52 protein-coding genes and 2 tRNA genes (2 of these 54 only partly in view) are annotated in these 56595 nt (G+C 72.8%); 23 read left to right on the top strand and 31 right to left on the bottom strand.

The window, feature by feature from the left end:
• The 6 genes from OG455_RS26040 to OG455_RS26015 form a co-directional block, all read left to right on the top strand.
• A protein-coding gene (locus OG455_RS26040; RefSeq protein WP_266297659.1) for a hypothetical protein crosses the window boundary here: on the top strand, window positions 1-433 show its 3' portion. 1166 nt of this gene lie to the left of the window's left edge; 433 of the gene's 1599 nt are visible here — the last part of the coding sequence; its start codon lies off the left edge, out of view; it ends in the stop codon at window positions 431-433.
• The gene (locus OG455_RS26035) at window positions 430-1884 is read left to right on the top strand and encodes an AAA family ATPase (protein ID WP_266297657.1); all 1455 of its coding nucleotides are present in this window, start codon (window positions 430-432) and stop codon (window positions 1882-1884) included. Before OG455_RS26040 ends, OG455_RS26035 begins: the two co-directional genes overlap by 4 nt.
• 162 nt (window positions 1885-2046) lie before the next feature.
• The gene (locus tag OG455_RS26030) at window positions 2047-2391 is read left to right on the top strand and encodes a hypothetical protein (protein ID WP_266297655.1); all 345 of its coding nucleotides are present in this window, start codon (window positions 2047-2049) and stop codon (window positions 2389-2391) included.
• A 202-nt stretch (window positions 2392-2593) separates the two neighbouring features.
• Window positions 2594-3199, top strand: coding sequence for a bifunctional DNA primase/polymerase (locus OG455_RS26025; RefSeq protein WP_323185577.1), 606 nt, complete (start codon window positions 2594-2596; stop codon window positions 3197-3199).
• 30 nt (window positions 3200-3229) lie between these two features.
• Window positions 3230-3303 (top strand) — tRNA-Lys (locus OG455_RS26020).
• Between the two features lie 150 nt (window positions 3304-3453).
• On the top strand, window positions 3454-6324 hold the full coding sequence (locus OG455_RS26015) for a hypothetical protein (protein WP_266297651.1): 2871 nt from the start codon (window positions 3454-3456) through the stop codon (window positions 6322-6324).
• An 84-nt stretch (window positions 6325-6408) separates the two neighbouring features.
• On the opposite strand, the gene pgi is transcribed toward OG455_RS26015, so the two are convergent.
• Window positions 6409-8064, bottom strand: coding sequence for a glucose-6-phosphate isomerase (pgi, locus tag OG455_RS26010; RefSeq protein ID WP_266297650.1), 1656 nt, complete (start codon window positions 8062-8064; stop codon window positions 6409-6411).
• A gap of 90 nt (window positions 8065-8154) precedes the next feature.
• A complete protein-coding gene (locus OG455_RS26005; RefSeq protein WP_266297648.1) occupies window positions 8155-9735 on the bottom strand; it encodes a Na+/H+ antiporter in 1581 nt (526 codons plus the stop codon).
• Window positions 9736-10015: 280 nt separating this feature from the next.
• Between OG455_RS26005 and OG455_RS26000 the strand changes: the two genes are divergently transcribed.
• The 3 genes from OG455_RS26000 to OG455_RS25990 all read left to right on the top strand — a co-directional run bounded on the left by OG455_RS26000 (window position 10016) and on the right by OG455_RS25990 (window position 12362).
• Window positions 10016-10089: transfer RNA gene (locus OG455_RS26000), tRNA-Lys, on the top strand.
• 251 nt (window positions 10090-10340) lie between these two features.
• Window positions 10341-11837, top strand: a complete 1497-nt coding sequence (locus OG455_RS25995) for a DHA2 family efflux MFS transporter permease subunit (protein ID WP_266297646.1) — start codon at window positions 10341-10343, stop codon at window positions 11835-11837.
• A gap of 159 nt (window positions 11838-11996) precedes the next feature.
• The gene (locus OG455_RS25990) at window positions 11997-12362 is read left to right on the top strand and encodes a DoxX family protein (RefSeq protein WP_266297645.1); all 366 of its coding nucleotides are present in this window, start codon (window positions 11997-11999) and stop codon (window positions 12360-12362) included.
• A gap of 145 nt (window positions 12363-12507) precedes the next feature.
• On the opposite strand, the gene OG455_RS25985 is transcribed toward OG455_RS25990, so the two are convergent.
• Window positions 12508-13251, bottom strand: a complete 744-nt coding sequence (locus tag OG455_RS25985) for a hypothetical protein (protein WP_266297643.1) — start codon at window positions 13249-13251, stop codon at window positions 12508-12510.
• A gap of 291 nt (window positions 13252-13542) precedes the next feature.
• On the opposite strand from OG455_RS25985, the gene OG455_RS25980 reads away from it, so the two are divergent.
• From OG455_RS25980 to OG455_RS25965, 4 genes are all read left to right on the top strand, one after another.
• Window positions 13543-14088, top strand: coding sequence for a hypothetical protein (locus OG455_RS25980; RefSeq protein WP_266297641.1), 546 nt, complete (start codon window positions 13543-13545; stop codon window positions 14086-14088).
• Window positions 14089-14254: 166 nt separating this feature from the next.
• Window positions 14255-15091: a DUF4097 family beta strand repeat-containing protein gene (locus tag OG455_RS25975; protein ID WP_266297639.1), complete on the top strand. Its 837-nt coding sequence runs from the start codon at window positions 14255-14257 to the stop codon at window positions 15089-15091.
• 60 nt (window positions 15092-15151) lie between these two features.
• Window positions 15152-16144, top strand: coding sequence for an ATP-binding cassette domain-containing protein (locus OG455_RS25970; RefSeq protein WP_266297637.1), 993 nt, complete (start codon window positions 15152-15154; stop codon window positions 16142-16144).
• Window positions 16141-16941 carry an ABC transporter permease gene (locus OG455_RS25965; RefSeq protein ID WP_266297635.1) on the top strand — a complete coding sequence of 267 codons (801 nt, stop codon included), beginning with the start codon at window positions 16141-16143 and terminating at the stop codon, window positions 16939-16941. The genes OG455_RS25970 and OG455_RS25965 overlap by 4 nt, the downstream gene beginning before the upstream one ends.
• On the opposite strand, the gene OG455_RS25960 is transcribed toward OG455_RS25965, so the two are convergent.
• From OG455_RS25960 to OG455_RS25950, 3 genes are all read right to left on the bottom strand, one after another.
• Entirely contained in the window at window positions 16919-17392 is a 474-nt protein-coding gene (locus tag OG455_RS25960) for a hypothetical protein (RefSeq protein WP_266297634.1), read from the bottom strand. The genes OG455_RS25965 and OG455_RS25960 overlap by 23 nt on opposite strands.
• 245 nt (window positions 17393-17637) lie before the next feature.
• Window positions 17638-17865 carry an acyl carrier protein gene (locus tag OG455_RS25955; protein ID WP_266297633.1) on the bottom strand — a complete coding sequence of 76 codons (228 nt, stop codon included), beginning with the start codon at window positions 17863-17865 and terminating at the stop codon, window positions 17638-17640.
• Window positions 17862-19964, bottom strand: a complete 2103-nt coding sequence (locus tag OG455_RS25950; RefSeq protein ID WP_266297631.1) for an HAD family hydrolase — start codon at window positions 19962-19964, stop codon at window positions 17862-17864. Before OG455_RS25950 ends, OG455_RS25955 begins: the two co-directional genes overlap by 4 nt.
• A 241-nt stretch (window positions 19965-20205) precedes the next feature.
• On the opposite strand from OG455_RS25950, the gene OG455_RS25945 reads away from it, so the two are divergent.
• Window positions 20206-22506 (top strand): MMPL family transporter, encoded by a 2301-nt coding sequence (locus tag OG455_RS25945; protein ID WP_266297629.1) that lies wholly within the window; start codon window positions 20206-20208, stop codon window positions 22504-22506.
• Window positions 22507-22800: 294 nt separating this feature from the next.
• Window positions 22801-23835 (top strand): ketoacyl-ACP synthase III family protein, encoded by a 1035-nt coding sequence (locus tag OG455_RS25940; protein WP_266297627.1) that lies wholly within the window; start codon window positions 22801-22803, stop codon window positions 23833-23835.
• A 206-nt stretch (window positions 23836-24041) separates the two neighbouring features.
• Here the strand turns inward: OG455_RS25940 and OG455_RS25935 are convergent, their stop codons facing one another.
• Both OG455_RS25935 and OG455_RS25930 read right to left on the bottom strand, forming a co-directional pair.
• Window positions 24042-25829: a serine/threonine-protein kinase gene (locus OG455_RS25935; protein WP_266297625.1), complete on the bottom strand. Its 1788-nt coding sequence runs from the start codon at window positions 25827-25829 to the stop codon at window positions 24042-24044.
• A gap of 232 nt (window positions 25830-26061) precedes the next feature.
• Window positions 26062-26712: a TetR/AcrR family transcriptional regulator gene (locus tag OG455_RS25930; RefSeq protein ID WP_266297623.1), complete on the bottom strand. Its 651-nt coding sequence runs from the start codon at window positions 26710-26712 to the stop codon at window positions 26062-26064.
• A gap of 147 nt (window positions 26713-26859) precedes the next feature.
• On the opposite strand from OG455_RS25930, the gene OG455_RS25925 reads away from it, so the two are divergent.
• Together OG455_RS25925 and OG455_RS25920 are read left to right on the top strand one after the other, a co-directional pair.
• On the top strand, window positions 26860-28011 hold the full coding sequence (locus tag OG455_RS25925; protein WP_266297621.1) for an FAD-dependent monooxygenase: 1152 nt from the start codon (window positions 26860-26862) through the stop codon (window positions 28009-28011).
• 119 nt (window positions 28012-28130) lie between these two features.
• Window positions 28131-28709: a GNAT family N-acetyltransferase gene (locus OG455_RS25920; RefSeq protein ID WP_266297619.1), complete on the top strand. Its 579-nt coding sequence runs from the start codon at window positions 28131-28133 to the stop codon at window positions 28707-28709.
• Between the two features lie 88 nt (window positions 28710-28797).
• Here the strand turns inward: OG455_RS25920 and OG455_RS25915 are convergent, their stop codons facing one another.
• The gene (locus OG455_RS25915) at window positions 28798-29253 is read right to left on the bottom strand and encodes a hypothetical protein (protein ID WP_266297617.1); all 456 of its coding nucleotides are present in this window, start codon (window positions 29251-29253) and stop codon (window positions 28798-28800) included.
• A gap of 138 nt (window positions 29254-29391) precedes the next feature.
• Here OG455_RS25915 and OG455_RS25910 point away from each other — a divergent pair, with 138 nt between their 5' ends.
• Window positions 29392-29733, top strand: coding sequence for a 3-oxoacyl-[acyl-carrier-protein] synthase III C-terminal domain-containing protein (locus OG455_RS25910; RefSeq protein ID WP_266297615.1), 342 nt, complete (start codon window positions 29392-29394; stop codon window positions 29731-29733).
• 214 nt (window positions 29734-29947) lie between these two features.
• On the opposite strand, the gene OG455_RS25905 is transcribed toward OG455_RS25910, so the two are convergent.
• The 3 genes from OG455_RS25905 to OG455_RS25895 form a co-directional block, all read right to left on the bottom strand.
• Window positions 29948-30412 carry a hypothetical protein gene (locus OG455_RS25905; protein WP_266297613.1) on the bottom strand — a complete coding sequence of 155 codons (465 nt, stop codon included), beginning with the start codon at window positions 30410-30412 and terminating at the stop codon, window positions 29948-29950.
• Window positions 30413-30966: 554 nt separating this feature from the next.
• Window positions 30967-31413: a hypothetical protein gene (locus OG455_RS25900; protein ID WP_266297611.1), complete on the bottom strand. Its 447-nt coding sequence runs from the start codon at window positions 31411-31413 to the stop codon at window positions 30967-30969.
• Between the two features lie 71 nt (window positions 31414-31484).
• Window positions 31485-32747 carry a hypothetical protein gene (locus OG455_RS25895; protein ID WP_266297609.1) on the bottom strand — a complete coding sequence of 421 codons (1263 nt, stop codon included), beginning with the start codon at window positions 32745-32747 and terminating at the stop codon, window positions 31485-31487.
• Window positions 32748-32851: 104 nt separating this feature from the next.
• Between OG455_RS25895 and OG455_RS25890 the strand changes: the two genes are divergently transcribed.
• Window positions 32852-34138 (top strand): ABC transporter permease, encoded by a 1287-nt coding sequence (locus OG455_RS25890; RefSeq protein ID WP_266297607.1) that lies wholly within the window; start codon window positions 32852-32854, stop codon window positions 34136-34138.
• Between the two features lie 29 nt (window positions 34139-34167).
• On the opposite strand, the gene OG455_RS25885 is transcribed toward OG455_RS25890, so the two are convergent.
• From OG455_RS25885 to OG455_RS25870, 4 genes are all read right to left on the bottom strand, one after another.
• On the bottom strand, window positions 34168-34605 hold the full coding sequence (locus OG455_RS25885) for a hypothetical protein (RefSeq protein ID WP_266297605.1): 438 nt from the start codon (window positions 34603-34605) through the stop codon (window positions 34168-34170).
• 178 nt (window positions 34606-34783) lie between these two features.
• Window positions 34784-34981 (bottom strand): acyl-CoA carboxylase epsilon subunit, encoded by a 198-nt coding sequence (locus OG455_RS25880; protein WP_266297603.1) that lies wholly within the window; start codon window positions 34979-34981, stop codon window positions 34784-34786.
• An 8-nt stretch (window positions 34982-34989) separates the two neighbouring features.
• A complete protein-coding gene (locus OG455_RS25875; RefSeq protein WP_266300954.1) occupies window positions 34990-36558 on the bottom strand; it encodes an acyl-CoA carboxylase subunit beta in 1569 nt (522 codons plus the stop codon).
• A 125-nt stretch (window positions 36559-36683) separates the two neighbouring features.
• Window positions 36684-37142, bottom strand: a complete 459-nt coding sequence (locus OG455_RS25870) for a nuclear transport factor 2 family protein (RefSeq protein WP_266297601.1) — start codon at window positions 37140-37142, stop codon at window positions 36684-36686.
• Window positions 37143-37257: 115 nt separating this feature from the next.
• On the opposite strand from OG455_RS25870, the gene OG455_RS25865 reads away from it, so the two are divergent.
• Complete coding sequence (locus tag OG455_RS25865; RefSeq protein WP_266297599.1) at window positions 37258-38049, top strand: cyclase family protein; 792 nt, start codon at window positions 37258-37260, stop codon at window positions 38047-38049.
• 49 nt (window positions 38050-38098) lie between these two features.
• Here OG455_RS25865 and OG455_RS25860 read toward each other — a convergent pair whose 3' ends face one another.
• The 9 genes from OG455_RS25860 to OG455_RS25820 all read right to left on the bottom strand — a co-directional run bounded on the left by OG455_RS25860 (window position 38099) and on the right by OG455_RS25820 (window position 48795).
• On the bottom strand, window positions 38099-40117 hold the full coding sequence (locus OG455_RS25860; protein ID WP_266297597.1) for an AMP-binding protein: 2019 nt from the start codon (window positions 40115-40117) through the stop codon (window positions 38099-38101).
• Window positions 40118-40151: 34 nt separating this feature from the next.
• Complete coding sequence (locus tag OG455_RS25855) at window positions 40152-41162, bottom strand: aromatase/cyclase (protein WP_266297595.1); 1011 nt, start codon at window positions 41160-41162, stop codon at window positions 40152-40154.
• A 126-nt stretch (window positions 41163-41288) separates the two neighbouring features.
• Window positions 41289-42119: an SDR family NAD(P)-dependent oxidoreductase gene (locus OG455_RS25850; protein WP_266297593.1), complete on the bottom strand. Its 831-nt coding sequence runs from the start codon at window positions 42117-42119 to the stop codon at window positions 41289-41291.
• 77 nt (window positions 42120-42196) lie between these two features.
• Entirely contained in the window at window positions 42197-43510 is a 1314-nt protein-coding gene (locus OG455_RS25845) for an MFS transporter (RefSeq protein WP_266297591.1), read from the bottom strand.
• 318 nt (window positions 43511-43828) lie between these two features.
• Window positions 43829-44113, bottom strand: a complete 285-nt coding sequence (locus OG455_RS25840; RefSeq protein ID WP_266297589.1) for an acyl carrier protein — start codon at window positions 44111-44113, stop codon at window positions 43829-43831.
• A gap of 47 nt (window positions 44114-44160) precedes the next feature.
• On the bottom strand, window positions 44161-45360 hold the full coding sequence (locus OG455_RS25835) for a ketosynthase chain-length factor (protein WP_266297587.1): 1200 nt from the start codon (window positions 45358-45360) through the stop codon (window positions 44161-44163).
• Window positions 45357-46622, bottom strand: coding sequence for a beta-ketoacyl synthase (locus OG455_RS25830; RefSeq protein WP_266297585.1), 1266 nt, complete (start codon window positions 46620-46622; stop codon window positions 45357-45359). The genes OG455_RS25835 and OG455_RS25830 overlap by 4 nt, the downstream gene beginning before the upstream one ends.
• 163 nt (window positions 46623-46785) lie before the next feature.
• Window positions 46786-47820, bottom strand: a complete 1035-nt coding sequence (locus tag OG455_RS25825; RefSeq protein ID WP_266297583.1) for a ketoacyl-ACP synthase III family protein — start codon at window positions 47818-47820, stop codon at window positions 46786-46788.
• 60 nt (window positions 47821-47880) lie between these two features.
• The gene (locus OG455_RS25820) at window positions 47881-48795 is read right to left on the bottom strand and encodes a 4'-phosphopantetheinyl transferase superfamily protein (protein ID WP_266297581.1); all 915 of its coding nucleotides are present in this window, start codon (window positions 48793-48795) and stop codon (window positions 47881-47883) included.
• Between the two features lie 235 nt (window positions 48796-49030).
• Here OG455_RS25820 and OG455_RS25815 point away from each other — a divergent pair, with 235 nt between their 5' ends.
• On the top strand, window positions 49031-49489 hold the full coding sequence (locus tag OG455_RS25815; RefSeq protein WP_266297579.1) for a hypothetical protein: 459 nt from the start codon (window positions 49031-49033) through the stop codon (window positions 49487-49489).
• A gap of 90 nt (window positions 49490-49579) precedes the next feature.
• On the opposite strand, the gene OG455_RS25810 is transcribed toward OG455_RS25815, so the two are convergent.
• On the bottom strand, window positions 49580-50320 hold the full coding sequence (locus tag OG455_RS25810; RefSeq protein WP_266297577.1) for a MerR family transcriptional regulator: 741 nt from the start codon (window positions 50318-50320) through the stop codon (window positions 49580-49582).
• 75 nt (window positions 50321-50395) lie between these two features.
• On the opposite strand from OG455_RS25810, the gene OG455_RS25805 reads away from it, so the two are divergent.
• Both OG455_RS25805 and OG455_RS25800 read left to right on the top strand, forming a co-directional pair.
• Window positions 50396-51397, top strand: coding sequence for an ATP-binding cassette domain-containing protein (locus tag OG455_RS25805; RefSeq protein ID WP_266297575.1), 1002 nt, complete (start codon window positions 50396-50398; stop codon window positions 51395-51397).
• Window positions 51394-52188: an ABC transporter permease gene (locus OG455_RS25800; protein ID WP_266297573.1), complete on the top strand. Its 795-nt coding sequence runs from the start codon at window positions 51394-51396 to the stop codon at window positions 52186-52188. Before OG455_RS25805 ends, OG455_RS25800 begins: the two co-directional genes overlap by 4 nt.
• A 25-nt stretch (window positions 52189-52213) precedes the next feature.
• Here OG455_RS25800 and OG455_RS25795 read toward each other — a convergent pair whose 3' ends face one another.
• From OG455_RS25795 to OG455_RS25775, 5 genes are all read right to left on the bottom strand, one after another.
• Window positions 52214-53029 (bottom strand): AfsR/SARP family transcriptional regulator, encoded by an 816-nt coding sequence (locus OG455_RS25795; RefSeq protein ID WP_266297571.1) that lies wholly within the window; start codon window positions 53027-53029, stop codon window positions 52214-52216.
• 63 nt (window positions 53030-53092) lie between these two features.
• Window positions 53093-53950: a 4'-phosphopantetheinyl transferase superfamily protein gene (locus tag OG455_RS25790; RefSeq protein ID WP_266297569.1), complete on the bottom strand. Its 858-nt coding sequence runs from the start codon at window positions 53948-53950 to the stop codon at window positions 53093-53095.
• Window positions 53947-55863 (bottom strand): acyl-CoA dehydrogenase family protein, encoded by a 1917-nt coding sequence (locus OG455_RS25785; protein ID WP_266297567.1) that lies wholly within the window; start codon window positions 55861-55863, stop codon window positions 53947-53949. Before OG455_RS25785 ends, OG455_RS25790 begins: the two co-directional genes overlap by 4 nt.
• A gap of 267 nt (window positions 55864-56130) precedes the next feature.
• Complete coding sequence (locus tag OG455_RS25780; protein WP_266297565.1) at window positions 56131-56403, bottom strand: acyl carrier protein; 273 nt, start codon at window positions 56401-56403, stop codon at window positions 56131-56133.
• A gap of 59 nt (window positions 56404-56462) precedes the next feature.
• Window positions 56463-56595, bottom strand: the end of a protein-coding gene (locus tag OG455_RS25775) for an acyltransferase domain-containing protein (RefSeq protein ID WP_266297563.1). Its footprint extends 1145 nt past the window's final position; only the last 133 of its 1278 coding nucleotides appear in the window; its start codon lies beyond the right edge, outside the window; its stop codon occupies window positions 56463-56465.

Genomic DNA, 56595 nt, shown 5'->3' with positions numbered 1-56595 from the left:
GGCGTTCAGCGGTGTGGTGACAGAGCTGGTCCTGGAGTACGACACCAGCGGCCGGTCGCCGAAGCCGCGCCCGCTGCTGACGGTGCGCACCACCGACCGCCCGCACGCCGACCCCGGCCGCGAGGTGCACCGGGCCGGCGGTTCGCCGCGTGCGGAGGCCGGAGCGGGGCCCGCCGCGCAGAAGGCCGAGGTGGTCGCCTTCGACGCGGCCACCGGGCTGCTCACCGTGCGGGTGCTGAACGGGATGGGCCGCCGCAAGGAGCCCGAGCCCGGGAGCCTGCCGGAGCCGGGCGAGCCGGTCACCTTCACCCTGTTCGAGCTGGCACCGCGTCAGTCCGCGCCGCTGCCGGAGCCGGACGACACCCCGTGGACGCACGGCGGCCCCCCGTCGGTCGCCCAGAGTTCGACTCCCGTCGTCGAAGAGTGGGCATGAGCAGCACTGTGAGCCTCCTGACCCCGCAGCCCCCCACCCCGCCGTCCGCCGCGGCCGCCGCCGACGCGGCGGTGTCCGCGATCCTGGACGCCACCGTCCGCCCCGCCCCCGGCGCGCCGCGCGGGGTGGTGGTCGACTCACCGCCCGGCGCGGGCAAGTCGACGCTGGTGGTGAGGGCCGCCAAGGAGCTGGTCGGGGCGGGCGAGCGGCTGATGATCGTGGCCCAGACGAACAGTCAGGTGGACGACCTGGTCGACCGGCTGGCCGCGAAGGGGCCGGAGCTCACCATCGGCCGGCTGCACAGCGGCGAGGCCCGACCGGCCGCCGAGGCCCTGCGGCACGCCAACGTGACGGCGAGCAGCAAGCCGGCCGACCTGCTGGAGCTGGACGTGGTGGTCTCCACCGCGGCCAAGTGGCAGTGGGTCAAGGACGTCGAGCCGTGGCGGCACGCGATCGTCGACGAGGCCTACCAGATGCGCTCGGACGCGCTGCTGGCGGTGGCCAGGCTCTTCGAGCGGGCGCTCTTCGTCGGTGACCCGGGCCAGCTGGACCCGTTCACCGTGGTCGGTACCGACCAGTGGACCGGGCTCTCCTACGATCCGTCGAGCAGCGCGGTGGTCACCCTGCTGGCGCACAATCCGGCGATCGAGCCGCACCGGCTGCCGGTCTCCTGGCGGCTGCCGGCCTCGGCGGCCCCGCTGATCTCCGAGGCGTTCTACCCGTACACCCCGTTCCGCTCCGGGACGGGCCGGGGCGACCGGCTGCTGCGGCCGGGCGGGCGGGCCGACGGCAGCGCGGTGGACGCGGCGATCGACGAGGCGGCCGAGCACGGCTGGGCGCTGCTCGAACTGCCGGCCCGGCACACCGTGCGGACCGATCCGCAGGCGGTGGCGGCGGTGGCGGCGCTGGTACGCCGGCTGCTGGATCGAAACCTGGTGGCCGACTCCGAGCAGGGCCGGGTGCCGCTGACCGCGGGGCGGATCGCGGTCGGCACCGCGCACCGCGACCAGGCGGCGGCGGTGCGGGCCGCGCTCGGCGCGCTCGGCGTGCCGGTCGACCCGGCGGCCGGCCCCGCGGTCAGTGTGGACACCGCGAACCGGCTGCAGGGGCGCGAGTACGACGTGACGGTGGTGCTGCACCCGCTCTCGGGGCGGCCGGATGCCACCGCGTTCCATCTGGAGACCGGGCGGCTGTGCGTACTGGCGTCCCGGCACCGGCACGCCTGCATCGTGGTGGCCAGGGCCGGCATCCCCGAGCTGCTGGACGAGCACCCGGCCACCGACCCGGTGCAGCTGGGCAGCGCGATGCGGATCCCGGCCGGCTGGGCGGAGAAGATCGGCAACGAGGTGATTCCACTGCTGGAGCGGGTCGGGGCGCAGTTCCCGGACGGCTGGGAGGCCAACTACCGGGTGCTCCAGCACCTGGCGGAGCACCGGGTGTCCGGGAGGTAGCGAACGGGAGCCGGGCCCCGGGCGCACGCCCCCCGGGGTCCCGCACGCGGTGAACGCCTGCCCTGGCACCGTTCCGCGATGGGTGGGGCGCGAGCGACAATGGACGACGGCCGTCCACCGACCGTCAGCGCTGTCGGTCCCCGAAACCGAAGGTGTTCTCGCATGCCCGATCGCCAAGACCCGCCCCGTCGTCTGCGTCCGGCCCCGCTGCTCTTCGAGCCCGACGCCCTGGTCGCCGAGCCGGAGCGGTTCTTCCAGCTGGAGAACATCGACGACCCGGCCGAACTGCTGAAGCGCTCGACCGACTTGGCGCTGGCCTTCCGGACGGCGGCCGAGCGGGCCACCGACTACCAGGCGATCGCGGCGGCCCAGCTGGCCGATCCGCGCCGTTTCGACGCCCTCACGGCCGCCGAGGTCGCGGCCCGGGCGGACTGGACGGCGGACTACGCGGCCCGGATGGTCGAGTACGGCCGCGGCCTGCTGCGCCAGCGCGGGGCGAGCGAGTAGCACCGGCCGCGTCGCCCGGCGGCCGGCAGGCGGCCGGGCGAGCGCGTGGCAGGCACTCGGGCGAGCGCGTGGCAGGCGGCCGGCGGGCGTGTGCTGGCCCCTGGCATATGCGGCGGGGAAGCGTACGCCGCCCGCCCCGGCGCTGTCCGACGAACACGACTTTCCGTGCGTGCCCCTGGCGGGCCGGAGCACCCTGCTGGGCGTGGACATCTGGACGCATCACTCCGTTGAGTACCTGACCGTCGCGGGCGAGGCCTGGCTGGCCTCGGCCAGCGAGTATCCGCGCAGTCTGCGGGCGCTCTGGGAGGCACGGCCGTGGGCGCCGACGGTGCTGCCGTGCGGCAAGGCCTTCGATGTGATCAGCCTGCCGGTGCTGTTCGGGCGGCGGGTGCTGGACGAACTGTGGTCCTCGGGGCCCGGCTGTGGACCGGTGGCCGAGCACCGGGGGCGCGCCTTGCTCTTCGTCCAGCCGGGCGCGGCGCCGCGGCTGCGCCGGCTGCTCGCCTGGGAGGAGTGGGCCCGGGACGTGCCGCCGCTGCTCTGCCACGGGCTGGGGGACGCGGTGACCGTGCCGCCGGTGCGGCGGCTGCCCGACCAGCCCGCCGCGCCCGGGGCCGGCCCGGGCCGCTGGATCGTCGCACCGGACACCCGCGAGCCGTGGCTGCCGGGGGCCGACGTGCTGCTCTGGGCCTGCGTGCGGGCCGCGCGCGGACCTGTCGCGGAGCAGCGCGGCGCCGCAGGTGAGCAGCGGTCGGGCCCCGATGCCGCGCCGACCCCGCCGGCGGTATTCGATTTTGGCTCCGCCTGAGCCCGCTGCTACAGTCTTCTCTGTCAGCAGGCGCCGCTAGCTCAGTTGGTTAGAGCAGCTGACTCTTAATCAGCGGGTCCGGGGTTCGAGTCCCTGGCGGCGCACCGACAGCCGAGAGGCCCTTCGCGAGAGCGAAGGGCCTCTCGGCGTTTCCGTGCAATCCTCTCGCGCACACCCGTTGACCCGTCCCCGGCGAGGCCAGTAGCTTGCCCCGTGGCAATAAGTAAAGTTTCCTAACTTTATAGGAGCTCGCGATGGCACCTCCGAAACGAGGCCTGGCGACCGCCGCCGCACTGCTGGGCCTGCTCACCCTGGCGGTCCGCCCGACCAGCGCCGCCACTGCCTCCCCCGCCCCTCCCGCTGCCCCCGTCGGCGCGGTCACCACACCCGCCCCCGCCACCGGCTCCACCGCCCTCGCCGACCTCGGCTCCGGCGGCTGGAAGGTGCTCAGCAGCGCCACCGCCACCCAGGGCGGTGGCAAGATCTCCGCCCCGGGCTTCAACACCGGCGGCTGGCTCAGCGTCGCCAACGACGGCGGCGGCGCGCCCGGCACCGAGATCAGCGCACTGCTGCAGAACGGCAGTTGCCCGGACATCTTCATGTCCACGAACATGAAGACCTGCTTCGGGCAGCTGACCAAGGTCGGCGCCGACACGCTCGCCCCGTTCAACGTCCCCTGGTGGTACCGGACCGACTTCACCGCCCCGCCCGCCGGGCAGGACGCCACCCTGGTGCTGAACGGGGTGATCGGCGCGGCCGACGTCTGGGTCGACGGCACCCAGGTGGCCACCGCCGCCCAGGTCACCGGCGGCTACGCCCGCACCGCCTTCGACGTCACCAAGCTGCTGAAGTCGGGCACCAACTCGCTCGCCGTCGAGGTGCATCCGAACAACCCGAGCACCATGCTCACGGTCGACGACGTGGACTGGAGCCAGATCCCGCCGGACAACAACACCGGCATCCAGTTCCCGGTCCAGCTGCGGACCGGTGGCCCGCTGCTGACCGGCAACGCCCACGTCGTCCAGAACACCGCGGCCGACCTGAGCAGTTCGGCGCTGACCGTGAAGACGGACGTCACCAACACCACGGCCGCCGCGCAGACCGGCGCGGTGAGCGCGACCGTCACCCCGCCCGGCGGGGGCGCCCCGATCAGGGTGAGCCAGAGCGTGACGGTGCCGGCCGGCGCCACCCGGACGGTGAGCTTCGCGCCCTCCGCCTACCCCGCGCTCACCCTGGCAGCGCCGCGGATCTGGTGGCCCTACCAGCTGGGCGCGCAGCCGCTCTACACGCTGAGCACCGCGGTGGCGCAGAACGGCGGCACGCTGGACTCGACCAGTGAGACCTTCGGCATCCGTACCGTCGACTCCTACCTGACCGGTGCCTCCGCTGCCGCGCCGGCCGGGGTCCGCGCGTTCAAGATCGACGGCACCCCGCTGGTGATCCGGGGCGGCGGCTGGGACCCGGACCTGTTCCTGCGCTACGACCCGGCCGACACGGCCGAGCAGATCGGCCTGTTGAAGGCGATGGGCGTCAACACCGTCCGCCTCGAAGGCCACTTCATGCCGGCCGACTGGTACCAGCAGATGGACGCGGCCGGGATCCTGGTCAACGCCGGCTACCAGTGCTGCGACTTCTGGGAGGACACCAGCTACACCAGCGCCCAGCAGTCGCTCTACCAACTGACCGCGCAGAGCGTCGGCGAGACGCTGCGCAACCACCCGAGCGTCTTCAGCTTCCAGTGGAGCGACGACGCGCCGACCGCCACCCAGGAGACCCTGGCCCTGAACGGCTTCAAGGCGGCCGACTACAGCGGCCCGTTCATCGCCTCCGCGGAGTACGAGTCCAGCCCGCAGCTGGGGAACGCCGGTGAGAAGGAGGGGCCCTACGACTGGGTGCCGCCCGACTACTGGTACGACACCTCGCACTACGACAGCGGCGACTCGACGCTCACCAACGCGGGCGGCTCCTGGGGCTTCGACAGCGAGCAGAGCGGCGGCAACGCCGTCCCGACGCTGGACTCGATCAACCGCTTCCTCTCCCCCGCCGACCAGGCCGCGCTCTGGCAGTCGCCCGGCGCCAACCAGTACCACGACAACTACGAGGGCACCTCGCACACCAACTACCACTTCGGCACCAACTACAACCTCGACACCGCGATCACCGACCGCTACGGCGCTCCGACCAGTCTGGCGCAGTACGTCGAGGAGGCCCAGGTCCAGAACTACGAGGACACCCGGTCCCAGTTCGAGGCCTTCATCGATCACTCCACCAACACCGCGGCACCGGCCACCGGCACCATCTACTGGCAGCTGAACAAGGGTTGGCCGACACTGCTCTGGTCGCTCTACAACAACGACGACGACCAGGCGGGCGCCTACTTCGGCGCCCAGCAGGCCAACCGGCCGCTGCACGCGCTCTTCGCCCTCGACAACGACACCGTGACGCTGGACAACCTGGGCGGCCAGAGCCGCTCCGGGGTGAGTGTGGAGGCCAAGGTCTACAGCACGGCCGGCACCGTGCTGGACGACCAGACCTCCAGCGGCCTGACCCTGACCTCCCAGCAGGTGGCGAACGCGGTGCTGAAGCCGAAGCTACCGAGCGCGGCGAACACCGTGTACTTCGTCGAGTTGCTGGTGAAGCAGAACGGCACCCTGGTGGACCGCAACGTCTACTGGAACTCCACCACGCCCGACGTCACCAACTGGTCGAAGAGCATCGGCCAGCCGCAGTCGACCATGACCTCCTACGCCGACCTCAAAGCGCTGAGGAACCTGCCGCAGGCCACCGTCACGACCACCGCGACCACCAGCGACCAGGCGGGGCCCGGGGGTTCGGACAGGCAGGTCACCGTGCGGGTCACCAACACCTCGACCACCCCGGCGGTCGGGTTCTTCCTGCGGGCGGACATCCGCCGGGGCACCGCGAGCGGCGGTGAACTGCCCGGTGACAACGAGCTGCGGTCCTCGATCTGGAGCGACAACGACATCACGCTGTGGCCGGGTGAGACGCAGACCCTGACCGCGAGCTACAACTCGGCGGACCTGCGGGGCGCCACGCCGGTGGTCAGCCTCTCCGGCTGGAACGCGTCGAAGACCGACGTGGTGGCGAGCGGCCCGACCGGTTGAACACGGGTGGGCCCCGGACACCGCCGTGCGCGTCCGGGGCCCACCTGCCACCACTCTTGCTCCTACTACTGCTACTGCTACTGGTCAGCGACCACGCAGCGTGCGGTACTTGGCCACCAGGGTGGCGCTGGAGCTGTCCAGCTGCTCGGCGCCCTCACCGGTCAGCAGCACCGGCTCGATCTTCCTGGCGAGCACCTTGCCGAGCTCGACGCCCCACTGGTCGAAGGAGTCGATGTTCCAGATCGCGCCCTGCACGAAGACCTTGTGCTCGTAGAGCGCGATCAGCTGGCCGAGCACCGAGGGGGTCAGCTCCGGGGCCAGCAGCACCGTGGTCGGGTGGTTGCCGCGGAAGGTGCGGTGCGGGACCTGGAACTCGGCCACTCCCTCGGCGCGGACCTCCTCGGCGGTCTTGCCGAAGGCGAGGGCCTGGGCCTGGGCGAAGAAGTTGGCCATCAGCAGGTCGTGCTGGGCCGCCAGGCCCTGGGACAGCTCCGCGACCGGCTCGGCGAAGCCGATCAGGTCTGCCGGGACCACCTTGGTGCCCTGGTGCAGCAGTTGGTAGTAGGCGTGCTGGCCGTTGGTGCCGGGGGTGCCCCAGACCACCGGGCCGGTGGTCCAGCCGACCGGGGTGCCGTCGCGCTGCACCGACTTGCCGTTGGACTCCATGTCCAGCTGCTGCAGGTAGGCGGTGAACTTGGAGAGGTAGTGCGAGTAGGGCAGCACCGCGTGCGCCTGGGCGTCGAAGAACTGGCCGTACCAGAAGCCCAGCAGGCCGAGCAGCAGCGGCACGTTCTCGGCCGCGGGGGCGGTGCGGAAGTGCTCGTCGACCAGGTGGAAGCCGTCCAGCATCTGTCGGAACCGCTCCGGGCCGATGGCGATCATCAGCGAGAGGCCGATCGCCGAGTCGTAGGAGTAGCGGCCGCCGACCCAGTCCCAGAACTCGAACATGTTCTCGACGTCGATACCGAAGTCGGAGACGCCCTGGCCGTTGGTGGAGAGCGCCACGAAGTGCTTGGCCACCGCCTCCTGGCCGGCGCCCAACCGCGCCAGCAGCCAGTCCCGCGCCGAGGTGGCGTTGGTGATGGTCTCGATCGTGGTGAAGGTCTTGGAGGCGACGATGAAGAGGGTCTCGGCCGCGTCCAGGTCGCGCACCGCCTCGTGCAGGTCGGCGCCGTCCACGTTGGAGACGAAACGGACCGTCAGGTCCCGCTGACTGTAGGGGCGCAGCACCTCGTAGGCCATCGCCGGGCCGAGGTCGGAGCCACCGATGCCGATGTTGACGACGTTCTTGATCCGCTTGCCGGTGTGGCCGGTCCACTCGCCGCTGCGCACCCGGTCGGCGAAGCGGCCCATCTTGTCCAGGACCGCGTGCACCTCGGGCACCACGTTGACGCCGTCCACCTCGATCACCGCACCGCGCGGGGCGCGCAGCGCGGTGTGCAGGACGGCGCGGTCCTCGGTCACGTTGATCTTCTCGCCGCGGAACATCGCGTCGCGCAGGCCGGCCACGTCGGTGGCCTCGGCGAGCTCGCGCAGCAGGGTCAGGGTCTCGTCGGTGACCAGGTGCTTGGAGTAGTCCACATAGAGGTCGCCGACCTGAAGGGTGTAGCGGCTGCCGCGCTCGGCGTCGTCGGCGAACAGCTCACGCAGGTGCCGCTCGCCGAGCTCCTCGCGGTGCTTCCCGAGGGCGGCCCACTGCGGGGTTCGGTCCAGGGGGGTACGGCCGTCGGCCTGGGGCATCGGTCTCTCCTCGAAATCGGTCCGGAAGCGCGAAACCAGCCTACGGAACGGTCAGGGCGCCTGGCGCCACCAGCACCTGACGCAGTGCCGTCATTTCCGCTCGGAGCGCAGGTCCAACCCGCGCAGCACCTGGTCCACCAGAGCCGGATCGACGCCCGGCTCGCTGCGCGCCTCGACCATCTCGCGCCGCGAGGCTGCGATCAACTCCTGTTCGAGGGAGCGCAGTCTGCGCAGGTTGGAGACGCGCTGGCGGACCTCGGCGGCTTCCTCCTCCTCGTACTCCTCGGGGCAGAGCCGCGCCAGGCGGTCATGCTGGCGTGCCCGCAGCTTCTCCACGAGTTCAACCGGCAGGTGATCCTGCTCCTCCAGTTCGGCGAGCCGCCCCAGCGCCGCCCGGGCGGCACGCCCCCAGAGCCGGCGCTCCTGCTGCTCGCGCAGGTCGAGGTGCGGGTCGATGCCGAGCCGCCGGACCAGCCAGGGCAGCGACAGGCCCTGCACCAGCAGCGTGAAGAGCACCACGCTGAACGCGATGAAGACGATCCGCCCGCGCCCGGGGAAGTCGGCCCCGGCGTGCGTGGTGAGCGGGATCGCCAGCGCGAGCGCCACCGTGGCCACCCCGCGCATGCCCGACCACCAGAGCACCACGGTCTCCCGCCAGCTGATCGGGATGTCGTCCTCACCCCGGCTCAGCCGCTTGGAGATCCAGGCGGCCGGCAGCAGCCAGACGAGCCGGACCAGCACCACCACGGCGATCACCACGGCCGCCTCGCCCAGCATCGAGTGCCACCCGGATCCGGCGTCCTTCAGCACCGTGGCCAGCTCCAGGCCGATCAGCCCGAAGGCGACCCCGGTGATCAGGATCTCCACGATCTCCCAGAAGGCGCCGCCCACCAGGCGGTAGGAGACGTCGTCGGCGTCGGCCGCCCGGTCGGCCAGGTAGAGCCCGACCACCACCACCGCCAGCACGCCGGAGCCCTCGGTCTCCTCGGCCAGCGTGTAGGCGGCGAACGGGACCAGCAGGTTGAGCGCCACCTGCTGGGTGGGGTCGTCGAGCAGCGCGGCGACCTTGGTGACCAACCAGCCGAGCACCACCCCGATCGCCACCGCCACCACCGCGGACAGGGTGAAGCGCAGCAACGCGTGCGGCACCGAGAAGTCGCCGTCGACCACCGCCTCGACGGCCAGCGAGTAGACCACGATCGCGGTGACGTCGTTGAAGAGCCCCTCGCTCTCCAGCATCGACACCAACCGCCGGGGCAGGCCGACGTTGCCGGCCACCGCCACCGCGGCCACCGGGTCGGGCGGCGAGATCAGCGCGCCGAGCGCCACCGCGGCGGCCAGCGGCAGCTCGGGCGCCAGCTGGTGGAAGGCGGCGGCGACCACCGTGGTGGTGACCACCACCAGGGCGACGGCCAGCAGCAGGATCGAGCGCAGGTTGGCCTTGAAGTAGGCCAGCGAGGCGCGCCGGGCCACCGCGAAGATCAGTGGCGGCAGTACCAGCGGCAGGATCAGGTCGGGGTCGACCGCGACGTTCGGGATCTGCGGGATGACCGCCATCGCCAGGCCGAGCACCGTCATCAGGATGGGCTGCGGGACCCCCGTGCGGCGGGCCAGCGGCATGGTCACCACCGAGGCGAGCAGGACCAGGAAGAGCAGGGACAGCTGGCCCACGGGCTTCTCCTCTTCGGTCCTGTCCGCCACGGCACCCTGCTCCGCCCGGTGCCGCCCGGTGCCGCCCGGTGCCGCCCGGTGCTGTCCGGCGCTGTCCGGCGCTGTCCGGCGCCGAGCGGAGCTTCCCGGTGCCGAGCGGAGCAGATCAGAGCAGGGCAGAGTCGGCCATCATCGGACAGAGTGAGTGTAGATATGACAAACCAGCGGAGAGGGGGTCGGCGCGCCGGAGGTCGATTCGGAGAATCGGCTGCTGACCAGGTAATGTTCTCGGCGTCAGCAGGCGCCGCTAGCTCAGTTGGTTAGAGCAGCTGACTCTTAATCAGCGGGTCCGGGGTTCGAGTCCCTGGCGGCGCACCGACAGCCGGAAGGCCCCTCACATCTGTGAGGGGCCTTCCGGCGTTTCCGGCCGGCTCCGCACCCCGAGCTCCGCACCCCGAGCTCCGCACCTCAGGCTCCGCACCCCGGGCTCCGCACCACGACCTCCGCGGCCGATCGCCTCCGCCGTACTTCGAGGGCTGCTCAAGTCGGGCCGGGCAGGCTGTGACCGGGTTCATCGGGTCCACGCGCACCCGCCGTACGCACCCATAGGAGACTGAGGAGCAATCGTGAGTATCGTCGAGAAGAAGCCGACGGTCGAGGCACCACGGGCGACGGTCGAGGCCACCGGAACTCCCTCCGACAGCCGACGCTGGTGGGTGCTGATCGTCGTCTCGTTCGCGGAGTTCATGGTCGGACTCGACGCCACGGTCGTCAACGTCATGACCCCCAAGCTGCAGACCGCCTTCCACATGTCGCCGACCGGGCTGCAGTGGGTGATGAGCGTGTACGTGCTGCTCTTCGGCGGGCTGATGCTGCTCGGTGGCCGGCTGACCGACATCCTGAGCCGGCGCACCGTGCTGATGACCGGCCTGGCCCTGTTCACCGTCGGTTCGTTCCTGGCCGGCATCGCGCACAGCGAGACCGAGCTGCTGTGGGCCCGCGCCCTGCAGGGCATCGCCGCCGCGGCGGTCTCCCCGGCGGCCCTGTCCATCCTGGTCACCAGCTTCCCCGACCCGAAGGAGCGCACCAAGGCCTTCGGCATCTGGGGCACCGTGGTCGGCGTCAGCGCGGCACTGGGCACCCTGCTCGGCGGCGCCATCATCACCATCGGCTGGCGCTGGGCCTTCTACCTGAACATCCCGGTCGGCGTGATCCTGCTGATCGCCGCCCCGTTCCTGATCGCGAAGGCCAACCGGGTCGGCCCCCGTCCGCAGTCCGACATCCTGGGCGCGGTCACCTCGACCATCGGCCTGCTCTCGCTGGTCTTCGGCATCACCTGCACCACCACCCGCGGCTGGGGTGACGGACTGACCCTCGGCTCCTTCGCCGCCGCCATCGTGCTGCTCGGCGCGTTCGTCATGATCGAGCTGCGCAGCCCCGCCCCGCTGCTCCCGATGCACCTCTTCCGCCGCCGCACCCTGGTCTCCGCCGGGCTCGGCCAGCTGCTGACGGCCGGCCTCATGCTGCCGACCTTCTTCATGCTGCCGCTCTTCATGCAGAGCGTGCAGCACTACAGCCCGATGCGCACCGGCCTGGCCTACATCCCGACCAGCCTGGCAATGATCATCTTTGCCGGAGTGGTCTCCAAGCTGATCCCCAAGACCGGCCCGATGGTGCTCTACGTCTTCGGCACCGTGCTGCTCATCGGCATGATCCTGCTGATGCTGAACTCCAAGCCGGACAGCAACTACTGGTCGCTGATGATGCCGGTGACCGCGCTGCTCGGCGTCGGCCTGCTCTTCTGCCTGATCCCGACCCCGGTGGTCGGCACCTACGAGGCCACCCCCGACGACGCGGGCACCACCTCGGCCCTGCTCAACTCCGCCACCCAGGTCGGCGGCGCCTTCGGTCTGGCAGTGGCCGCGACCACCGTGCAGTCCCGGGCGGCGCAGCTGATGGCGCACGGCGTGCAGCCGGGCGAGGCGCTCACCCAGGCGCTGCACCGCGGCTTCGCGGTGCTGCTGATCTGGGCGGGCCTGAGCCTGGTCACCGGCGTGATCGGCTTCCGCGGGTTGAAGCCGAGCGAGGAGGCGGTGGCCAAGGCGATGGCGCCGGCCGCCTGACCGCTCCCTGGTACTGACCGCCTGACCGGCTGACCGGCTGACCGGCTGACCGGCTGACTGCCTGACCGGCTGACCGCTCCTGGCGTCCGTCCGCTCCTGCCGCCCGTCCGCCCCAGGTACGTTCTCCGTTCTCGAAGAATCCCGAAAGGACCACCGACCATGCGCATTCTCGGCGCCGTGGCCTCCGGCATCCTCATCCTCGAGTTCAGCCTCTCCGCGATCGCCAACATCCCCGCGATGCAGGTGGCGGTCGACCGCTTCACCTCGCTCACCCGCACCCCGCCGCGCCGCGACGTGATCGTCATGATCGGCCTGCTCGACCTGCTGGGCGTGGTCGGCGTGATCCAGGGCTTCTGGCAGACCGCCCCCGCGGTGGCCGCCGGCTCCTTCTTCGCGCTGCTCAGCGGCTTCGTGGTCTACCGCCAGGTGACCCACGGCGACAAGGGGAAGGACCTGATCCCCTACACCCTCTTCCTGGCCTGCGCCCTGATCATGATCATCTCGCGGGCCGGGGGTACGGCCTGACGGCCGACTCCTGACCCGGAACGCCGAACAGGGGTGTGGCGCACGGCACTCGCCGTGCGCCACACCCTGTTCGGCCTGTCCGCTGTTCGACCTGTCCGCCCGGCGGGGCGCGGGACCCGCGACCGCCGAGCGCCCTACGCGACCCCTACGCCGCGGCGGCGGTGCGGGTGCCCCGGTAGACCAGGGTCCGGAAGAGGCCGGACAGGCTCATGCTGAACATCGCGGCGAGCGACAGCCAGCCGCCGACCCCGGCGACCGCCAGCACGGTGAGCGCGTGACTGTCCGACTCGACGGCGAGGATGAACACCACCGCGGCCGGTATCAGTGCGAGCAGCAGCGGCAGCATGGTCCAGAGCGTGCCGCGCACCTGCGCCCCGGCACTGCGCCGCACCTGCCGCCCGGCCTGACCGAGCGCCGCGAAGACCCCCAGCCCGTCGATCATCATGGCCGGCAGCACCAGGTAGCCGAGCATCCCCAGCGCGACGCCGAACACCTTCTCCAGCACCAGCCCGACCACCGGCACCCGGTCCAGCAGCGCCCCCGCGGCGACCAGCAGGCCGCCGAGCAGCGACCACCCGAGGATCCCCGGCAGTCGGCCGGCGGCCCGAGCGAACGCGACCCCGATGGCGACCGGGCGGCCGGCCAGCGCGTCGTCGGCGGCGCAGATCAGCACAGCGCTGAGGAAAGTCGCGACGAGCAGGAGGAGGAACGCGCCCACGCCCCCGAGGACGGCGGCGCCACCGGGCGGCGCAGCCGGCCCGAGCACGGCGAGAGCGACCGCGGCGGCGGCAACAGCGAGGAGCGCACCCGCGAGAGCGGCCAGGAGAAGCAGGCGCGGATGCGCGCGCAGTGCCTTGACGGCGGTGCGGAGGGGGTGCGCGGTGGGCACGGGTTGCTCCTGACAGGCGGGCGGGCGGGGTGGTCAGGGCGGTCGGGCGGGTGACGCGCCGGCGGGGACGCGTGAGACGACTGGGATTTCTGGGATGCCCGAGACGGGCGGGGCTGCCGGGACAGCCAGAGTCGATCATGGTCCGATCAGCCGGGCTCCGCAACGGCATCCGGCCATCGTTATCGAGCAGTTGCACCAGTTGAGCCCAGGCCTGGCCAGTCAGCGCCATCATGGCACCCGCTTGGCGCCATGGTGCTCGCCATGGCGCCACACGTGTGCCATGATGGCGCCATGGACCTCACTCCGTACGTCGACAACCTCCGGCACGAACTCGCGGTGGCCGCGGCCGCGGGTGGCGACGAAGCCAGGGCGCTGGCCGAGCGGCTGACCGCGCCGCTGGAGTCGGCTGCCCGCCTCGTCCTGCTCAACGCGCTCTCCGTCGCGATGGGCGAGGTGACACTGGACCTGGCACCCGGCTCGGTGGACGTACGACTGCGCGGGTTGGATCCGGAGTTCGTGGTGACACCACCGGCCCAACTCGCCTTCGGCCAACGGGACGCACCGGCGGAGCCACCGGTGGCACCACTCGTGGCACCACCGGCGGCAGTGCCGGGGTCAGCCGCGGAGGGCGAGGAGAGCGGCACGGCCCGGATCAACTTCCGACTGCCCGCCCACCTCAAAGCCCGGGTCGAGGACGCGGCGGTGCAGGAGGGCCTCTCCGTCAACGCCTGGCTGGTGCGGGCCGTGGCCCTCGCCCTGGAGCCCGCCGATCAGGGTCGCTCGACCGGCACCACCCGGCACTGGGGCCAGCAGGGCTACACCGGCTGGGTCCGCTGACCGACGCTGCCTCGCCCACAGCACGCCCACGGCCACGGCCACAGCCACAGCCACAGCCACAGCCACAGCCACAGCACGGTCACCCAAGACTCACCTTCACCCACGCCCGCGCGCCCGCGCGCCAACCAGCGGGAACGTATCGCAGAGCCGAGAGGACGAGACAGCCATGCCTGAATTCGACACCCCTGAACCGATTTCCGTGACCCTGGAGTTCGACATCGGTTCGGTGCGGATCACCGCGAGCAAGCGCACCGACACCGTGATCACGGTGCTGCCCAGCAACCCCGCCGAGGAGGTCGATGTGCGGGCCGCCCAGCAGACCAAGGTCAGCCGCGCGGATGGCACGGTACTGATCAAGGGCCCCCGCAAGCGCTCGCTCTTCGGCCGCAGCGGCTCGCTGGACATCAGCATCGCGTTGCCCGACGGCTCCGCCGTGCACGGCAACTCGCCGATGGGCGACTTCGTCGCCGAAGGCCACCTCGGGGACTGCAAGTTGAAGACCTCGGCCGGTGACATCCGGCTGGACCAGGCCGACCGCGTGCAACTGAAGACCGGTCACGGCACCGTCCGGGTGGAGCGTGCGGCGGGCGCTGCCGAGATCACCGGCTCGGGCCGGATCGAGGTCGGCGAGGTGGCCGGCACCGCGACCGTGCGCAATCTCAACGGCGAGACGGTGATCGGCGAGGTCATCGGCGACCTGCGGGTGCACTCCTCCAACGGCCGGATCGTGGTCGGCGTCGCGCATGCCGGGGTCGATGCCAAGTCCGCCCACGGCGACATCCGGATCGGGGAGGTGGCACGCGGGCAGATCCTGCTGCAGACCGGCGCCGGCGACCTGGAGTTGGGCATCCGCGAGTCGACCGCCGCCTGGCTCGACCTCAACACCAACCTCGGCGGAGTGCACAACGCGCTCGGCCCCACCGACGGCCCACGAGCCACGGACGAGAGGGCCGAGGTGCGGGCCCGCACCGGCCTCGGCGACATCACGATCCACCGGGCCTGATCCGAACCACGTCCCACGAGCCATCCCGCACACCTCGTACGCTGCGAAAGGAGCAAGCTCTTGACCAGCACCGGTCCCACCACCGCGCGCGCGTCGGCGATCACCGCCATCGGGTTGACCAAGTCCTACGGCGACAAGCTGGTGCTCGACGGCATCGACCTGCTCATTCCCGAAGGCACCGTCTTCGCCCTGCTCGGGCCGAACGGCGCGGGCAAGACGACCGCCGTACAGATCCTCTCCACCCTGATCCCGGCGGACTCCGGTGCGGCCCAGGTGGCCGGCCACGACCTCGCCGGTGACCCGGACGGCGTGCGAGCGGCGATCGGCGTCACCGGCCAGTTCTCCGCCGTGGACAACCTGCTCACCGCAGAGGAGAACCTGCTCCTGATGGCGGACCTGCACCACCTGGACCGGCGCGAGGGCCGCCGACGCGCCGCCGGGCTGCTGCACCGCTTCGAGCTGACCGAGGTGGCCGGCAAGACCGCCGTCACCTTCTCCGGCGGCATGCGGCGAAGGCTCGACCTCGCGATGACCCTGGTCGGCGACCCCCGGGTGATCTTCCTGGACGAGCCCACCACCGGGCTCGACCCGCGTAGTCGGCGCACCATGTGGGAGATCATCCGCGAACTGGTCCGCGCCGAGGGCGTGACCATCTTCCTGACCACGCAGTACCTGGAGGAGGCCGACCAACTCGCCGACCGGATCGCCGTGCTGGACCACGGGAGGTTGGTCGCCGAGGGCACCGCGGCCGAACTCAAGCACCGGATCCCCGGCGGTCACCTCCAGCTGCGGTTCGCCGATCCCGGCCGGCTCGACGCGGCGGCCGCGCTCTTCGACCGGGCCGGTCGTGACGAGGAGGCGCTCACCCTGCGCATCCCCGGTGACGGTGGCATCCCCGCGCTGCGCGCTGTCCTGGCGACGCTGGACAGCGCATCGATCGAGGCGGAGTCGCTCACCGTACACACCCCGGACCTGGACGACGTCTTCCTCACCCTCACCGGCGGCGGCCGCCACGCCCCCAGCCATCCGCACGCGACGGAGCCCGTGCGATGACCGCCCTGTCCTACGCCGCGCGCGACTCGGTGACGATGTTGCGGCGCAACCTGAAGCACGCGCTGCGCTACCCGTCCCTGACGTTGTCGGTCGCCGCGATGCCGGTCATGATGCTGCTGCTCTTCACCTACGCCTTCGGCACCGCGCTGGGCAACGGGATCAACGGCCTGGCCGGCCACGCGGTCGGCGGCCCCGGTTACATCGACTACGTCGCACCCGGCATCATCCTAATGGCCGCCACCTCGGGCGCCCTGGTCACCGCGGTCGGCGTCTGCGTCGACAAGACGGAGGGCATCGTCAACCGGTTCCGGACCATGGCGATCTCCCGGGCCTCCTTCCTGACCGGGCATGTCATAGGCAGCGTGATCCAGACCATGGTGAGCATCGCGGTGGTGATCGGTGTCGCGTTGCTGGTCGGGTTCCGGCCCACCGCCGGGCCCACCCAGTGGCTGGCCGCCACCGGGCTGCTCACCCTGCTCACCTTTGGACTCACCTGGCTCTCGGCCGCCATCGGCCTGGTGGCCCGAACCCCGGAGACCGCCAGCAACATCCCGCTGCCGCTGCAGTTCATGCCGTTCCTGGGCAGCGCGATCGTCCCGACGTCCTCGATGCCGAGCGGGCTGCGCTGGTTCGCCGAGTACCAGCCCTTCACCTCGATCATCGAGACCCTGCGCGGCCTGCTGACCGGCACCCCGATCGGCGGCCAGGCGATCGCGGCGATCGCCTGGTGCCTCGGGCTCACCCTGGTCGGCTACCTGTGGGCGCGCACGGTGTTCAACCGCGGCGCGACGCGCTGACCCGTCGCTGACCGCCGACCGACCGCGCGGCGGAGGGAGCAGCACCGGCAGCGGCCATGGTGGAGCGGGCCGCGCCGCCCCGACCGCGCAGCGCCGCGGCGCGCGCGGCGATCATCACCAGCGCCGCAGCCAGGAAGAGCGAGTAGGAGATCAACTCGGAGCCGTGGGCGCCGTGGCTGAGCTGGCGGTAGAGGATGCCACCACTCAGCAGGGCGAACCAGACGCCGGCCGCGACCGCCGCAGCCGGCCGCCGGAAGCCGGCCACCGCGCCGATCACCCCCAGCAGATCGAGCACGCCGATCAGCACGATGACCCCGTGTCCGGGCGTGCTGCGGGTCAGGGTGTCGAAGCGGTCCACCGCGACCTTCATGACCGCGATCATGCTGATCGCGGACATGGAGAACTCGAGGATCAACAGACCGGAGGCGATATGGCCGATGGTCTTGCGCATGATCGCTGCCTTTCGGGAGGGGTTGGTGAAACGGGCTCGGCTGCCCAGGCCGGCGCGGGTCGCGCCGGCCTGGGCAGCCGGGGTGGACGGGGCGGCGGCGTGCACCGCGCCCGAGGGATCGGGACAGGAACAGTGGTAGGAGCAGGGATGAAGAGCGGTGCGCAGACCGGGAGCGGCCCCAATTGCCGTTCGCGAGCAGTGCGGTGGCCGGCGACAGACGGGGCCCCGGTGATCGGCGCCGCGGCTCAGACCTCGGCGACCCGGTTGTAGATCGCCCGCAGGCTGCGGTCCGCCAGCAGACGGCCGACCGGGACCCGCTTGCCGGTCTCCCGCTCCACGGCGGAGACCAGTCTGAGCATGTGCAGCGAGTCCCAGCTCACCACGCCGTCGAGGTCGCCGTCCAGGTCGTTGCCGTTCAGCGGCAGGGCGAGTTCGTCGCGGACGATGCGGATGAAGTCGGTCTCGGTGATCATGAGTTGAATCCCTCTCTGGTGGAGCCGGCGACAGCGGAGTCAGTGGCGGCGAGGACGGTGGCAGCGGGGTCAGCGGCAGCGGGGTCAGCGGCAGCGGGGTCAGCGGCAGCGGGGTCAGCGGCGGCGGCGAGGTCGACCTCCAGCCGGAGGTGACCGGGGACCTCCGGCAGGTCGGCCAGGTCGTGGCGGAAGGCGAGGGCGCCGTCCTGCCCAGAGGCCCCGTCCTGATCGGAGGCCCCGTCCTGATCGGGGACCGGGGCGAAGCCGAGCGAGGGGTAGAAGTCGCGCACCCCCTTGTTCTTGGTGGTCGGGCGGTAGCTCGCGTGGACCTCGGTGACCCCCTGCTCCCGGGCGTGGGCGAGCACCGTGGCGAGCGCCGCCTGCTCGATGCCGCGGGCGAAGACCCGGCAGCTGAGCAGCACGTTGTCGATGTCCAGCCGGTCACCGGTCCGGTGCGCGAACACCGCGCCGACCACGCCGTTGTCGCCGAACCGGTCGGCCGAGCGCACCGAGAGCACCAGGTGCCGCGCGTCGGCCGCCCTGGCCTGCACCTCGTCCGGCTGCAGCCGGGTCGTGGTGAGGTTGAACTGGTTGGTCCGCAGGGTCAGTTGGGAGACCCGGGCGATGTCTCCCGGGCCGACCGCGGCGACCTTGACCACCACGCCGAGCAGCGCGAGGTACTCCTCCACCGAGGTGGCGGCGTCCTGCAGCTCCTGCCGGGCCGAGTCGGTGCGGTACTGCGCGGACCGGATCCGGTCCTCGTCGGTCAGCTGCGGCACGTCGAACCAGCCGTCGGCGAGCAGCCGTTCGATGTGCAGGGCCGGCTCCTCGTCCAGCCGGACCACCGCGACGCCCGGCAGGCTGCTGGCCACCAGGCCGCACTCGAAGGGTGAGTCGTCGGCGAAGACGAAGCTGTCCACCCCGAGGTTGAGCTTGGCCGCGATGTCGCGCAGATTGCCGTCCTTGGGCAGCCAGTTGGCGTTGATCCGGCTGAAGGCGGTGTCCCGCAGCACCATGTCCGGGTGCTCCTGGAGCACCTTCAGCACCGCGTCCTGGTCGTTCTTGCTGCTGACCGCGAGCAGCACGCCCTGCGCGCCGAGCTGCTGCGCGACCCGCTGGAAGTTGCCGAAGGCCTCGCCGCGGAAGGTGGTGGCGGCGGCGATGCCGTCGAAGCCGTCGTCACCCAGCACGCCGTCCCAGAGCGTGTTGTCGGCGTCCAGCACCAGGACCTTCTTCGCCCGACCGCGCAGCGTGCGCCCCAGGTGCGCGACCTCGCGGGCGTAGCGGGTGAGCAGCTCGTCGCCGAGGTTGACCTTGGCGTAGGAGGCCATCCGGGGCTCGTTCACCGGGCCACCGATCGCGACCAGCGGCTCCAGGTCGATCACGTGCACCCGCTGGTGCTGCTCGGCCAGCCGCAGCAGTCCGGTGTTGAACTCCCGCCAGGCGATGGACAGGCGGTTGCGCGAGCGCAGGTCGACCAGCTGGTGGGTGTGGGTGCGCAGCAGCGGCACGGTGTTCAGCACCAGGGTGCCGGCGCCGTGCTCCAGATAGCGTTCCACCAGTCGCCCCAGCTGGGCGAGCTTGGTGGCGGCCGCCTTCTCCAGGTCCTCCACCAGCCAGGGCTGCGGCAGTTCGTCGAAGACCACCTGGGCGTCCAGCACGCAGAGCGCCAGGTCGGTGCCCTCGGCGTACAGGTGGCTGTCGGTGTCGCGCAGGTCGCGCAGGTAGGCGTCGAAGTCGCCGCTGCTGGCCCGCAGCAGGATGCCGTGGCGGGCGAGTTCGGCGGTCAGCGGGGCGGTCAGGGTGCCCAGGGTGGAGTGCCCGGTCACCGCGACCCTGAGCACCTCCACGCGCCGGCCGTCCTGCTCGGCGGCGGCCAGCACCGCCTCCTGGTCGAGCCGGGAGAGCAGCGCCCCGGCCCGGACCAGCTCGACCGGGGCCTTCTCGCCCGCGGCCAGCTCGGCCAGCGGACCGGCGGCCGCGGTGAAGTCACGGGTCAACGCGCCCTCGGCGAAGAGTGCGCGCAGCACCTCCAGCGGGGGTTTCGGCTCGGCTGCGGCCGGCCCGGAGGCGTGGGCCGGATTCTCGACGATGGTCACAGGTCTCTCCTCGAGGACGACTGCCGCGATGATCCCCGGTGATTCTCGAAGGCCGGTCGAGCCGGTGGGCCCCGAACACCAGCGTGACGGTCACCCAACTGTGCGTGAGCCTCTCGACCCCGGCTCAAGTCCGGTCGCGCATCCTGGAGGACGCCGCGCTCCGCGCACGTTCCCGTTCGCGTTCCCATCGGGACTGCCGGTCGGGCGGGCACACCCGACTCGTCCCTCCAGGAGGGCCCCCGTGACCACTAGGCCGAACACCGGGCCGACCGCACGGCCGAGCACCAGGCCGCACAGCAGGCCAGGACTCGCCGTGGCGATCGGCGACTGGAGCACCCGCCATCGAAAGCTCGCCGTCTGGGGGTGGCTGCTCGCCGTCGTCCTCGCGACCATGATCGGGACGGCCGTCGGCACCGCCAAGTCGACGGACGTCGACAACGGCGTCGGCGAGTCCGGACGTGCCGTCAAGATCCTCTCCGACGCCGGGCTGCGCACCCCGGCCGCCGAGACCGTGCTGATCCAGAGCAGCCAGTTCACCGCCGACGACCAGCGCTTCCGCGCCGCCGTCGAGCAGGCCGCGGCCGCCGTCCAGGGCACCGGCGCGGTGAGCGACGTGCAGAGCCCCTACGACGACGGCGCGATCTCGGCCGACCGGCACTCGGCGCTGGTCACCTTCTCGATGACCGGCGCCCCCGACACCGCCGCCGACCGGGTGCAGCCGGTACTGGACGCCGTCGCCAAGGTGCAGGCGGCCCAGCCGGGCCTGCGGGTCGAGGAGTTCGGCGAGGCCGGGGCGAAGAAGGCCTTCAACGACATCTTCACCGGTGACTTCAAGCAGGCCGAGTGGACGGCCGTGCCGCTGGCCCTGGGCATCCTGCTGGTGGTCTTCGGCGCGCTGCTCGCCGCCGTGCTGCCGGTCGCGCTGGCCGTCACCGCCTTCACCGGCGCCTTCGGCCTGGTCGCGGTCAGCAGCCACCTGGTGCCCACCGACGACAACGCCAGCTCGGTGATGCTGCTGGTCGGCCTCGCCGTCGGGGTCGACTACTGCCTCTTCTACATCCGCCGCGAGCGCGAGGAGCGGGCGGCCGGCCGGGAGCCCGGGGCGGCGCTGCGGATCGCCGCGGCCACCTCGGGCCACTCGGTGCTGGTCTCCGGCCTGACCGTGGCGGTCGCGATGGCCGGCATGTTCCTCACCGGGATCGCCACCTTCCAGGCGATGGGCCTGGCCACCATCCTGGTCGTGGTCGTCGCGGTGCTCGGCTCGGTGACCGTGCTGCCGGCGCTGCTCTCGATGCTCGGCGACCGGGTGGAGAAGGGCAGGGTGCCGCTGCTCTCCCGGATGCGCCGCAACAACCCGGCCGGTGGCAGCCGGATCTGGGCCGCCATCATCCGCGCGGTGCTGGCCAAGCCGCTGCTCTCGACCGTGGTCGCCGCCGGCGTGCTGCTGGCGCTGGCCGCGCCGGTCTTCAGCATGCACACCGCGCAGCTCAGTTCGGCGCAGGAACTGCCCAGCGGCAACGCCGTGGTGGCCACCGGCGAGCGCATCCAGCAGGCCTTCCCGGGCAATCCGCTCCCCGCCCAGGTCGTCCTCAAGGCGAAGGACGTGACGGACCCGGCGGTCACCAAGGCGATCGCCGACTTCCAGCGCGAGGCGCTGGCCACCGGCCAGGTGCACCAGCCCGTGAGCGTCGCGGTGCACCCGCAGCAGGGCGTCGCGGTGATCGACCTCTCGCTGGCCGGCACCGGTACCGACACCGCCAGCGTCAACGCGGTGAAGACGCTGCGCGACACCGTCGTCCCGCACACCCTGGGCACCGTGGCCGGCGCCGAGGTGGCCGTCGGCGGCTCCACCGCGGCCTCGATCGACTTCAACAGCCAGCTCAGCGGCAGCGTGGTGCCGGTCTTCGGCTTCGTGCTGGTGCTGGCCTTCGTGCTGATGCTGCTGTCGTTCCGCTCGCTGGTGATCGCCGTCACCGCCGTGGTGCTCAACCTGCTCTCGGTGGGCGCCGCCTACGGTGTGCTGACCCTGGTCTTCCAGGACGGTGTGGCCGCCTCGCTGCTCGGCTCGCACAAGGTGGGCGCGATCGAGGCCTGGCTGCCGCTCTTCCTCTTCGTCATCCTCTTCGGCCTCAGCATGGACTACCACGTCTTCGTGGTCTCCCGGATCAAGGAGGGGCGCGACAAGGGCCTGGCCACCCGGGACGCGATCGCGCACGGCATCGGCAGCACCGCCGGTGTGATCACCAGCGCGGCCGTGATCATGGTGGGCGTCTTCGCCATCTTCGGCACCCTCTCGGTGGTCTCGATGAAGGAGATCGGCGTCGGGCTCGGGGTGGCGGTCTTCCTGGACGCCTCGATCATCCGCGGCGTGCTGCTGCCCGCCGTGATGACGCTGCTGGGCGACCGCAACTGGTACCTGCCGAGCTGGCTGGCCTGGCTGCCCGACCTCTCGCACAGCCGCGGCGAGGCGGCGGTCACCGCCGACCTCGCGGCGGCAGCGGCGGACTCGCGGCACGAGCCCCGCGAGTCGGTCCTGCTCTGACGGACCGCGGCTGCGCAGGTGCCTGCCGGGCGGCGGCCCACCGCGCGGTGGGCCGCTCCCGCCCCCACATCCGCGCCCCGCTCCTGCCGCGCGCAGGAGCGGGGCGGGGGCGGGGCGGCCCGCCCCTCGTCCGCCCGCCGCTCCCCGCTCTCCTCCCCGGCCGCCGCTCCCCGCTCTCCTCCCCGGCGGCCGCTCGCCGCTCCCCTCCGGCTGCCCCTGCTCCGCCCGAACCAGCTTGCCTGCTCCGTGCATCCCGTGTGGTCCCCACCCCCCGTCACATCCCTGGAGACATCAGTGCGTTGGGAAAACCTGTACATCGCCGGCCTCGGTGCCTACCTGCCCGAGCACGAGGTGACCGCCGAGCAGGCGGTCGCCGCCGGCCAGTACGACGCCGGCAGAGCCGAGGCGAACGGCATCCACGCGGTACGCGTCGCCTCGCACGAGGAGACCGGCCCGGTGATGGCCGCCGCGGCGGCCCGCCAGGCGATCGCCCGCTCCGGCCACGCGAACGAGGACTTCGGCCTGGTCCTGCACAGCGGCATGGGCCACCAGGGCCAGGACTTCTGGACGCCGGCCCACTACGTCCAGAACGAGACGGTCGGCGGCGACGCCGCCGCGATCGAGTTCCGCCAGGGCTCCAACGGCGGCCTGGCCGGCGTCGAGCTGGCCGCCTCCTACATCGTCTCCCGCCCCGACACCACCGCCGCCCTGGTGACCGCCGGCGACTCCTTCAAGCTCCCCTACGTGGACCGCTGGAACAGCGACGACCAGACCGTCTACGGCGACGGCGCCGGCGCGATCGTGCTCTCCACCCGCGGCGGCTTCGCCAAGGTCCGCTCCACCGCGAGCATCTCCGAGTCCTCGCTGGAGCCCATCTACCGCGGCACCGACTGGACCGACGTCCCCTTCGAGAGCGGCCGCCCCGCCGACCTCGACGAGCGCAAGCGCTCCTGGCTGACCCGCCACGAGAGCGCCTACGAGGAGGCCATGGGCCGGATCGGCGACAAGTTCGCCGCCGTGCTCGGCAAGGCCCTGGAGGACGCCGACACCAAGCTGCCCGACACCCAGTGGTTCATCCACGCCAACGTGGCCCAGACCATCGCCGAGTGGGGCTTCTACCAGCCGCTGGGCCTGGACCTCTCGCAGACCACCTACGAGTGGGGCAAGCACCTGGGCCACATGGGCGGCGGCGACCACCTGATCGGCCTCAACCACCTCTTCGAGACCGGCAAGCCGAAGGCCGGCGACCTGGTCGTCGCGGTGGGCGTCGGGCTCGGGTTCATGTGGACGGTCGCGGTGATCGAGGTGCTGGACGCGCCGCAGTGGTGAGCGGGGTGAGCGGCCCGGTTCGCCGACCCCCGGTCGAGCTGGCCTGATCGCCGGTCAGCACGCCCGGACGTCCCGGTGGAGCCACTCCACCGGGACGTCCGCGTGCCCGCGTGCCCGTCTGCCTGCCCGCCCGTCTGCTCGCCCGTCTGCCTGCCCGCCCGTCTGCTCGCCCGTCTGCCTGCCCGCCCGTCTGCCTGCCCGCCCGCTCAGCGCTTCCGCGCCACCGGCTTCCCACGCAGCCGCTGGGTGCTCCGCCACGCCACCCCGGCGCCGACCGCCGCGCCGAGCACGGTGGCCGGCTCGATCTTGGTCGAGCCGCCGAGCACGATGCCGATCAGGCCCCAGTAGCCGCAGGCGCAGCCGACGACCGCGGTGAGGAAGGTCAGCAGCAGCACGGGCAGCACGATGCCGGCCCCGCGTTCCTTGGCCCGGAGCAGCAGGAGCAGCGGGGCGAGGCCGATCCCCAGGCCGACGCGCAGGCCGACCGCTCCGCTGAAGCCGAGGCTGAGCACGTCGATCCGCAGGTGCCCGTGTTCGGCGTACCAGCCCAGCAGGAAGCCGACGGCCGCCATCAGCGGCACCAGCCGGCCCAGCAACCGGGTCCGCACCCCGCCGATCGCACAGACCAGCCCGCCCGCCAGGGCGCCGAGCCCCGCGCCGGTCAGGGCTCCGACGTAGGTCGCGTGCGCCAGCACGTCGGAGAGCACCGGGTAGCCGGCGGTGCGCCGGAAGTACGTGGTGTGCCGGAGGTCGATCACCCGGCCGCGGTTGGCGTCGGCGGCGACGAAGACGCCCGCGGCCACACCGGCCACCGCCACCACCGTGTCCCGCACCCCGGTCAGCGCGCGGCGCACGCCCGGTCCGGCGGCGGTGCGGTCCGGCAGTCTGCCGCGCAGGCCGGCAACGATCGCACGGGCCTTTGCCGCGGCAGCCGCGAGGTGGGTGCGCGCCGCCACCAGGAACACCGGCAGGAGCGCGCGGACCACACCGAACGCCGTGCCGGCCTTCTCCCCGGCGATCTGGAACACCCGGGTCGCCAGCAGGGTCGGATCGGTGGGCGGCGGCAGCGGTCCGCTCAGGGTCACCGCCTCGGCCGTCCCGGCCGTCTCGACCAGTTGGTGCACGGCCACCCGCTGCTCCGCTATCAGCCGGTGCACGGCAGCCGGCCAGGGTCGCGCCGATGGCGTCAACCGGCCTATGGTCGCGCCGAGTTCGGCCGGCTTCGGGCGTGCGGCCGGGTCCTTCGCCAGGCAGGGCTCGATGATCCGGCGCAGCTCCACCGTCAGCTTGCGCAGGTCGGGCTCGGTGTGCACCACGTTGTAGAGCACCTGCGGCGTCGAGGGTCCGGCGAACGGGCCGGCGCCGGTGCAGGCCATGAAGAGCACCGTGCCGAGCGAGAACACGTCGCCGGCCGGTCCCACCGCCCGCCCCTCCGCCTGCTCCGGCGACATGTACCCGGGAGCGCCGACCAGCCAGCCCGAGCGCGTCAGTTCGGTGCCGGCCTCACCGTCGGTGGCCCGCGCGATGCCGAAGTCGATCACCCGGCAACCGTCGTCCGTCAGCAGCACGTTGGAGGGCGTCAGATCGCGGTGCACCAGCCCGGCCCGGTGGATCTCACCCAGCGCGCCGACCAGCCCCGCCGCCAGTCGCAGGGCCTCCCCCGGTGGCAGCGCCCCGGCCTTCTCGACCACCTCGCGCAACGACAGCCCCGGCACGAAGACGGACGCCAACCACGGCGTCGGCGCCTCCGTGTCCGCGTCGATCACCGCCGCCGTGTAGGCCCCCGACACCTTTCGCGACGCGGTCACCTCCCGCCGGAAGCGCGCCCGGAACCCCTCGTCCTCCACGAACTGCGTCCGCACCTGCTTCAGTGCCACGAGCCGCCCGTCCGGGCCGCTGCCGAGCAGCACCCGGCCCATGCCCCCGCTGCCCAGCTCGGCGATCATCCGGTACTGCCCGACCACCCGCTCGTCGGTCGCGCCCAACGGCCTCATCGCATCCCCCTTCGGCCGTCACCCGTGTCCGTCCGGACGAGTCGATCGCGGCGAGCGGCTGAGGAAGAGACTAGTGCCGCGTCAGGCAGCTCTTGCCCGTCAAGGAGCGGCGAGAATGCGTGCCGGGCATCGCGACGGGGCGAAGGTTGCCTGACGCGGCGCTAGGGGAACGGCCGTGCGGTGGCGGCGAACTGACGTCGCGAGGTCCCGCGCGGAGCCGGGGCCGGCGTGTTCACCGGGCGCCGAGCCCGCGCTCCAGCACCCCGAACGCCCGCTCCGCGTCGGCCGCCGCCTCCTCGTAGGCCGCCGCCGCGCCGGCGCCCGCCGCGATCCTGCGCCAGTTCTCGCGCCCCAACTCCTGGCGCACCGTCACCAGATGGAGCGCCGCCAGCCGGGCGCCGAGCCGTCCGTCCCCGTAGGCGTCGGCCACCGCGTCCGTCAGCAGCTCGACCTCACCCGCCGTGTAGTGGGTGAGGCGGGTCTGCAGGCCGGGCGTGCCGTAGAGCAGGTGCTGGAAGGCGACGACCTCCGGCTCGTCGTTGAGGCCGGTGATCGGATCGCGCTCCCGCAGCCCGGCCTGGAAGTGGTCGTGCAGGGCCCGGAGCGGCGTGCGGCCGCCGTCGCGGGCCAGGACGACGCGGGCGGCCTCGCCCTGGTGGTCGGCGAAGCGGTCGAGGACCAGGTCCTCCTTGGTCGGGAAGTAGCGGAACAGGGTGGGCTTGGAGACCTCCGCGGCGGCGGCGACATCGGCGACCGAGACCGCGTCGAAGCCGTGTGCCAGGAACAGGCGCAGCGCCGTGGCGGCGAGGTGGCGGCGGGCGCGCTGCTTCTTCTGCTCGCGCAGGCCGGTCGGGGTCGCCGGCGGTCCGGTCGGGGTCTCCATGGCGTCGAGGCTAGCACGGAAGCGTTACCGGGGAAGTTTTGTTACCTGGTTGCATTTTCTAGGCGGGCCAGGTTGAGTGGGCCGCACCGCGACCAGCCCCCGAGACCGAACCCGAAACCGAACCGAACCGAACCGAGGAGCATCCCCATGACCGACGTCCTGATCGTCGGCGCCGGCCCCACCGGCCTCACCCTCGCCTGCGAACTGGCCCGCGACGGCGTCACCGTGCGCGTGGTCGACCGGCGCACCGCCCACCACCGCGAGTCCCGGGGCAAGACGCTCACCGAGCGCAGCCTGGAGATCTTCGAGGCCTTCGGCCTCGCCGGCGCCGTCCGTGCCGAGGGGACCTCCCACCAGATCTACCGGAAGTACTTCGACGGCGAGCACATCAACGACTCCCCCGCCCCGATGCCGGGCGTCTTCCTCGGCCAGTGGCGCGCCGAGGAACTGCTGCGCGAGCGGCTCGCGGCGTACGGCGTCACGGTCGAACTCGGCAGCGAGGTGGTCGACTTGGACCAGGACGCCGACGGTGTCAGCGCCACTCTCGGCGACGGCCGCCTGATCCGCGCCCGGTACCTGGCCGGCTGCGACGGCGGCCGCAGCACGGTGCGCGAGCGGCTCGGCCTGGCCTTCGAGGGGACGGGCGACCGCACCGACGTGATGGTCTGCGGCGACGTCGAGGCCGAGGGCCTGAGCCGGGAGGTGTGGCACCAGTGGTTCACCCCCGACGGCGGGCTGCTGCTCTGGCCGATCCCGGGCACCAGCGCGTTCCAGCTCCAGGCCCCGCCGGAGGTGGACGAGCACGGCGCCCAACTGCCGCCCTCGCTGGAGGGCTTTCAGCGGCTCTTCGACCGCTTCGCCGGGGTGCCCGGGGTGCGGCTGCGCAACGCGAGTTGGCTGTCGACCTGGCGGGTCAACGTCCGGATGGTCGACCGGATGCGGGTCGGCCGGGCCTTCCTGGCCGGGGACGCGGCCCATGTGCACCCGGTCGCGGGCGGCCTCGGGATGAACACCGGCATCGAGGACGCCCACGTGCTGGGGCAGCTCCTCGCCCGCGCGCTGGGCGAGCAGGAAGCGGGCGAGCAGGAGGCGGGCGAGCAGGAGGCGGGCGGGGAAGCGGGCGAGGAACTGCTCGATGGCTACCAGGCGCAGCGGCTGCCGGTCGCCGCCCGGACCCTGCGGGTCACCAGCGAGCGGCTCGCGCACGTCATGGCGGCCGTCAAGGAGCCGGGCGTCGGCACCGAGGCGGGCGCCGTTCTCCCCACCGAGACCCGGGCGGCCGGGGACGGCCGGCGGTAGGCGGCCGCCAGGGCTCAACGGTGCTCGGGACAGGACGAGTTGCCGGCCCGCCGAGAAACCCGTTGCGAGTGACCCGCACCGGAGGTCTGATTGATCGGACACCGATCAAGGTAGGGAACATGACGACGCCGCTGCCCACCCCCGCGTTGCGCACCGCTCGCCTTCGACTGCGTGCCTTCGAGGACGCGGATGCGAACGACCTCTTCGCACTGCACAGCAGCGCCCATGTGCTGCGCTACTGGGACACGCCACCGTGGAGCGAACGCGTGCGCGCCGAGAGGTTCATCACGGCCTGCCGGCAGATGGCACAGGAGGGCACCGGGGCGCGGCTGGCCGTGGATCGTGTCTCCGACGGGGCGTTCATCGGCTGGTGCAGCCTGAGCAGGTGGAATCCGGACTACCGCAGCGCGTCGCTCGGCTACTGCTTCGACGATGCGGCGTGGGGCCACGGCTACGCGACCGAGACCGCGCGCGCTCTGCTGCGGTGGGCGTTCGACGCGCTGGACCTCAATCGCGTCCAGGCCGAGGCCGATACGCGCAACGTGGCTTCGGCCCGCGTGCTGGAGAAGCTCGGCTTCGTGCGTGAAGGGACGTTGCGGGAAGACTGCGTCGTCAACGGCGAGGTCTCCGACTCGTGGGTCTACGGGCTGATCAGGCGGGAGTGGCAGCCGTCGTCCGAGCCGGTTCCCGCCCACTGAGTCCCGTCGCTCGGCATCCGGTATCGGCCGACCCCGAACAGCTGATCACCGCGCCTCGGGCAGGGCGCCCGACAGGGCCCAACAGACGTCAGGGCAGCACGAGTTGCCAGCCGGGCGGCTGATGGCCCAACTCCGCGCAGGGGACCTCGCTCGCCTCCCCGTGCGCCGTGCCGGCCGTCCGCGTGATGACGTCCTGGTAGCAGACCGTGATCAGGTCGGGATACGGCGCGGGCGGGTCGGCATAGGACTGTTCGGCCTGGAAGGACACCACCACGGATCCCGCGGTGGACTCGCCGCTGACATAGGCCAGGGTGGCTCCACCGAACAGCTTCCGCAGCGTCGCCTCGTCCTGCGGGCCGGAGTCGAAGGCGCCGGGGAGCGCGGTGAGGAATCCCCGCGCGGCCGCTGTCAGCGAGGTCTGCGCCGCCTTCCTGTTCCGCTCGGAGACCGCCCCGGTGTCGTGCGCCCAGATCCCGTAGACCAGCACGGGCGTGCCGACCACCGCGACGGCGACCAGGGCCACCACGAGCTTGAGACGCTTCATCGCTTCCCTCCCCGGTGGCCGGGGATCCCGGGAGCGGGATCCCCGGCCGGTGCGAACACTCAGCCGGTCATCAGTACTTGGCCTGGACCAGCGCGTTCTGCAACGCCAGGGCGTACTGCTTCGTGCCGGCGTTGTTGGGTGGGCCGGATCGGCGACAAGTTCGCCGCCGTGCTCGGCAAGGCCCTGGAGGACGCCGACACCAAGCTGCCCGACACCCAGTGGTTCATCCACGCCAACGTGGCCCAGACCATCGCCGAGTGGGGCTTCTACCAGCCGCTGGGCCTGGACCTCTCGCAGACCACCTACGAGTGGGGCAAGCACCTGGGCCACATGGGCGGCGGCGACCACCTGATCGGCCTCAACCACCTCTTCGAGACCGGCAAGCCGAAGGCCGGCGACCTGGTCGTCGCGGTGGGCGTCGGGCTCGGGTTCATGTGGACGGTCGCGGTGATCGAGGTGCTGGACGCGCCGCAGTGGTGACCACCTCGGCCCCGCGTTCCCTGACCGGCCGGCCCTGACCGGAGGTCGGGCGCGGGCGGGCGTCCCGGCGGAGCCACTCCGCCGGGACCTCCGCGCGTCGCCGCCCCCGCTCAACACTGGTGCGCGTCCGCCCATCGGAGCCGTCGCGACCCACCAGGAGCCGCCGCAGGGCCGATGACGTCACGGCCGCGGGCGGCGGCCTCCTGGGCGGTGATCAGCGGGAGGCAGCGTCGGCCGCGGCCCGGTGGCTCTCCTCCTGGACCGTCACGTAGCCGTCGGCGACCTGGGAGCAGGTCTGCTTCTGGCCGATCGGCAGGGGGTCGGCCATGGTCCGCATGACGGTCAACCGGTTCTCGCCGTCGACCCCGTTGTGCTGCAGCAGCCACAGCACCGTGTCGACCTCGGACGCCAACTCCGCGTCCTGCTCCTGACAGCGCGCCGCCAGCGTCACGAACGCGTGGTCGTAGTCGGCCTCGCTGCCGATGCCGGCCAGCTTCGCGGCGGTGTCCCGCTCCCGGAGCAGCTCGCCCTGCGACCGGGGCACCGGGACGGGCGCGTCCGCCCTCTTCGCCCCACCGGACAACGTCACGCCCAACCCGCCCGCCACGACGAGGACCAGCAGGATGAGGGCCGCCCAGACGTTACGGCGCGAACCCCGTCCGTCCTCTTCCGCGCGCATGCACCCTCCGATCGTCCGGTCCATCAGCGCACCGAAGCCTGCCAGCCGCCGGGCCCTTGCGCGGCAAACCCACTGCCATCGTGACGCAGCCGTGATCGTGGCGATGTTGAACTGATTGATCGTCAAATCAGTTGCAGGACAACCTGATCCATCCGAACAACCGACCGGACTGTCCCTCTGATCCGGGATGCCGGCTCCGTGCATGCCGTAGAAGCCGAGCCATGGGCTGGGCGAGCACAGCCGGCCGACTACCTGTCGCATCCGACCTTGCAGTCCGCCCTCTCGGAGAGCTGAGAACGGCCCAGAGGTCCAGACTTCGCGTTCCTGGCCTTCGCGTCGCGTGAGCCGGGCCGCGGCGCCGAGACGGCCGCCGCTCACCCGACTGGGCCCCGGCAGCCCGAGAAGTACGCGGCGGCGGGCGCCGTTCACCCCGCTCGGGCCCGCGCGATCAGGGGGCGGACAGGCGGTGGCCGTCCGCCGGAGCCCGGCGGCTTTCGCCGGTGACGTCTTCAGCACTCGGCCCACGAGACGCGCCGGGCCGCGGTGAGCGCCGGTCAGCCGACCGAGAACATCTGGTCGCTCGGTACGGTGAGCTTGGGCCTCGTGATGCAGTTCGAGCTCTCCAGGTGGGCGCCTATCTCCCCGTTCCGGCGCGACAGCGTGTCCTTGTAGCAGACCGTCTCCAACGTTCCCATCCAGCCGTCGGCGTACTCCCGCGAGGACCCGAAGTACACCACTAGCGACGTACCCTGTTTGTCCATCTCGACGAAGCCTGAGAGCCCTGTCTGTTGCGTGAGCGAGTCGGCGCTCTGCGGACCGGCCTCGAAGGCCGGAACGAGCTCGGTCGCGAAGCGCTGGGCTACGAGCTCGGCATCCGCGTGAGCCTTCCGCCGGCTCTGCGCCACGATCTGCCTGCTGTGGTAAATGCTGTAGCCGAAGAACGCGGCCACGAGGACAGCGATGACGATCACAGCCGCGCAGCCGACGCGAAGCACCTTCATGAACCCTCTCCAGGGCCGAGGCCGGCGCCCCCTGGGCGTCGGCCTCGGATAGAATGGACGGGGGACAGCGGTCAGTAGTTGTCGACCTGCAAGGCGTTCTCCAGGGCGACCGCGTAGCGCTGCACCCCGCGGTTGTTCGGGTGGTAGCTCTCCATGCTGGGGCAGGGCTTCACGCTTCCAGGGCAGGAGAAGTCCCCACCGCCCGTGGTGGACGGGGCGCTGACGAGATCGTTGATGCCCCCGCCGTTCAGTCCGCAAACCCCGAAGGTGCCGAACTCCCTGCTCACGTCGTAGAAGTTGAGCCAGGAGCCCGCGGACGGCACCTGTCCGACCGCCTGCTGCTCATCGCTCACCATGTAGTCGGCCCAGCCGTTGAGTTCGTTGGCCAGCGGCGGGGTCATCACACTGCATCCGACCTTGTAGTCCGTCATGTCGAACAGCTCGGGATAGCCCAGGAGCACGACCTTGGCGTTCTTGGCCTTCGCGTGTATGTGGGTCAGCAGAGTCTCAAGGGATCCTTCTATGCTGTCGATATTTGATTTGACCGAAGCGTCGGATGGGCAATCCAACAAGGCGCAGTTCTGGACCGTACTGCTGAAGCCCGCGTCGTTTCCACCGGCTGTGAGGACGACCAGCGTGGTGTTGGCGTCCAGGAACCCGGCGGTCAACTGCGGTACCTCGTGGTGCTGGCCGATGTGCCCCCAGATCCGCGTGTTGGTGGTGTCCGTCGCCCCGGTGCTGTCGATGCTCGCCAGGTAGGCACCCGAACAGGCGGTTGAGTGGTAGTCGATGGTGGCGTCGTCGGTGTCGGCCAACTGACCGATCTCGGTGGAGCGGCCCGGGAGCGTGGTCTGCCGGATCCAGGAGTTCTGGCTGCGACGGCAGGCATTCCAACTCCGGCCGGGCGAGCTCTGGCTGCCCAGGTCGGCGTAGGGGCCCACGTCCGTGCCCTGGAGGTACGGCTGGGCGCCCTCGCCGGAGGAGTAGGAGTCGCCCATCTGGACGACGAAGTCCGTCGGCTTGGCGGGCAGTGGCTGGAACGCCGCGGCATCCCAGGCGATGTCCTCGCCGCCGACCCCGATGCCGTCCTGGGTGAAGTTGCTCAGTTCCAGGCCTTGGAAGCTGTTCCCGGCGGTGAAGTCGAAGACTCCGAGGCTGACCCAGCGGTTGCTGGTGGCGTAGACGTTGAGGGTCCGGTTCTCGGTCGTGCCGTCGCCGGGGTGCACGGTGTAGATCGCCTGCTGGGTCTGCGATCCGCTGTCGGGCAGGTGGACGAAGACCCGGGTCCAGGCGTTGACCGGCTGGTTCAGCTTCCAGGTACCGGTGATCGCCATGGGTCCGAACGCCCCCGGCGGTTGGGTGGACAGGTCGCTCGCGGTGTCGTACACCTGGGAGCCGCTGTTGGGAGCACCGCGGGTCCCGACGGGGGGCCGGCGCGATGAAGTGGCGCACCAGAGGTGTCCGGGCGGCCGACCAGCGGGTCGCGCCCACCCGCCTCGGGCCCCGGGACCTCACGGCGGAAGCGGTCACCGGCCTGGTCCAGCGGCCCGCCCGGTCCATCCTCACGATGCTCGGCACGGTGCTCGGGATCGGCGTCTTCGTCGCCGTCCTCGCCCTGACCTCCACCACGACCGGACAGATCGGCAAGTCGTTCAGCGTGCTGAAGGCGAGCACCGTGACCGTCGACGACACCGCCACCAGCTCGGGCTCAGGCTCGGGCCCCGGCGGCACACCCCCCGCGATGAGCTTCCCGGCGGACACGGACACCCGGCTGGCCGCGCTCAGCGGCGTCGTCGACGGCGGTCTGTGGTGGGCGGTCCCGCTGCGAGACCCGGTCATCAGCGCCAGGCCGCCCCAGGGCCCCGGGACCGCGCAGAGCGGTCAGCAGGCGTCCATCGGCCTGTACGCCGCCACCCCCGGCGCCCTGGCGGCCATGCAGACCCGGCTCGGCGCCGGCGTGCTGTTCAACACCTTCCACCAGGACCGCGGCGAGCGGGTCTGCGTCCTGGGCGCCGGCGCCGCCCGCGCCCTGGGCATCTCCCGGGTCGACAACCAGCCCGCCGTCTTCGTCAACGGCGTCGCCTACACGGTCCTCGGCATCATCTCCGACACCCAGCGCCTGCCCGAGGCACTGCTGGGGATGATCATCCCGGGCGGCACCGCACTCGACGCCTACGGCCCGCCCACCGACCAGCCCGCCCAGGCCGTGATCCACGTACGCCTGGGCGCCGCACAGAACATCGCCCGCCAGGCACCGCTCGCGCTGCGCCCCGACAACCCGGGGCTGCTCCAAGCCGTGCCGCCGCCCGACCCCCACACGCTGCGGGACCAGGTCAGCACCGACCTGTCCGGGCTCTTCCTGTTGCTGGCCGGCATCTGCCTGGCGGTCGGCGCGCTGGGCATCGCCAACACCACCCTGGTCGCGGTCCTCGAACGGAGCGCGGAGATCGGCCTGCGCCGCGCCCTGGGGGCCCGCCCCCGGCACATCGGCGCCCAGTTCCTCGCCGAGTCGACCTGCCTGGGCGCCCTGGGCGGCCTGATCGGTACGGCCCTCGGCGTGCTGACCGTGGTCGCCATCTCCCTCGCCGAGCACTGGAGCGCGATCATCGAACCCGCCACCGTCCTGCCCGCGCCCCTCGTCGGGGCCCTGGTCGGCCTGCTCGCCGGCCTCTACCCTGCGCTACGGGCGGCCAGGACGGAACCGCTGGAGGCCCTGCGCCGCTGACGGCGTGGGCGTGGGCGTCGGTGTCAGTGTCAGTGGCTCTCCTCGTGGACCGTCACATAGCCGTCGGCGACCTGGGCGCAGCTCTGCTTCTGGCCGATCGGCAGCGGGTCGGCCATGTCCCGCATGACGGTCAGCCGGTTCTCGTCGTCGACCGCGTTGTTGCGGAGCAGCGTCAGCACCGTGTCGACCTCGGCCGCCAGGGCCGCGTCCTGCTCCTGGCACCGCGCCGCCAGCGTCACGAACGCGCGGTCGTAGTCGGCGTCGCTGCCGATGCCGGCCAGCTTGGCGGCGATGTCCCGCTCCCGCAGTTGCTCCCCCTGCGAACGGGACACCGGCGCGGGCGCGGCGGCCTTCTTCGCCCCGCCGGAGAGCGTCACGCCGAGCACGGCCGCGGCGACGAGGGCCAGCAGGAGCAGGCCTGCCCAGACATTGCGGCGTGAGCCCCGTCCGTCGTCCGCCGTGCGCATGCGCCCTCCGATCATCCGGTTCGTCGACGCACCGAAGCCTGCCAGCTGCCTGGGCGGCGCACCGGGGGCGTGCTGCCATCGTGACGCAGCTGTGATGGTCGCGAGTCCGGACTGACTGATCGTCAATTTCGCTACGCGCCGGCGCCGTGGCTCGTCCGGGACGACCGGAGGGCGCCGTTCACCCCACCGAGGCCCAGGCGGCCGGGGGGCGGTAGGCGGTGGCCATCCGCCAGGAGGTGCGGCGGCGGGTCAGCGGCAGCGGGGCCGGGGCCGGGCGGCCCGGCGCGCGGGCGGCCAGCCGGGCCAGCAGCACGGCGGTCGCGGCCGCGAGCTCGTCGGGGGTCGGGTTGCCGTGGAGTACCTGGATCGTCAGCATCTGGGGCCTCACATCGGGGGGTTGGCGTGCTTCCTGGCGGGCAGGTCGGTGTGCTTGCCGCGCAGCACGGCAAGGGCGTGGGCGAGGACCGAGCGGGTCTCGGCGGGGTCGATGACGTCGTCCACCAGGCCGCGCTCGGCCGCGTAGTAGGGGTGCATCAGCTCCTCGCGGTACTCCTTCACCCGGCGTTCGCGGGCCGCGTCGGGGTCGTCGGCGGCGGCGATCTCCCGGCGGAAGACCACGTTGGCCGCGCCCTCGGCGCCCATCACGGCGATCTCGTTGGTGGGCCAGGCGTAGGAGAGGTCGGCCCCCACGCTGCGCGAGTCCATCACGATGTAGGCGCCGCCGTAGGCCTTGCGCAGGATCAGCTGGATCCTGGGCACGGTGGCGTTGCAGTAGGCGTAGAGCAGCTTGGCGCCGTGCCGGATGATGCCGCCGTGCTCCTGGTCCCGGCCCGGCAGGAACCCGGGGACGTCGACCAGGGTGACCAGCGGGATGCTGAAGGCGTCGCACATCTGCACGAAGCGGGCCGCCTTCTCCGAGGAGTGGATGTCCAGCACGCCGGCCAGGGTCTGCGGCTGGTTGGCGACGATCCCCACCACCCGGCCCTCGATCCGGGCGAGCGCGACCAGCACGCTGGTGGCCCAACTCTCGTGCACCTCCAGGAACTCGCCGTGGTCGACGATCTCCTCGATCACCCGGCGCATGTCGTACGGGTGGCAGCCGGAGGCGGGGACCAGGTCGAGCAGCACCTCGGTGCGGCGCTCCACCGGGTCGTCGCAGGGCACCGCGGGCGGGGTCTCGCGGTTGTTCTGCGGCAGCAGCGAGAGCAGGTAGCGGACCTCCTCCAGGCAGCTGCGCTCGTCGTCGTAGACGAAGTGCGCCACCCCGGAGACGCTGCCGTGCACGTCGGCGCCGCCCAGGCCGTTCTGGCTGATCCGCTCGCCCGTCACCGCCTGCACCACGTCCGGGCCGGTGATGAACATCTGCGAGGTCTCGCGGACCATGAAGACGAAGTCGGTCAGCGCGGGCGAGTAGGCCGCGCCGCCCGCGCACGGACCGAGCATCACCGAGATCTGCGGGATCACGCCGGAGGCCCGCACGTTGCGCTGGAAGATGCCGCCGTAGCCGGCCAGGGCCGTGACGCCCTCCTGGATCCGGGCACCGGCGCCGTCGTTGAGCGAGACCAGCGGGGCACCGGCCGCGATGGCCATGTCCATGATCTTGTGGATCTTCTGCGCGTGGGCCTCGCCCAGCGCGCCGCCGAAGATCCGGAAGTCGTGCGCGTAGACGAAGACCGTGCGCCCGCGCACCAGGCCCCAGCCGGTGATGACCCCGTCGCTGTGCGGCTTCTTCGCCTCCAGGCCGAAGCCGGTGGCCCGGTGCCGGCGAAAGCCCTCGACCTCGTGGAAGGAGCCCTCGTCGAGCAGCAGGTCGATCCGCTCGTGGGCGGTCAGCTTGCCCTTGGCGTGCTGCGCCTCGGTGGCCTGCTCGCTCGGGCCGCACCGCACCCGCTCGCGCAGGTCGTGCAGGGCCGCGGTGCGGGTGCGCAGGTGGTCACCGTCGGGGCTGAGCATGGGGGTGCCGGTCGTGGCGGTCCCGGTGGTGGCGGTGCCGGTGGTGGCGGTGCTCGCTCCGGCGGTGCTCGCTCCGGCGGTGCCGGTCACGTCGGTGCTGATCACGTCGGTGCTGATCATGGCGGTCATTCCTCACCCGTTCCCGAAGTACCGATGGACGGACGGTCGTCGCGCAGCACGGTGCGGCTGCGCACCTGCCAGTCGGCGCCGGAGCCGGTGGCCGCGTGGACCAGGACGTCCTCCAGCACCGTGCTGACGAAGGGCCGCGGCGGGTGGCCCGCCCGGTTCTCCAGCACCAGCACGTAGGAGCGGGCGAAGACCTCGTCGGTGCCCCTGGGTTCCACCGCGAGCGCGCTGAGCACGTGGCGATGGGTCACCCCCTGCGCCTCGCGCGCCGCGACGTTCACCGCGGTGCCCGCCTCGATGGCCGCCCGGCCGCGCACCGGCTCGGGCAGGCCGTTGGAGGCGAAGACGCCGTCCTCGGTGAAGGTGGCCGCCCAGCCGGCGGCGTCGCCGCCGTCGATGGTCCGCATCTGGCGGGCGTAGAAGTCCAGGATCCGCGAATACACGTGCTCAGCCTGCATGCGGTGCAGGGTGGACCGAGGCACTGGAGACGCGCTGGAGCCAATCTGTTCGAGTGCCGTACGAGGGCGACCGGCGATGCTGCGCGAGCCGACACTCTGCCCCGGGAGGGACCCCATGCCGCTGATCGACCTGTCCGCCACGGTGGATGCCAATCTCTGGGAACCCGACACCGTCACCCACACCACCCTGTCGGCGGCCGAGGGCGCCAAGCACATGACGGACGGGATGCGCGCCGCCTTCGGCATCGACTTCTCCCCCGAGGAGCTGCCGGGCGGCGAGTTCCTGACCAACGACCTGATCTCGCTGACCACCCACACCGGGACGCACGTCGACGCCCCCGCGCACTACGGCACCCGGCCGGACGGCACCGAGGGCCGGACCATCGACCAGCTGCCGCTGGACTGGTTCCACCGCCCCGGCTTCGTCCTGGACCTGCGGGAGCTGCGCGAGCGGGGGCGCGGTGTGGCCGACGCCGGGGACCTGCGGACGGCGCTGGCGCGGATCGACTACGCACCGCGGCCGCTGGACATCGCGCTGCTGCACACCGGCGCCGACGCCTGGGGCGGCACCCAGCGCTACTTCACCGAGTTCACCGGCCTGGACGGCTCGGCCACCGCGTTCCTGCTCGACCTCGGGATCCGGGTGATCGGCACCGACGCCTTCAGCCTGGACGCGCCCTTCGGCGACATCATCGCCCGCTACCGCGCCACCGGGGACCGCTCGGTGCTCTGGCCGGCCCACTTCGCCGGGCGGGAGCGGGAGTACTGCCAGATCGAGCGGCTGGCCGGGCTGGCGGCGCTGCCCCGGCCGCACGGGTTCACGGTGAGCTGCTTCCCGGTCAAGATCGCCCGGGCCGGGGCCGGCTGGACCCGCGCGGTGGCGCACCTGGACGACGGCGAGGCGTAGCGCCTCGGCGGCGAGGACCGGCGGGGCCGGACGGGGGCCGGCCCGCTGATCAGGCCGACTCGGGCGTGATCCGGCGGCGGGCCACCTGCCAACCGCCGCTCTGGGCGCCCCCGGTGCCCTGAGCGGCCTGGGCGGCCTGGGCGCCCTGCCAGACCAGCTCGTCGCTCAGCAGGGCGCCCGCCAGGGTGCGCGGGCGCTCGCCCGGCACGGTGGCGATGATCAGCGTGTGCGCCTCGGTGGTCAGCCGCCCGTCCGGATGGCGCCGCACGGTCAGACCGCTGATCAGATGCCGGTTGACCTGGCCGGTGGCCGCGCGTTCGGCCCGCCTGGCCCGGCTGTGCTCGACGATCGCGGCCCGGCCGCGCAGTGGCTGCGGGGCGCCGGTCGCGCCGAACTCGGCCTCGGGGTGGAAGGTCGCGCCGTAGCCGTCCAGGTCGCCGTCGTCCACCGCCTGCGCCTGGCGGGCGTAGAACTGCAGCAGTTGCTCGTGGAGGTGGTCGGTGCGGGCCCGCATCTCGGCGCGCAGCGCGGCCCGGTCGACCTTGCCGTTGGTCGGCCGGCGCGGGATCGCCGCGAGCGGCTCGGCGTGGGCGATCCGCTGGGCCGGTGGCAGGCCCGCGTTGACCTCGGCGAGCACCTCGGCCAGTGCCGCGTCGGGGCCGTCCGCGCCGCTCTCCTGCGGGACGACGAAGGCCATCGGCACCCGGCACGCGTCCGATCCCTCCGCAGCCGATCCCTCCCCAGCCGGTCCCTCGGCGCCCGGCCCGTCGACCACCGCGGCGTCGCGCACCGCCGGATGAGCCAGCAGGGCGCGTTCCAGCTCCGAGGGGCAGACCAGCTCGCCCGCCCGGTGGAAGACGTCGGCCACCCGGTCCAGCACGAACAGGTAGCCGTCCTCGTCCAGCCGCACCACGTCGCCGGTGGCGAACCAGCCGTCGGCGTCGAACGGTGCCAGGTCCGGCCGGTCCAGGTAGCCGAGCATCAACTGCGGCCCCTGCACGAGCAGTTCCCCGGGGTTGCCGGGCGGCAGCGGCTGCCGGGTGACCAGGTCGACCACCTGGGAGCGGGTGCCGGCGAGCACCGGGCCGGCCGAGCCGGGGCGCGGGGCGCGGGGGCCGTCGGAGTGCAGCAGGTAGGCCGCCTCGGTGAGCCCGTAGCCCTGGAAGACCGGGACGCCGAACTGCTCGGTGAGGGCGCGCACCACGGGCGCGGGCAGCGTCGCGTTGCCGGCCGCGATCTGGCGCACGGTACGGAACTTGACCGCGCCGAGGCCCGGGTCGGCGGCGAAGCGGGCCAGTGTCACCGGCAGCGCGTAGTAGTGGGTCGCACCGTGGCGGTCGGCCGGCTCGACGGCCTCGGCGGCGCTGCCGGGCAGTGGGCCGGGGGCCAGGATCTGCGCGGCACCGGCGCCGACCGCCGCGTTGAGGTGCAGCGGGGAGAAGATCGGCAGGTGGGCGAGGAGCGTCGAGTCGGCGTCCACCCGGTGCGCCAGGGCGAACTGGGCGGCGCAGGCCTTGATCGCGCGGTGGCCCAGCGCGACCGCCTTGGCGGGGCCGGTGGTGCCGCTGGTGAAGGTGACGGCGGCCAGGTCGGCGGGGTCGGGCACGGTCGAGGCGGCGGCCATGATCCGACGGATCGCCGGCTCGGCCCCTCCCGCCCCTTCCCCGATCACCAGGACCTGCTCCAGCAAGGGCAGTTCGGCGCGCAACCGGTCGATCCGGTCCGCCAGCCCGGGGCCGACCAGGGCGACGGCGACCCTGGCGGCGGCCAGCAGGTGGCGCAGCGCCGGGTCGGGCAGCAGCGGGTTGAGCGGCACCACCGTGTTGCCGCTGCGCAGCACCGCGTAGTAGCCGACCGGGAAGTCCTGGTGCAGCACGGAGGAGACCGCGATCCGCACTCCGCGGCGGCCCAGGCCGCTCGCGAACCGCCCCGCCCACGCGTCGACCCGGCCCTCCAACTCGGCGAAGCTCAGCGACCCGGCCGGGGTGTGCAGCGCCGCACGGTCCGGGTGGCGGCGGGCGGAGTCGGCGAGCAGCACATCGGCCGTGCCGGGCGGTACGGTGAGCATCGGGGCCCTCCTGTTGTGATGAGTTGACTGATCGTCAGCGGCGCTGCTCGGCGAACTCCTTGGCGTGGCGCAGCGTGGTGGCGCTGTTGGTGCCCAGCGCGTGGCGGACCCGGGCGCGGGCCTGCGCGGTGGTGGCGTCCGGGCCGAGCAGCTCGGCGACACCTGCCGGATCGAGGGTGACGGTGTGCCAGGAGGTGGCGAGCAGGCCGGGGCCGCCGTCCGGATCGGGCTCGATCACCCAGCGGCCGGTGTGCGCGGCCATCACCGGTGAGACCTTGACCTGCTTGTAGACGATGGTGCCGCGCTCGGCGAACGGCACCCGCACCGACGTGGTGGTGTGCACGCTGCCGTCCGGCGCGCGGGTGTCCATCTCCAGGTACTGCACGCCGTCGCGCTCGCTCAGGTCGAGCCGGGCCACGTGCGGCAGCCGGGCCGGCCACTGGTCGGCCCGGTTGAGGAAGTCGAAGACGTCGGTGGCCGCGCCGTCGATCCGGACCGAGTCGCTGAAGGTGAAGCGCAGGGCCCCGTGGGCCTCAGCGCCTTCGGCCTCAGCGCCTTCGGCCTCAGCCCCGTCGACCCCGACCCCGTCAGCCCCGGCCTCGGCGGCCGCCGCGAGGGCGCTCAGCTCGGCGGCGCTGTTGCGGTCGATGGCCTGCTCGATCCAGCGCACCGCCGCCGGGTCGTCGTCGAGGGCCGCGAAGTCGTGCAGCAGCACCACCTCACTGCCGCCCTCGACCGCGGCGACCTGCCACTCGCCGCCCATCGCGGCGACCGGCGGGGAGGAGACCAGCTGGCGGAAGGTGATCCGGCGGCCGACCGGGTCGAGCGAGCGCCGGGAGGTCCAGTTGCGCACCTCGCCGTTGGCGAACGCCCAGATCCGCAACAGCTGTTCACCCCCGGCCGCGCCCTGCTCGATCTCGGCGTGCACGGTGGGTCCGAAGACCTGCGGCCAGCCGGCCGCGTCGGCGATCAGCGCGAAGACCGCCTCGGGCGGCGCCGCGACGGTGATCCGGTGCCGGGTGACGTGGGTGGTGGCCAGTGCCACGGCGGTACTCCTCCTGCTGAAACGATGGGCCGATGCGCTGGTGGACCGATGCGCTGGTGGACCGATGCGCTGGTGGACCGATGCGCCGATGCGCCGGCGTGAACGGCCTGGGCGCCTCTGCCGCCGTCAGTAACTGCCCAGCCCTCCGCAGACGTTGAGCGCCTGCGCGGTGATCGCGGCGGCGTGCCCGCCGGCCAGGTAGCCGACCATCGCGGCCACCTCCTGCGCGGTGGTGTAGCGGCCCAGCGGGATCTTCGCCTCGAACCGGGCCAGCACCTCCTCCTCGGTGACACCCCAGTGGTCGGCGTAGCCCAGCCGGACCCGCTCGGCCATCGGCGTCTCCACGTACCCGGGGCAGACCGCGTTCACCGTGATCCCGCTCGTCGCCAGTTCCAGGCCGAGTGCCTTGGTGAAGCCGATCACCCCGTGCTTGGAGGCCGAGTAGGGCGCGGCGAGCAGCACGCCCTGCTTGCCGCCGGTGGAGGCGATGCTGATGATCCGCCCGCCGGCGCCCCGCGATGCCCCCGCCGCCCCCGCCGCAGCCCGCGACGCCGCGCCCTCGCGCATCCGGCCGGTGGTCAGCACCTCGCGGGTGACCCGGAAGACGCTGGTCAGGTTGGTCTCGATGACGTCGTCCCAGAGCTCGTCGGGGATCTCCTCGGTCCGGCCGCCACCGCCCCGGCCCGCGTTGTTGACCAGCACGTCGACGGGGCCGTGGGCGGCCACCGCCCGCTCGACCAGCGTCCGCACGTCGGCGGCCGAGCGGACGTCCGCGCGAGTGCCGGCGACCTCCAGGCCGCGTCCGCGCAGCTTGTCGACCACCGTCTCGACGACCCCGGCGTCCCGGCCGCAGAGGAACACCGCGTGCCCCTGCTCGGCCAGCAGCTCGGCCGTCGCCAGCCCGATCCCGCTCGTGCCCCCGGTGACCAGGGCCGTCCTTCGCCGCTGCTCGGTCATCAGCTGCCGCTCCTCCCAGACGCGTACCGCCACAGGCGTATTCCGCCGTGAGCTTCACAGCGCGGGCTCGGCACCGGCTAGAGGGCAGCTCGATCCGGGTGCACCCGCTCGGCCCAGCGGACCACGAGCGGCACGGCCAGTCCCGCCGCGACGAAGACGCCGCCCAGCAGGATCCAGCCCGGGGCGCCCCAACTGACGCAGAGCAGGCCCAGGAGGGAGGGCGCGGCAACGTCCGCCAGCCCGTTGCCGATCTTGGCGATGCCGGTGTACTGGCCCTGCGCGTGGGCCGGCGCCAGGGCGTAGCGCAGCTGGACCGCCCCGGCGGACTGGAGGATCTCGCCGACCGTGTGGACCGCGCCGCCGACCGTGATCAGCAGCACCGCGAGCGGACCCGGCAGCCCGGCGGTGAGCCCGATCAGCGTCATCCCGACCAGGAACGCCCACCCCGAGCGGCGCCAGGCGCGCGCGCCGGTGGCGTTGGTGTCGATCCCCCGGGCCACCCGGACCTGCAGGCCCACCACCATCAGCGTGTTGACCAGCGCGCTCGCCCCGGCGAACCAGCGCGGCGCGTGCGTGTGCTCGACGATCCACAGCGGCAGCGCGAAGATCAGCACGTCGCCCTGGAGCGAGGTGATGGCGCTGAGCACCGAGAAGACCAGGAACGGGTAGTCCCTGGCCGCGCTCGTCCGCTCACTGCCCGGCGGCGCGGGCACCGGCGGCACCGACGGCAGCCGGCGCGCGATGACGGCGGTGGCGACGAAGCTGAGGGCGTTGCCGAGCACCAGGCAGTCGTAGGCGGTGCGGGTGTCGACCTGGACGACCAGCGCGGCCAGCACCGCGCTCAGGCTGCCGGCCAGGTTCACCAGCGCGCGCATGTAGGCCCGGAAGGCGGCGGGCCGCCGCCCGGCCAGCCCCCGGGTCAGCGGCGCCCTGGCCGCCTGGCTGGCGGAGCCGGCCAGCTCGGTCAGGCAGACCACGACGACGAAGAGCCAGAAGGTGTGCACCAGCACCAGCGCGGCCATCGCCAGGGCCTGCGCGAGCAGGGTGAGCAGATAGACCTCGCGCGGCCCGCGCCGGTCCGCCAGCCGCCCGACCGGGATCCCGGAGAGCAGCCCGACCAGCGCGCCGATCCCCATCCCCAGCCCGACCCGCGGCAGCGGCAGCCCGACCGAGCGGGTGAAGAAGAGCGCGGCGCTGATCATGAAGACGCCGCTGCCCACCTGGTTCACGAAGCTCGCGGTCGCCAGCGTGCGCCGCGGTCCGGGTTCGAGCAGCAGGCCGCGCGCGACGAGCCAGGACGGAGCGGGGGCGGGGGCGGCGGCGGCAGCGGCAGCGGCAGCGGCAGCGGCAGCGGCGAGCGGGGGTACCGGCGTGCTGGATGTGGTGTCCACGGACAGGGGTCACCCATTTCTGCGGGAACGGGAAGGGGAGACCTCGGAGTATGGGGGTGCCGCGAGCGCCGGGAGAAGGTGTGCCGAGCGGGGGGAAACTCACACCCGGTACGGGAACGAACGGGCTGCGGGATGGCGTTGGACGATATGAGAAGGGGCGGGGAGAAGGCGGAGGAACCGGGCGTCGGGCGGACAATTCGGCGTGGCGGGCGGCCTGACGCTCCATCGGCGACCGGCGGGCGCGGCGAAAACCCCGGCCGCGCGCCCAAGAGGTGGGCGGCGGCCGGGGGGTGGTGGTGCGGGATCGGCGGCCCGGGGTCAGGCGGCCGCGATCGGGCGGACCTCGGCGAGCTGGTGCGGGGCCTGGACCTGGTGGACGGCGGTGAGGAACTCGCGGGGGGTCTCGGCGCCGATCGCCTCCTCGGGCAGCTCGATGCCGTAGTCGCGCTGGATGCGGCCGGTCACCTGGAGGATCGCCAGCGAGTCGTAGCCGAGCTCGTAGAACGAGGTGTCCAGGACGTCGCCGTCCAGGTCGACCGCCTCGTCCTCGCCCGCGCACTCGCGCAGCAGCCGGGTGAGGTCGGACAGTTCAAGGAGGGGCATGTGCCACGTCCTTTCAGAGTTGGGGCTTTCCGGGGGGGGGTGTCGGGTCAGGGAGCGGCACGCACCACCACGGCGGCGTTGAAGCCGCCGTAGCCGCGCGCGAGGACCAGGGCGGTGCGCAGCGGGGCCGGCCGGGCCGCCCCGCAGACCAGGTCGAGCCGCAGCTCGGCGGCGGGCTCGCGGACCGGGCCGCTGGGCGGGATGACGCCGTCGCGCAGCGCGAGCAGGGCGGTGGCCACGTCCAGGGCCGCGCCGCCGGCCAGCCGGCCGGTCAGGCTCTTGGGCGCCGTGACGGGCACCCCGTGCGGGCCGAAGAGCTCGGCCAGCGCGGCGGCTTCGGCCCGGTCGAGCTCGGGCACGCCGGCCGCGTCGGCGAAGACCACGTCGATGGCGGCCGGGGCGAGCCCGGCGTCGGTCAGCGCGAGCGCGGCCGCCCGGCCCAGGCCGGGGGGCCGGCCGGTGTCCGGCGCGGGATCCATGGTGGCGGCGTAGCCGGCGAGTTCGCCGTACGGACGGGCGGCGCCCCGCGCGCGGGCGGCACCGGCGTCCTCCAGAACCAGGATCGCGCCGCCCTCACCGGGCAGGTAGCCGCTCGCCGCGGCCGCGAAGGGCAGGTACTCGTTCGCCTCGCTGACCCGGCCGGTGGCGAGTTGGGCGACCCAGCCCCAGGGGCAGAGCGCGCCGTCGACGCCGCCGGAGAGCATCAGCGGGGTTCCCTTGCGGATCTGCCGGCGGGCCTGGCCGAGCGCGTCCAGGCCGCCCGCCTGCTCGGTGACCAGCACGCCGCTGGGGCCCTTGGTGCGGTTGCGGATCGAGATCTGGCCGGTGTTGACGGCGTAGAACCAGGCGAACGACTGGTAGGCGCTGACGTGGTCGCGCCCGTGCTCCCAGAGCGCCTGCAACTCCCGCTGCCCGAACTCCACTCCGCCGCCCGAGGCGGCCGTGACCACGCCGGTGCCGTACTCGGGGAGGTCTGCGGCCGACACGCCCGCGTCGCGCAGCGCCTGGTCGGCGGCGACCAGGGCCAGCCTGGTCATGTGGTCGGTCTGCGGCAGCAGTCGGCTGGGCAGGTGCTCGGCGGCGGTGAAGTCGGGGACCTCACCGGCCACCGAGGCCGGGTAGCCGCTCGCCTCGAAGCGGGTGAGCGGGCGCAGGCCGCTGGTGCCGGCCAGGGTGGCGGCCCAGTACGCCTCGGCGCCGAGGCCGTTGGGGGCGAGCACGCCGAGACCGGTGATCACCGCACTCATCGCCGCACCTCCGGCCTGGCCAGCACCATCGCGCTCTGGAAGCCGCCGAAGCCGCTGCCCACGCTGAGCGCCACGTCGGTGCGCTGCTCGCGGGCGTGCAGCGGGATGTAGTCGAGATCGCAGTCGGGGTCCGGCTCGTGCAGGTTGGCGGTGGGCGGCAGCACCCCGTGCTCCAGCGCGAGCGCGCAGGCGGCGACCTCCAACGCGCCGACCGCGCCCAGCGAGTGGCCGATCATCGACTTGATCGAGCTGACCGGGGTCTCGTAGGCGTGCTGACCCAGGCTCAGTTTGAAGGCCGCGGTCTCGTGCCGGTCGTTCATCCGGGTGCTGGAGCCGTGTGCGTTGACGTAGTCGACGGCGCTCGGCGCGAGCCTGGCCTCGTCCAGTGCGGCGCCGATCGCGGCGGCCAACTCGCGTCCGTCCGGCTTGAGTCCGGTCATGTGGTAGGCGTTGCAGCGGGAGGCGTAGCCGGCGATCTCGGCGTAGATCCGGGCGCCGCGGCGGCGTGCGCTGCCGAGCTCCTCCAGGATCAGCACGGCCGCGCCCTCGCCCAGCACCAGGCCGTTGCGGGTGCGGTCGAAGGGGCGGGAGGCGCCGCTCGGGTCGTCGTTGCGCGGGGTGGTGGCGTGGATCGCGTCGAAGCAGGCGGCGGTGATCGGGGTGATCGGCGCCTCGGTGGCGCCCGCGACCATCACGTCCGCCGTGCCCTCGCGGATCAGCTCGACGGCGTGGCCCAGCGCGTCCAGGCCCGAGGTGCAGCCGGTGGAGACCACGGCGGCCGGGCCCTCGGCGCCGGCCACCCGGGCCACGTCGGCGGCGATCGAGCTGGGCACGAAGTGCCGGTAGAGCTCGGGGACGGCCGACTCGTGGTCGACGGTCCAGCGGCGCCCGCGCTCGCTGACCACGACGTACTCGCGCTCCAGGCTGGTGGTGCAGCCGACGGCGGTGCCGATCGTGGTGCCGATCCGGCCCGGGTCGAGCGCGCCGGTCGCCAGGCCGCTGTCGGCCAGTGCCTCGCGGGCGCTGACCACGGCGAACTGGGCCGCCCGGTCGAGCCGCGTGCTCTCCTGGACCGAGAGCCCGGCGATGGCCGGGTCGAAGTCGCTCTCGGCGGCCACCTGGGAGCGGTAGCCGGTGGCGTCGAAGAGGGTGATGGTGCGCCCGGCGGGACGGCCGGCCGTGAGCATCTCCCAGTAGGCCTCGACCCCCGGGCGGCCGGGCGCGACCACGCCCAGCCCGGTGACGACCACGCGGCGGGTCATGGCCGCCCTGCTCTCACTCGGTGCCGCACTGTGCTTCCTCTCCCCGTGCCAAGTCCCTGAAGTCCCGTCAGTATTCGCACGCCTGCTGGAGCCGGGCTCGAAATCGGCCCGGCCCGGCCTTCCGGCACTCCGGCGTTCCGGCGTTCCGGCGTTCCGGGCAGGTTCAGCGGGCGCCGTCGGCGTCGAGCAGTTCGACCACCGCGCAGGTCCAGCTGAACCCGGCGCCGATCCCCGCCAGCAGGCAGCGCTGGCCGGGCCGCAGCGCCCCGCTGCGCCGCAGCTGGTCCAGGCCCGCGAACTGGTCGGCCGCGCCCAGGTGGCCGATGCCGCGGCTCCACTCCCAGGTGGAGCGGGCCGGGTCGATGCCGAACGGCTGGAAGAAGGTCGCCTCCAGTCGGCGGCGGCCCAGGTGGGGCAGCACGAACCAGTCGATCTCGCCGAGTTCGAGCTCCGCCTCGGCCAGCGCGGTCTTCAGCGCGGTGCGCTGCCCGGCCGATACCCGGCTGACGCAGAAGGAGGTGCTCGCCCGGGCGAAGTAGTCCTGCTTGGCCCGCTCCAGGTCGATCACCGGGCGGCGTTCGAAGGGGGCCGCGCCGAACGGGTCGTCGCCGCGGTGCATGCCCTCCAGCTCCGGGTCGGAGACGGTGGCCACACTGCGCAGCCGGGCGAACCCGCCGCGCCGGGAGAGCAGCAGGGCCGCGCCGCCGTCGGCGTAGAGCGTGCCGGGGTCGCCGGACCAGCGGTCGAAGCCGGGCGGGCAGAACCGGTCGCCGGCGGTGAGCAGCGCGCCGTCCAGCTCGGGTGAGCCGGCCAGGTAGCCCGCGGCGAGCTGGAGCGCGGCCATCCCGCCGTTGGAGAGCTGGCGGACCTCGATCGCCGGGCAGGGCCCGTCCAGCACCTCGCGCTGCAGGTAGGAGGCGGGCGCCCAGAGGTCGTGGCCCTGGTAGTAGACGCTGGCGTGCAGCAGCAGGTCGACCTTGACCGGCCGGTGGGCCGCCAGCGCGTCGGCCAGCGCCAACCGGGCGGCCGCCGCGGCGAACTCGGGGCCCGCGGTGCCCTCCGAGACGGTGACGGCGAGCGCGCCGGTCTGGCGCGCGGTGCGGGCGTCCAGCAGGCCCTGCTCGACCGCCGCCGCCACCTCGACGGGAGCGGGCAGGCTGCTGCCGTGCCCCGCGAGGTAGATGTCCTGGTGCCGCACGACGCCCTCCAGACCCGGGCCGGCTACGGGCACCCGCCGCTGGGGGGTGCGGCCCGCCGGTCATGCTCCGGCGACGGCCTCGAAGGGCAGTGGAGCGGAGGCGAGTTCAACGCCCGTGGGCAGCCCGGTGCGGCCCTCGCCGAGATCGCCGAGGGCCACGCTGGCCAGGTAGCGGCCGTCCACCAGGCCGCTGCCGAAGCTCCAGTGCGCGCCGCCCGCGGGCTGGTGGCCCGGCGGGGCGCCACCGGGCGGGCCCGGCGGTCCGGCCGCGTCGGCGGCTCCGGCTGCTCCGGCTGCTCCCGGCGGCCGGGGCAGGGTGCCCGGCGGACCGTCCAGGGCGAAGCCGAAGCGGGTGAAGCGCAGCCGCAGGCCCGCGCCGATCGCCTTGCTGTAGGCCTCCTTGAGCGTCCACAGCCGCACCAGCGCGTCGTTGCGGAGCTCGGCGGGCAGCGACTCCAGCGCCGCCCGCTCCTCGGCCGTGCAGGCGTAGAGCTCGACACCGGTGCCGTACATCCGCCGGGTCGCCACCTCCGCGTCGACCCCGATCACCCCGCGCCGGCTCAGGCCCACCAGCATCAGCCGCTCGGTGTGGCTGAGGCTGATGTCCAGCTGCTCGCAGCCGCGCAGGTACGGGCGGCCGCCCAACCGGTAGGCCACGTCCAGCAGGTGCGGCGGGCAGTCGAAGACCGCGGCGGCGGTGGTCTTGAGCAGCAGCCGGGAAGCGACGAAGCGGGCCCTGGCCTCGGGGTGGCCCAGGGTGCGCTGGCGGATCCAGTCGCGGCCGAGCAGCGGGCGCAGCTCCGGGGCGTCCAGGTCGGCCGGCAGCCAGTCGTCCCGCCTGCCGTAGACCACGGCGACGCCCCGGTGCGCCATCGACTCCCTGACCCGGTGCCAGGGGCCGTGCCGACCGGGCGCCAGGTACGGTTCGCCGACCAGTGCCTCCAGCTCCTGCACCGGACCGAACGCCATGGCCATGACTACCCTTCACCAAGCGCGGATAAAGTGCCACGTTGGCACCGCCCGCTCGAAGGATGCTTGACCCACGAAGCGTCCGCCGACCGGGCCCTGCCGCCGACCGCCGCGACGCGCGATGATCGACCTGACCTCCGACCAGACTTTCGGCCACCCGCACGGCTTCCAGCCAGCCTCCAGCGCCGCCTGCCAGCCTTCGCTCCCGACCGCACGACCATCATTCCAGGGAGTAACGCTCATGGCCCTCAAGCGGGTTCAGCTTCTCGTGGCCGCGGCCGCACTGACCGCCGGCGCCCTCGCCGTGACCACCGCCGCCACCGCCCAGGCCTCGGACCGCCCCGCGGCCCACCCCGGCCACGGCTGCGCCGGGCTGGTCGGCAAGTCGCTGGAGATCACCTTCGACAACGGCCTGGACATGAGGTTCGACTACGCCGCCGACGGCACCCAGCTCACCGGCACGGTGGTCGCCCCCGGCAACTCGGGCGGTGCGGCCGGGGTGGTCAACACCGTGCCGGTCTCGATCGGCCAGGCCGCCAAGAACGTCTACTTCAGCAACTGGAACGAGCACAGCGGCCTCACCGTCAGCCTGACCCAGAACCTCAAGTCGGGCACCGCGCAGGCCTACTGGTCCTTCCCGACCACCGGCGACGTCCGGGCCGGCCAGCTGCACACGGGCACCATCCGCTGCCTGAGCTGATCGGCGGCGGGGACGGACGCGATCCGCCGGGTGGTCTCGTAGCTCGTGACGAACGCGCTGCGCCGCGGGTGACCAGGCACACCGCCGGGGTCAGGTGGCCGTTGCGCGGCTCTGACACAGTTCGATCAACCGCTCCCAGGCGGGCACCGGCTTGCCGGTCTGCGCCGCCATCAGCGTGACGGCGACCAGGGCGTCGAGAGCCAGGATCGGCTCGGCTCCGTCCGAGCCCGGCGCCTGGAGTCCGCCGAAGCCGTTCACCTCGTCGGCGAGTGCCTCCAGGCGCGGGTCGTTCCGGTCCCAGCCGGCGGCCTGGTCCGCGGTCAGGTACAGCCGCTGGAAGGCGGGGTCCTCGAACATCGCCCGCTTCTGCAGCGCCCACCCCGGCACCTGGTCGGGATACTGCGCCACCAGCAGGATCCACGAGTCGCGCTCGGTCCGCACCGCCTCCGGGCTGAGTCCGATCTGCTGGATGCGGTCCAGCAGGACCACGACCTCCTCCGGCAGGAACAGCCGGTCGCCGGCGGACAGTTCGGCGATCCGGCTGCGGCGCCTCTTCAAGTCCCTGATCTGCTCCTTCAGATCGTCGTCGATCGCCGCGACCGAGGACGAGAACTGTGCGGGCGAGGCTCCCATCAGCTCCTCGATCCGCGCCAGTGGGACACCCGCGTCCGACAGGGTCCTGATCCGCACCAGCGTGACGATCGCGTCGGCTCCGTAGCGCCGGTACCCCGAGACATCGCGCGCCGGCTCGGGCAGCAGCCCCCTCTGGTGGTAGTGGCGGATGGCCCGCACCGTCACGCCCAGATAGGCCGCGACCTGGCCGATCGTCAACAACAGTGATCCCCCGCAAACCTGTGGAACAGACCGCTTGACCTTGACCCTGCGTCAGGGTCGAACGCTCTACCCATGAACACGACGACAACGTATCGACAGGCTACCGAAGCCGCCTTCGCCCGGCCCACCGCGATCACCGCGACCGGCCTGCGCAAGTCCTACGGCGACCAGCTCGTTCTGAACGGCATCGATCTGACCGTCACCGCGGGCACGGTCTTCGCCCTGCTCGGTCCGAACGGGGCCGGCAAGACCACCACGGTGCAGATCCTCTCGACGCTGATCGAGGCCGACGGCGGCCAGGCGCAGGTGGTCGGCCACGATCTGGCCCGCGATCCCGGCGGCGTGCGGGCCTCGATCGGGGTCACCGGCCAGTTCTCGGCCGTCGACGGCCTGCTGACCGGCCGGGAGAACCTGATCCTGATGGCGGACCTGCACCACCTGGGACGATCCGAGGGCCGGCGCCGCGCCGACGCCCTGCTGGAGCGGTTCGACCTGGTCGAGGCCGCGAAGAAGCCCATCTCGACCTACTCCGGCGGCATGCGTCGCCGGCTCGACCTGGCGATGACCCTGATCGCCGACCCGCGCCTGATCTTTCTCGACGAGCCGACCACGGGCCTGGATCCGCGCAGCCGCCGCGACCTGTGGGAGATCATCCGCGGTCTGGTCGCCGGCGGGGTCACGATCTTCCTGACCACGCAGTACCTGGAGGAGGCCGACCAGCTCGCCGACCGGATCGCCGTGCTGGACCAGGGCGAGCTGGTGGCCGAAGGGACCGCGGCCGAACTCAAGCGCCTGATCCCCGGCGGCCACATCCGGCTGCGGTTCGCCGACGCGCCGCACCTGGAGGCGGCTGCCCGGATCCTGGAAGTGACCTCACGCGACGACGACGCGCTGACCCTGCAGATCCCGAGCGACGGCGGGGTCGCGTCCCTGCAGTCCCTCCTCGACCGGCTCAAGGCCGAGGCCGTCAGCGTCGAGGAGCTCTCCGTGCACACCCCGGACCTGGACGACGTCTTCCTCGCCCTGACCGGCAACCGCAGCAACCCCGCCACCGACAAGGAGATCTCCGCATGAGCACCAGGACCTACGCCCTGACCGACACGGCCACGATGCTGCGGCGCAACCTGCGTCACACAGTGCGCTATCCCGCCATGACGACCGGGTCCGTCTTCGGTCCGGTGATCATGCTGTTGCTCTTCGTCGGAGTCCTCGGCAAGACGCTGGGCGCCGGGATCGCCGCGGCGGGCGGGCACCACGGGGGTGGGTACATCGACTACATCGCGCCCGGCATCATCATCACGGCGGTGGCATCGGGCAGCATGGCCACGGCGGTGGCGGTCTGTGCGGACATGACCGAGGGCATCGTCGACCGGTTCCGCACCATGCCGATCGCCCGAGGCTCCATCCTGACCGCACACGTGATCAACAGCCTGATCACCACCGTGGTGAGCACGGCGTCGGTGATCGCGGCCGCCCTGCTCCTGGGCTTCCGGCCCACCGCCCATCCCGCCGCCTGGGCCGCCGCGGCCGCGCTGCTCCTGCTGCTGGCCTTCGCCCTGACCTGGCTCGCCGTGGCGATCGGGCTGGTCTCGGGAACGCCCGAAGCGGCCAGCAACAGCCCGCTGCCGATCATCTTCCTCCCGTTCATCGGCAGCGCCTTCGCCCCCGCCGGCTCGATGCCGCCCGGCGTCCGCCAGTTCGCCGAGTACCAGCCCTTCACCCCCGTCATCGAAACGATCCGCGGCCTGCTGACCGGCACCCCGATCGGCCAGAACGGCATCCTCGCGATCGCCTGGTGCATCGTCATCGCCCTCGGCGGCTACCTCTGGGCCCGCACCGGGTTCAACCGGAACCGCGCCCGCTAGGCGGCGAAGGTTGCCTGACCCGGCACTAGGGCACCAGCTGCGCCCGGCCGAAGTCCAACTCGCGCTCCGGCGCCGAGCCGAGGATGGCGCGCTCCAGGTGCTGCAGGCGCGGGCCGGGCTCGGTGCCCAGCTCGGTGGTCAGGTCGCGACGGATGCGGCGGAAGGCGCCGAGGGCGTCCACGCTACGGCCGCAGCGGTGGAGCACCCTCATGTACTGCTCGCAGAAGCGCTCGTTCAGGCGGTACTCGGTGGTCAACGCGGCGAGCTCGCCCAGCAGTTCGCTGTGTCTACCGATGGCGAGGCCGGCTTCGGTGCGGCGTTCGACCAGGGTGATCCTGCGGTCCTCCAGGTAGCGCGCCTCGGCCTGCAGCCGGGGGCCGAACTCCACGTCGAGCAGCGCGGCGCCGCGCCAGACCCGGTCGGCCTCGCGCAGCAGCCGCTGGGCGGTGGCGGGGTCGCCCAGTTCCAGCGCCCGCAGGCCCATCTGCCCGAGCCGGTCGAACTCGGCCACGTCGCAGGCCTCCGGCGGCGCGGCCAGCTGGTAGCCGCCGAACGCGGTGCGCAGCAGGCTCTTGGCGCCGCCGTCCGGATCGGCGACGCCGGCCAGCGCCGTCTCCAGCAGCCTGCGCAGTTGCAGGATGTAGGTCTGCAGGGTGGTGAGCGCGCTGGTCGGCGGGTGGCCGTCCCAGAGCTCCTCCAGGATCACCGGGACCGGGACCACCTGACCGGCCCGCACCGCGAGCAGGGCCAACACGTTCCGGGGCTTGGCCGCGGTCGGCACCACCGAGGTGCCGTTCACCGTCACGGTCAGCGGGCCGAGTACGCCGATCCGAAGGTCCATGCGGGCTCTCCTCTCACGCCTGTCAGCTGGTCGGGGCGGCGCGGCGGTCCGCGCGGCGGCGCGTCAGTGCGCGCTGCCCGCCACCCGCAGCGCCCGCTGGATCGCGCCGAGCATCCGGGTGTCCAGCGTGGTGGCCGCGCGGGTGTCGCTGATCCGGCCGCGGCCCGCGTCGTGCAGGGCCAGCCCGGCCAGGTGGCGCTCGCCCACCCGCAGCGAGCGGAAGGACCAGGCGTCCCGGTCGGCCGGCGTGCCGTCGGCACGCCGCAGCCGGGGCGGCTCCTCGTCCACCTGGAACCCGAACTCCGTGAAAGGAAAGTACATCCCCTGCCCAAGTGCCTTGGTATAAGCCTCCTTGAGCGTCCATTGACGCACCAGGCGCTCGTTGCGGCCGGCCTCGGGCGTGGCCGCGAGCAGCCTGGTCTCGTCCGGGGTGCACATCTGCGCCTCGCCGCCGCTGCCGTAGAGCCGGCGGTCGATCAGCTCGACGTCCACGCCGATCAGGCCCAGCGTGCTCAGGCCCACCAGCATCAGGTCGCCGGTGTGGCTGAGGTTGAGGTCCACCTGGTCGCAGCCGCGCACGTAGAGCCGGCCGGTGAGCGCGTAGCCGAACTCCAGGTCGCGCGGCGGCACGCCGACCGCGCGGGCGGCCAGGTGCTTGAGCAGCGCGCGGGTGGCCAGGAAGCCGCCGGCCGAGCGGCGGCCGCGCCGGGTCTGGTACTTCTCCCACTCCAGGCCGAGCAGGGTGCGCAGCTCCGCCTCCTCGGGCAGCGCGGCCAGCCACGCGGTGATCGAGCCGTAGGCCAGGCCCACGCCGTGCACCGCCATGTCCCGTTCCAGCTCGTCCCACGGCCCGTCGGGCCCGGCCACGGCGCGCGGCCGCAGCGGCCCCAGCGGCAGTGCGCTGCCGGCGGCGGCGCTCATGCGAGCGGCAGATCGTAGAGGTCCAGCGAGCGGTTCTCGGCGCTGCGCCGCAGCACCTCGGCGCACAGGTCCACCTCGATGGCGGGCGGCAGGGCCGGGGTGCGGCGGCCGAGCCGGCGCAGCAGCCGGTCCAGGGCCAGCACCAGCCACTGCGGGCGGGCGCTGAACGCCTCGTGCTCCGGGTCGGCGTTCAGGTGGACGCCGAGGCAGCAGATCGCCGCGATCGCCAGCGCGTACCGGTCGGTGAGCGGGAAGGAACGCACCGAGGAGGCGAACTCGCGGTCGTCCTCGGGCAGTTCGAGCGCTGACTGGCGGATCTCGGCCAACTCGGCGATCAGCAGGCCGGTCTGCTCGCGCAGCAGGTCGGCCAGCTCGGCGGGCGCGCTGCGGGCGATGCCGCGGGCGGCCCCGGCGGCGTAGGCGGCCAGGCCGTCCTGGCCGCCGAAACTGGCCAGCCGGTCGGAGTCGATCGGCGGCACCGGCCCGAAGGGGGTGAACAGGGTGCCGGGCGCGGCGCGGTCGGCGCTCCACGGCGCGGCCGCGATGCCCGGCAGGCAGGGCGCGATGGTGGCCTGGCACATCGCGGTGCTGACGTGCCCGAAGGTGATCATCGCCAGGTCGCGGACGTGCTTCTGGAAGATCGCGTGGTCGCCGCTGCGGGCGTGGAAGGCGTCGCCCATCACGACCGAGAGGTGGTAGAGCGCCTCGCCCGCCAGCTTGGGGACCAGGTACTTGCCCACCGCCGAGAGCACGTTGGACTGCTCGGGGATCAGGTGCAGCGCCCGGGTCGCGGTCAGCGTGAGGCTGTCGCAGATCAGCAGGTCGACGAAGGTGCCGGCGAGCGCGTTGCGGGCCATCGGCACCTCGGTGACCGGGCGGCTGAAGGCCCGCTGGTCGACCGCGAAGCGGGTGGCGGTGCGCAGCGCGGTGTCGGCCAGGCCCACGCACATGGCCGGAACGGTCGCGTGGATCACCGGGAAGGCGCGCAGGCCCAGCTCGACGCCGCGCCCCCACTCCCCCAGCAGCGATCCCTCGGGCAGCGGGGCGTCGGCGAACTCCAGCCCGCAGATGCGCAGTCCGCGCACCGCGTCGGTGCGGTGGCGGCCCAGTCGGCGCACCCGGTCGGGGGCCAGCTCGGCCATCGGCACCAGCAGCAGCGAGTGGGTACCGCTCACCTCGCCGTCGCCATCGCCGCCATCACCATCGCCGCCGTGCCCACCGTGCCCGTCCCGCGTGCCTGCGTCCGCGCCCGCGCCCGCGTCCGCACCAGCACCAGCACCAGCACCAGCACCGGCGGCACCGGCAGGCCCCACCGGGTCGGCCGCGCTGCGGGCGAAGGCGATCAGCAGGTCGGCGGTCTCGGCGTTGTTGACCGCCGCCTTGCGGCCGGCGACCGCCAGGCCACCGGCGGCGGTGCGCACGGCCCGGAACTCGTCGTTGACGAAGTCGTTGCCGTGCGCCAGCTGCTGGAACGCGACGGTGGCCAGGCCCCCGTCCAGCAGGGTCTCGGCGGTGCGGCGGCGCTGGTCGGCGTCACCGTTCAGCCAGACCACCATCGAGCCCATGAAGGAGGTCAGCGCGGTGCCCATGGCGAGCGTGACGTCACGGCGGAACATCGGGCGCATCAGCAGCCCGAGCCCGTCCAGGCCGACCAGCCGGCCGCCGAGTTCGGCGGGCACGAACTCGGCGTTCAGGCCCAGCAGGCCGTAGCGCTTGACCCCCTCGACGCAGAGCTCGCCCTCGTCGTCGGCGGCCAGCAGCGCGCTGAAGCCGACCGGGTTGTTGCGGTCCCAGGGATCGCCGAAGCCCGCCTCGATCTCGGCCAGCCGCGCCCGCAGTTCCGTGCGGCGGGCGGCGCGGGCCGCCCGCGCGCCCTCGGTCGCGGTGTCGGCCCGTCCCAGCAGATCCGTCACGGCTACCCCCAGCTCCTCGTTGTCCGACTCGTCCGTGCGACGCGCCCTTCGACGCGACCGGTCCGCACCGGACAGCATCCGCGGTGAACAGCATCCGCGGTGGACAGCGGTCGCACCGGCGCGTGCGGCCAGTCTGGGCGCACGATGTGGAGAGCGGCTCCAGTCTGCCTGGAGGATCGGTCGGGCATCGGCGCAGGTCACCGGGGACGCGCCGGGTCGCACGGGCCCGCGCCCGGCGTCGTGCCGCGGCGCACCCGCGGCCGCGCCTCAGGCCGGGCGGCTGGTCCAGCCGAAGAGCGTGCTGATCATCTCCAGCAGCATCCGCGGGGTCTCCGCCTCGACCACCAGCTCCTCGGGCACCGTGATCCCGTAGGTCCTGGCCAGCACTCCGACGGCCTGGAGCACCGCGAGCGAGTCCAGGCCCAGTTCGTAGAAGGTCTCGTCGAGCAGTTCCTCGCTCAACTCGGCACAGGACTCCTCGCCGCCGCAGGCGGCCAGGATCCGGGACAGCTCGGCCAGTCCCACCTGCGATGACGGCATGCCGACCTTCCTCTCGGGTACGGGCGCCGGCCGGTGGGCCGAGCCGCTGGACGGCTTCGTCAGCCGAGCCGGTGGATGGCTTCCAGGTCCAGGTCCTGCCCGGCCGTCCACAGCCGGGCCGCCGCCTCCAGCACGCTGCGCCGGTCGTGCGCCGCGTTGCGCGGCCGGGCGCTGAGCATCGCCACCGCCTGG

This window comes from Kitasatospora sp. NBC_01287, assembly GCF_026340565.1.
GTDB lineage: Bacteria > Actinomycetota > Actinomycetes > Streptomycetales > Streptomycetaceae > Kitasatospora.
This window is presented reverse-complemented; position numbering and strand designations above follow the sequence as displayed.

Bases quoted from the DNA above. Each gene is read 5' to 3' on its own strand.
- OG455_RS26035 (WP_266297657.1), top strand. From the start codon at position 430: ATGAGCAGCACTGTGAGCCTCCTGACCCCGCAGCCCCCCACCCCGCCG.
- OG455_RS26030 (WP_266297655.1), top strand. From the start codon at position 2,047: ATGCCCGATCGCCAAGACCCGCCCCGTCGTCTGCGTCCGGCCCCGCTG.
- OG455_RS26015 (WP_266297651.1), top strand. From the start codon at position 3,454: ATGGCACCTCCGAAACGAGGCCTGGCGACCGCCGCCGCACTGCTGGGC.
- pgi (WP_266297650.1), bottom strand. From the start codon at position 8,064: ATGCCCCAGGCCGACGGCCGTACCCCCCTGGACCGAACCCCGCAGTGG.
- OG455_RS25990 (WP_266297645.1), top strand. From the start codon at position 11,997: ATGCGCATTCTCGGCGCCGTGGCCTCCGGCATCCTCATCCTCGAGTTC.
- OG455_RS25980 (WP_266297641.1), top strand. From the start codon at position 13,543: ATGGACCTCACTCCGTACGTCGACAACCTCCGGCACGAACTCGCGGTG.
- OG455_RS25975 (WP_266297639.1), top strand. From the start codon at position 14,255: ATGCCTGAATTCGACACCCCTGAACCGATTTCCGTGACCCTGGAGTTC.
- OG455_RS25965 (WP_266297635.1), top strand. From the start codon at position 16,141: ATGACCGCCCTGTCCTACGCCGCGCGCGACTCGGTGACGATGTTGCGG.
- OG455_RS25960 (WP_266297634.1), bottom strand. From the start codon at position 17,392: ATGCGCAAGACCATCGGCCATATCGCCTCCGGTCTGTTGATCCTCGAG.
- OG455_RS25955 (WP_266297633.1), bottom strand. From the start codon at position 17,865: ATGATCACCGAGACCGACTTCATCCGCATCGTCCGCGACGAACTCGCC.
- OG455_RS25935 (WP_266297625.1), bottom strand. From the start codon at position 25,829: ATGAGGCCGTTGGGCGCGACCGACGAGCGGGTGGTCGGGCAGTACCGG.
- OG455_RS25930 (WP_266297623.1), bottom strand. From the start codon at position 26,712: ATGGAGACCCCGACCGGACCGCCGGCGACCCCGACCGGCCTGCGCGAG.
- OG455_RS25925 (WP_266297621.1), top strand. From the start codon at position 26,860: ATGACCGACGTCCTGATCGTCGGCGCCGGCCCCACCGGCCTCACCCTC.
- OG455_RS25920 (WP_266297619.1), top strand. From the start codon at position 28,131: ATGACGACGCCGCTGCCCACCCCCGCGTTGCGCACCGCTCGCCTTCGA.
- OG455_RS25915 (WP_266297617.1), bottom strand. From the start codon at position 29,253: ATGAAGCGTCTCAAGCTCGTGGTGGCCCTGGTCGCCGTCGCGGTGGTC.
- OG455_RS25905 (WP_266297613.1), bottom strand. From the start codon at position 30,412: ATGCGCGCGGAAGAGGACGGACGGGGTTCGCGCCGTAACGTCTGGGCG.
- OG455_RS25900 (WP_266297611.1), bottom strand. From the start codon at position 31,413: ATGAAGGTGCTTCGCGTCGGCTGCGCGGCTGTGATCGTCATCGCTGTC.
- OG455_RS25895 (WP_266297609.1), bottom strand. From the start codon at position 32,747: ATGGCGATCACCGGTACCTGGAAGCTGAACCAGCCGGTCAACGCCTGG.
- OG455_RS25890 (WP_266297607.1), top strand. From the start codon at position 32,852: ATGAAGTGGCGCACCAGAGGTGTCCGGGCGGCCGACCAGCGGGTCGCG.
- OG455_RS25885 (WP_266297605.1), bottom strand. From the start codon at position 34,605: ATGCGCACGGCGGACGACGGACGGGGCTCACGCCGCAATGTCTGGGCA.
- OG455_RS25880 (WP_266297603.1), bottom strand. From the start codon at position 34,981: ATGCTGACGATCCAGGTACTCCACGGCAACCCGACCCCCGACGAGCTC.
- OG455_RS25875 (WP_266300954.1), bottom strand. From the start codon at position 36,558: ATGCTCAGCCCCGACGGTGACCACCTGCGCACCCGCACCGCGGCCCTG.
- OG455_RS25870 (WP_266297601.1), bottom strand. From the start codon at position 37,142: ATGCAGGCTGAGCACGTGTATTCGCGGATCCTGGACTTCTACGCCCGC.
- OG455_RS25865 (WP_266297599.1), top strand. From the start codon at position 37,258: ATGCCGCTGATCGACCTGTCCGCCACGGTGGATGCCAATCTCTGGGAA.
- OG455_RS25860 (WP_266297597.1), bottom strand. From the start codon at position 40,117: ATGCTCACCGTACCGCCCGGCACGGCCGATGTGCTGCTCGCCGACTCC.
- OG455_RS25850 (WP_266297593.1), bottom strand. From the start codon at position 42,119: ATGACCGAGCAGCGGCGAAGGACGGCCCTGGTCACCGGGGGCACGAGC.
- OG455_RS25840 (WP_266297589.1), bottom strand. From the start codon at position 44,113: ATGCCCCTCCTTGAACTGTCCGACCTCACCCGGCTGCTGCGCGAGTGC.
- OG455_RS25835 (WP_266297587.1), bottom strand. From the start codon at position 45,360: ATGAGTGCGGTGATCACCGGTCTCGGCGTGCTCGCCCCCAACGGCCTC.
- OG455_RS25830 (WP_266297585.1), bottom strand. From the start codon at position 46,622: ATGACCCGCCGCGTGGTCGTCACCGGGCTGGGCGTGGTCGCGCCCGGC.
- OG455_RS25820 (WP_266297581.1), bottom strand. From the start codon at position 48,795: ATGGCCATGGCGTTCGGTCCGGTGCAGGAGCTGGAGGCACTGGTCGGC.
- OG455_RS25815 (WP_266297579.1), top strand. From the start codon at position 49,031: ATGGCCCTCAAGCGGGTTCAGCTTCTCGTGGCCGCGGCCGCACTGACC.
- OG455_RS25805 (WP_266297575.1), top strand. From the start codon at position 50,396: ATGAACACGACGACAACGTATCGACAGGCTACCGAAGCCGCCTTCGCC.
- OG455_RS25800 (WP_266297573.1), top strand. From the start codon at position 51,394: ATGAGCACCAGGACCTACGCCCTGACCGACACGGCCACGATGCTGCGG.
- OG455_RS25795 (WP_266297571.1), bottom strand. From the start codon at position 53,029: ATGGACCTTCGGATCGGCGTACTCGGCCCGCTGACCGTGACGGTGAAC.
- OG455_RS25790 (WP_266297569.1), bottom strand. From the start codon at position 53,950: ATGAGCGCCGCCGCCGGCAGCGCACTGCCGCTGGGGCCGCTGCGGCCG.
- OG455_RS25780 (WP_266297565.1), bottom strand. From the start codon at position 56,403: ATGCCGTCATCGCAGGTGGGACTGGCCGAGCTGTCCCGGATCCTGGCC.